Source organism: Kitasatospora sp. NPDC004669, assembly GCF_040609455.1.
Classification (GTDB): Bacteria; Actinomycetota; Actinomycetes; order Streptomycetales; family Streptomycetaceae; genus Kitasatospora.
Genome location: NZ_JBEXKB010000023.1, coordinates 55,634 through 110,241, shown reverse-complemented (window position 1 = coordinate 110,241; position 54,608 = coordinate 55,634). Strand labels below are relative to the sequence as shown.

Genomic DNA, 54,608 nt, shown 5'->3' with positions numbered 1-54,608 from the left:
GCGGCCAGCGGACCGGTGGCGCTGCTGCCGCCCGTGGTGGCGAGCTTCTCCGGCTTCTCCACCGCCGCCTGCGGCGCGGCGGCCCGCGAGGTGGTGGTGTCGGCCACCGGCTGGGCGGCGGGCGCACTGGTGGGCGCGGCGCTCGGGGTGTCCGCGACGGAGGGAGTGGCCGACGGCGCGGAGGGCTTCTCACAGCTCACCGAGGCGACGGTGATCTTCCCGGTGACCTTGGCGACGTTCAGGTTCAGCGGGTTCACCTCCACCTGCACCTCCAGCGCGGAGGCGGCGGCGGTGGTCGTGGTGGTGGTCTTCTTGGAGAACTCCACCGACACGCTGCCGACCAGCGGCACGTCCACCTTGGTCGGACCGTACAGCCCGACCGTGACGGGCTTGCCCAGCACGCTCAGCTTGGCGGGCGCGACCACGTTCGCGGTCGGCTGCCCGTCGACCGGACAGGTCACCTCGGCGCTCATCGCCTCCAGGCCGAGCAGCGCGGTGGCGGGCAGGCCCGGGGCGTGCACGTCGGCGTTGACCAGCTTGACGGAGGCGGCGGTGCCCTTGGCGTCGGCGCGGGTGACGGACTTGCCAATGTCCGCCTTGACCAGCTCGACCGGGCCGACCTGGTCGACCCCGTCCACCTTGGCGGTGAGCACCGAGCCTCCCCCAGCCTCCGGCCGGGGGGACCCCCAGCTCTGCTCCGGTGTCTCCACCTTGTTGAGCGCGATGTTCACCGGGACGTCCACCGCCTTGTTCAACAGGCTGACGTCCAGGTCGAGTTCGGCGGTGACGGCGCGCGCCTTGCCCACTGAGGGCGCGGGGGCCGGGGCGGCCTGGACGGGCGCGGCGGTGAGCAGTGTGCTCACCGCCACGGCAGCGGATGCGGAAACGATTCGGCGAGACTGCCGAGACGACATGGCGGAACCCCCACACAGATGAAACGATGAGGCGCCAGTCTTCTCGAACAGTCCGTCACGCGAGCAGCACGGAACGTCATTTCACCCGTTGGAGTGAGATTGGCGTTCCGCGCCGACTCGACTCTGCTACGGCAGCCGCCAGTCCACCGGCTGCGCCCCCTGCTGCACCAGCAGCTCGTTCGCCCGGCTGAACGGCCGGGAGCCGAAGAAGCCGCGGTCGGCCGACATCGGGCTCGGGTGGACCGACTCGACCGTCGGGATACTGCCCAACAAGGGGCGCAGGTTGCGGGCGTCGCTCCCCCAGAGGATCGCCACCATCGGGCCGCCGCGCGCCACCAGCGCCCGGATCGCCTGCTCGGTGACCGCCTCCCAGCCCTTGCCCTTGTGGGCCCTGGGGTTGCGCGGCTGGGTGGTCAGCGCCCGGTTCAGCAGCAGCACGCCCTGCTTCGTCCAGGGCGTGAGGTCCCCGTTGGACGGCTGCGGCAGGCCGAGGTCGGTGCCGTACTCCCGGAAGATGTTGATCAGGCTCGGCGGGATCGGACGGACCTCGGGCGCCACCGAGAAGCTCAGGCCGACAGCGTGACCGGGCGTCGGATACGGGTCCTGCCCGACGATCAGTACGCGGACGTCGGCGATCGGCTGCTGGAACGCACGCAGCACGTTCGGCCCGGCCGGCAGGTAAGTGCGGCCGGCCGCCAGCTCGGCGCGCAGGAAGTCGCCCATGGCGGCGATCTGCCCGGCAACGGGCTCCAGGGCGGTGGCCCAACCGGGCTCGACGATCTCATTCAGTGGACGCGGTGCCATGGTCGTCACCCTATCGGCCGATACCGACAGAGCGTCACCGCCGATCATCACCCCACCGGCCGCCCCCGCAGCACCACCAGCCGCGGGTCCGCCAGCACCCGGACGTCCGCCCGGGGGTCCTCCTCGTACACCACGAAGTCCGCCGGAGCGCCCTCCTCCAGCCCCGGCCGCCCCAGCCACGCCCGCGCGCCCCAACTCGCCGCCGACAGCGCCTCGGCCGGGCTCAGCCCCGCCTTCACCAGCTCCGCCACCTCGTCCGCGACCAGCCCGTGCGCGAGCGAGCCGCCCGCGTCCGTGCCGACGAACACCGGGACGCCCGCGTCGTGCGCGGCGCCCACCATGTCGTACCGGCGCTCGTGCAGCCGCCGCATGTGCCCCGCCCAGGCCGGGAACTTCCGCTCCCCGCCGGCCGCCAGCTCCGGGAAGGTGGCGATGTTGACCAGCGTCGGGACGATCGCGACCCCGCGCTCGGCGAAGGCCGGGATCAGCTCCTCGGTCAACCCGGTGGCGTGCTCGACGCAGTCGATCCCGGCCGCCAGCAGGTCCGGCAGCGACTCGGCCGCGAAGCAGTGCGCGGTGACCCGCGCGCCCTCCTCGTGCGCCGCCGCGATCGCCTCGGCCAGCGCGTCGCCGGGCCAGCAGGCGGCGAGGTCGCCGCGATCGCGGTCGATCCAGTCGCCGACCAGCTTCACCCAGCCGTCGCCGCGCCGGGCCTCGGCCCGGACGTAGGCGGCGAGGTCGCCGGGCTCGATCTCGTGCGCGTAGTTGCGGATGTAGCGGCGGGTGCGGGCGATGTGCCGCCCGGCGCGGATGATCCGGGGCAGGTCCTCGCGCTCGTCGATCCAGCGGGTGTCGGCGGCCGAGCCGGCGTCGCGGATCAGCAGGGTGCCGGCATCGCGGTCGGTGAGCGCCTGCTTCTCGCTGGTCTCGGCGTCCACCGCGCCGTGCGCGTCCAGTCCGACGTGGCAGTGCGCGTCCACCAGGCCGGGCAGCACGAAACCGGTCACCGACCGGACGTCCCCGGCGGTCGGCGGGCGGGTGAAGCTCACCCGGCCGTCCACCACCCAGAGCTCGTCCCGGACCTCCTCCGGACCGACCAGCACCCGACCCCGGACGTGCAGCACCGCGCCATCGCTCATGGCCGCACTCTACCGACGGGGGCGTTCCCTGTAAGCAGTGAGAATGCGGCAGACTCGTTTCCGCACCCACCACCCCGCGCGCGAAAGGCTTTCGAACCGTGAGTCCCTTCCTCGACCTCCCCCCGCTCAGCGCCGCCGGGTTCGCGGCGATCGAGGACCAGGTGGCCGCGCTGCTGCACACCGAGGCCGACGTGATCGTCACCCAGGGCGAGGCGCTCCTCCCACTGGAAGCCGCCATCCGCGGGGCCGCGCACCCGGGCTCCACCGCGCTCAACATCGTCACCGGCCCGTACGGGCAGACCTTCGGCACCTGGCTGCGCTCCTGCGGGGCCGAGGTCGTCGACCTCGCCGTGCCCTTCGACAGCGCGGTGAGCGCCGCGCAGGTGGCCGCGGCCCTGGACGCCGCCCCGGGGATCGACTTCGTCTCCCTGGTGCACGCCGAGGCCGCCACCGGCAACACCAACCCGGTCGCCGAGATCGCCGCCGTGGTCCGCGAGCACGGCGCGCTGCTGATGCTCGACGCGGTCGCCTCGGTCGCCGCCGAGCCGCTGCTCACCGACGCGTGGGGCATCGACCTGTGCGTCATCGGCGGCCAGAAGGCGATGGGCGGCCCGGCCGGGGTCTCCGCCGTCTCCGTCTCCGAGCGCGCCTGGGAGCGGATCGCCGCCAACCCGGCCGCCCCGCGCCGCTCCTACCTCTCCCTCCTGGACTGGAAGGAGCGCTGGACCGACGCCGGTCGCGCCGTACTCCCGCACGCCCCCGCCCAGTTGGAGATGCTGGCGCTCGGTGCCTGCCTGGACCGGATCGCCGCCGACGGGCTGCCCGCCGTGATCGCCCGGCACCGCGCCGCCTCCGCCGCCACCCGGGCCGGCGTCCGCGCCCTGGGCACCCTCACCCCGTACGTCCACGAGGACGCCCACGCGGCCCCGGTCGCCACCACCCTGCGCACCCCGGCCGGTCTGCACGCCGCCGAGCTCGCCGCCGCCCTCGACCCGGCCCTGCCGGTCCAGCCCGGCGGCGGCGCCCTGGCCGCGGAGATGCTGCGGGTCAACCACTACGGCCCGGCGGCCTCGCTGGAGACCGTCGGCGCCTGCCTCGCCGCCCTCGCCACGGCCACGAAGGCCGACGCCGAGCCGGCCCTGGCGGCCGCCGAGACCGCCTGGCGAGCAACCGTCGGAGCATGAGGCGTGTCCGACGATTCCCGGCGGGCGCGCGAATCGTCGGACAACGCCCTGGGAAACGCCGAGCGGCCCCCGGGGAGCAATCCCCGGGGGCCGCTGTGTCCCGAGCGGCTCAGTGCCCGCCCGCGTCCACCGCCTCGACGCCGCGGATGTTCCGCTCGATCTCCTCGGCCGGCAGCGCGACCGCCAGCGCCCAGTAGTAGATGACCAGCGAGAACAGCACCACGACCACGATGTCCCACCACAGCGGCAGGTTCCCCGTCGAGCCCTCGCCGAAGGTGCCCTGCCAGGAGGTGATCCCCATCCCGACCAGGTAGACCGGCAGCCACTGCCCCGCCTTGAAGTCCATCCGCGGCGCGTTCGGCACCCCCTTCGACGAGGCGTACGCGCAGTACCCGCCGAGCAGCACGTACCCGATGACGATCGCCAGCCCCAGCCGCCACAGGGTGTCCCAGCCGGCCCAGTAGATGATCAGGCTCGACACCGCGAAGGTCAGCGGGGAGATGATCGTGCCGCCGGGCAGGTGGTACGAGCGCTGCATCCCCGGCAGCCGCTTGCGCAGCACCCCGAAGGCCAGCGGCGCGCCCGCGTACATCAGCACGACGGCCGAGGTGATGAAGCCGACCAGCCGCTGCCAGCTCGGGAAGGGCAGGAAGCAGAGCACGCCGGCCACCCAGGCGATGACCAGGCCGAGCCAGGGCACCGAGTTGCGGTCGGTGTACTGCAGGGCCTGCGGCGCGTAGCCGTTGCGGCTCAGGCCGTAGGTGACCCGGGAGCTGGAGGTGATGTAGACCAGCCCGGTGCCGGCCGGCGAGATCACCGCGTCGATGAAGAGGATCGTCGCCAGCCAGCCGAGGCCGATCAGGGTCGCGAGGCCCGCGAACGGGCCGCTGATGCCGGGGTAGTCGAGCTTGTCCCAGCCGCCCGCGAAGGTCGACGGCGGCAGGGCGCCGATGAACACCACCTGGAGCATCACGTAGACGATCGTGCCGATCACCACCGACCCGAGGACGGCCCGGGGGATGTCCCGGCGGGGGTTGCGGCTCTCACCAGCCCACTGGATGGCCTGCTCGAAGCCCAGCAGCGCGAAGATCACCCCGCTGGTGCTGATGGCCGCCAGCACGCCTTTGGCCTTGTGCGCCGCGAAGCCGTGGACGGTGAAGTTGGAAACGTGGAACTCGGTGAACCCGAGCGCGAAGATGGTCAGGATCGGGACGGCGACCTTCCATACGGTGGCCACGCTGTTGGTGTGGGCGAGGAGCCTCACCCCCAGGAAGTTGATCGCGACGAACACCCCGAGCAGCACGGCCGCGACCACGAAACCCGCCGCGGTCAGCGTCAGGTCCTCGTTCAGGAGGCCGTCCGCCCACGTCCAGTGCCGGGCGTAGTTGATCATCGCCTGCACCTCGATCGGCGCGATGGTCGCGGCCTGCAGCCAGGTGAACCACCCGAACGACATCCCCGCGAACCCGCCGAACGCGTAGTGCGGATACCGCGCCGTACCGCCCGCCACCGGGAACAGCCCACCCAGCTCGGCATGGATCATCGCCAGCATGATGATCGCCACCGCGCCGATGCCCCAGGACAACAACGCCGCCGGCCCGGCCGCCACCGCCGCCTTCTGTGCCCCGAACAGCCAGCCGGAGCCGATGATCGCCCCGACCGAGGCCCACAGCAGCCCGACGAGGCCGACCTCGCGTTTGAGCCCGGTGTGCCCTTGGGAGGGCGGGGTCGTGGTATCGGGACGGGCCATGGCACAGCGCCTCTCACCTCGGGGGGAATCCCCCCGACAGTGCCGTAGCACCCGGGACTCCCCCACGCCGAAACGCGCTCCGGCCCACCCCTGTCAGCCAGACGGCGGAAGAGGCCTGCGGTGCCGCCCGGTCCCCCTTCGCAGCAACGCCACCGGCGTGTCGTCCTGCGGCTCGATCAGCTCCCCATCGCGCCGCATGATCAGCGGATACGCCTCCGAGAAGTCCGCGGCTACCGCCACCGGCCGCCAGGCACGCCCGTCCCACTCGACCACCAGCCGCGGGACGTCCTGGAACGGATGCAACCCCTGCCGATCCTCGGGAGCGAGCACCAGCGCATCCCGTGTTCCCTGCGGACGGTCCCGGTCAGCCCGGGCGGCATACCACTCCGCGGGCGATTCGTCCTCGGGAAAGACCACGTACTGATCCTCCAGCTCGACATCGCTCCGAGGTTAGCCCGTTGCCCTACTTCGGTTCCTGATTGAGAACCGACAGCCGCTGCGCGGACCGGAGCCGCAGCGCAGGCGGCTCCGCAGGTTGCTTGGTCACCCACTCCACGAACAGCGCCCACAGCTGTGCGGAAAGGTCCAGGAAGTCCTGGCCTCCGAGATCCGGCGGCAGCGCGGCACGCAGTTCCTCGGTTTCCTCACCGAGCTCCAGCAGCTTCCTCAAGGCCCAGTGTACCGTGAGGAGTTGTACGCCAAGGGTGATGTGAAGGCTGTGCTCGCTCTCGGTGCTCCGCCCCGCGTGGACCCACCCTCGGGGAATGAACAGCACCTGCCCAGCCCGCAGAGTGACTTCGAAGTCCGGGGTGTCATCCTCGAACCGGACCCTGTCTGCCGGATCGAACCCGATCTTCGACCAGTTGTGGTGTTCCAGCGGGTTGACGAACACCGGCTTGAACATGCGCCACCGCTTCGCGCCCTCGGCCTGCGCGATGAAGACATGGTGGCAGTCCCAGTGCCAGCCGAAGCCCTTGGCCCGGCCGGCCGGTGTGAGGTAGACGTTCCCGGTGACGGGGTGGCCAAGTTGGGTGGAAAGGGCCTTGCAGAACGTCACCAGTGGCGGCCACGACCGGTGCAGCCCGTTGAGAACCAAGGTGTCGGTGGGGTGATCGGCATCGGGACGTTCAGCCGTCAGAACACCGTCGCGGACCATCCCGAAGCCTCCAGGGCGCAGGTCCGGGTCGGCGAGGATCTCACGGGCCGCCTGGCGGCTGGCAAGCAGCCTCAGGTCGTCGGCGTCCTTGTCGTACACGGTCGGGGAGTCCGGCCACGCCTTACGGAAAGCCTCCGGATCGGCGACGAGGCGGTGCAGTGAGGTCGTCATGGTGCAGTTCTCCTTGATTCGGTGTGGAGTGCGGCGGCCACCCTGCGCGGCAGGATGGCCGCCGCATGGGGTTGCGGGCGGTCAGCCCAGCAGGTGGTCGTACTGGCCGGCGACGAGCGCGCCCTTGAGCTTCCGCAGCTCACCCGGGGTCAGCTCGACCACCGCGTTCGCATTGTTGATGTTGGCCAGCGCGACGAGGCCGTTCGGCATCGCGGCGAGCGCCGCGCACTCCACCTTGTCGTCCAGGTGGGAGTCGCGGGCCACCGACCAGTCGAGGTCGGGGTGCGACGTGGGATTGAAGCCGATGCGCTTGTTCATGGAGATCTCCTCGTTGATTCGGTTGGTGCTACCTCCCCCTCCTTGGGGGAGGAATCTGAGGCCACCCAGGGAGAGCGGGACGGGCGGTCAGCCAGGCGGCACGTGGAGGTCGGCGTGCACCGTCTTGCCGAACTCGTCCGGCGTCACGCCCCATTGGCCGCGTGTGAGCTTGTTGACCAGAGCGAGGCCGCGATGGCACTCCTCGTCTTCGCCCGCCTCGATGAGGACCGGCATGGTGCGGGAGCCGTCTCGCACCGAGATCCGTACGATCTGGGCCGTGACCCGGCGGATTCTGACCGTCATGAAGGTGAGGCAGCCCGTCTTGACCGCGTTCCCGACCAGCTCGGACACAATCAGCTCGGCGTCGTCGGCCAGGTCGGGCAACTCCCAGTCCGCGAGCTTGAGTCGCACCAGTCGGCGCGCCACGCTCGCCGACTCCGGCCGATAGTGAAGCCGGGCAGTGGCCGGAGCCATCACACGGGACAGCGTTTCGACGGCGACGGACACAGTTCGCTCCCTCGGACGGTTCGGCAGCTCGGAGGTGGGGCCGTTTCCAGTTCACCGTCTGCCGATGGTCTGTGGACGCTGAGCAACCGGACGTTTCACCGGACGTTTGAGTCGCTCGGCACCCAGTCGACCCCGATTGCTGGCAGAGTGTTACTGGCGTTGGACTCTGTGCGAGAGGGGTGCTTTGACTGCGCGATCGCTGGCCGACCTCCGAAAGGCCGCCGGTCACACCCAGGAATCCTTTGTCGGCGCGTTTTCGAAGATGGCGAAAAGCATGGCCATTGATGCGGCGGTGAGTGTCCGCCAGCTCCGCCGCTGGGAGTCGCCGAATCCGCCGTTGCCTCATCCGGGTCAACAGGCAGTGATCGAGGCGATGTTAGGCGTTCCACTCATCGAGCTCGGATTCGACGTCCCAGCGACCAGGACGCACAACGGCCCAACGAGCGGGCACCATGAGGACGTGGATCGTCGACAGTTCGTCGTGGATGTGGGCGCAATTCTGGGCGCCACCGCCCTTCCGGCCGTTCGGGGGCGACGGATCGGGGCTTCGGATGTACAACTCCTGCAGTCGCAGGGGTCCGGCCTGTACGCCATCGATCATTCCCAAGGCGGAAAGGTCGCACAGAAGGCGGCCTTGCACGTACTGCGGCAGGTCGAGAAGGCGATGACAGAAGGGTCGTACCTTGAACGGGTCGGGCGGGAGTTGCACACCCTGTCCGGCACATTGCACTCCCACCTAGGCTGGATCGAGTTCGACGCAGGCCGCCCGGCGCAAGCCCGGGCGGCCTGCACCGAGGCGCTGGCTTCGGCACGGCTGGTCGGCGATCCGCTGCTGGAGGTGAGGGCCCTGGACAAGTTGTCCATGCTTGCCGTTGAGCAGCGACGTCCATGGGAAGCGGTAGCGGCAGCCACCGCTTCCGGGGAGCTGGCGCAGTCACAGGGAGGCCCCCGGACGAGATTGGTCGTGGCGTTGCGACTCGCGCGGGCCTTATCGTCCGCCGGGGATCACGCGGCCGCTCGTCGCGCGCTCTCGCTCGCACTGACCTGGCACGACCGGTCCGACAAGGACACCGACGCGCCCCGGTGGACAGCCTTCGCCAGCCAGGTTGAGGTTGACTACGCCACTGCGGCGTGGCACGTGGAGACTGGTCGCCCTGTCCACGCGATCCCGTTCCTGCGATCCGCCGTGAACCGGCTCGGACCGACGTACAGCCGTAACGCAGCGCTGTACCGAGCGCGTCTGGCAGAGGTCCTCATGAAAGCCGGCGAGGTGGAGGAGGCCTGTGCAGAGGGGTGCGCAAGCGCCGACGCGGCCCAGGACATGACGTCCGCTCGACTGATTGAGCGGCTGCGGACAGTGGCATCCTCTGCCGCTCGAATCGACACGGCCGCAGCACGCGATTTCGTGGAGCGCCTGCGGGACGCCGGAGTGACAGCGAAGAAAGGAAAGGCGGCGTGACGGTGACGGTCAGGGTCTTGGACGGCGGACAAACGGCGGGCCTGGAAGAACAGCTGAAGGCGGTGTTCGCCGAGGCTTTCGCGGAGCCGCCGTACGGGGATGGCCCGCCCGACGTGGAACGGGCGTTCCGCCGCTTCCGAACGCAGGTGCGGCGGCGGGGATTCCGGGCGGCGGTCGCGGTCGACGGCGAGACGGTGGTGGGCATGGCCTACGGCTACCCACTGGCCGCAGGCACGGGCTGGTGGGACACCCTCGCTGAGCCCGTGCCCGAGGAGCTTCGCCGCGAGGACGGGAAGCGGACGTTCGGCCTGTTCGAGCTGGCCGTACGCCCCGCCTGGCGCAGGCGGGGCGTCGCCACCGAGATGCACCGCGCGCTCGTGGACGGGCTGGAGAACCAGCGTGTGATGTTGAACAGCCGCCCGGAGGCGACGGCGGCGCAGGCCGCCTACCGGGCGTGGGGCTACCGACGGGTGGGCGCGGCGATCCCGTGGGAGGGCGCGGCCGAGCACGATGTCATGGTGCTGGATCTCGCGTGACCCGCCGGGGAGGTCAGGACGGCACCTCGGCGAGATGACGGAACTTGCGGGCGTCGTTGGCCAGGACGTCCGTGTCGAGCGTGATGTCTTCGCCGTGCTCGATGTAGACAGCCCACATGCTGCCGTCGACCCAGACGCAGAAGGCGACGTCCTGGGGCTTCCCGGCCTTCTTCATCATGTCGGTGATGTGGCCGCACTTCATGACGCCGCCGCGTTCGCCCGGTTCGACGGTGCGCAGGCCCTCGACGTGCCAGCGGGTGGTCGCTTGGGTGACCACGGAGTCGATCACGGCCGAAGGCGAGATGATAGGCAGCTCGCGAACGGTGAGGACGACGGAGCGCGACTTGTCCTCGGTCTGGTAGCCGCTGACCTTCGCACCAGCGGGGAGCGGCGACGCCTTGGGGATCCGCTCTGCGGGGACGATCGGAAGCCCCAGGAACTCCTTCGGCGGGCTGTAGCGGTACGCACCGAAGTCGGCCGTGTCGTGGGCGAAGGCGACCGCGAGGGCGATGACGGCGGCGACCCCGCAGGCGGCCAGGGTCAGCCAGAGCCGACGGCGCGAGCCCGGCGGCGGGGGCAGGGTCGGGATCGGGGCGACGGGAGTCATGTCCACCAGGACGTCGTCGGCCGGGGTTTGATCTTGATCGAGCACCGGCATATCCGAGCAGGTCAGGGCTGCGGGCGCAAGGGATTTGACGGCGGTCTCGACGGACAGTTCCCCGGACGTTCATCCGACGGGCATACGGAACTCACCGGGGACCGGCAGGCTCCGGCCCAGCGGGTGAAGTTGGCTATACAACTCCACCCTGGCTGGACGCCGAGGAGGAGACCCATGACCGAGCAACCGCCGCCCTACTGGCTGCGCGACAACTGCCCGTGCGCCGAGTGCCGGGACCCACACAACGGCCAGAAGCTGTTCCAGATCGACGACCTGTCGCCGGACCTCACCATCGCGGCGAGCAAGGAGCTCGACGGGAACCTGGAGGTGCTCTGGTCGGACGGGCACCGCTCCCGCTACCCGCTCGCCTGGCTGCACGAGGAGGCCGAGGACGACGGACGCACCGAGCAGGGCAAGCAGCTGTGGGTGGCCGCCGACTTCGCGCGCGGCGTCCCCGAGGCCGACTGGGCGGTGTACCTGACCGACCCCGCCGAGCAGGCCGCCGTCCTCGCAGCCGTCCGGCGCAGCGGCTTCGCCGTGCTGCGCGGGGTGCCGACCGTGGAGCGGCAGGTCCTCCGGGTGGCCGAGAGCTTCGGCTACGTCCGGGTCACCAACTACGGGGAGCTGTTCGACGTCCGGGTCGAGCCGGACCCGAACAACCTCGCGTTCACGGACAGAGCCATCGCCCCGCACACCGACAACCCGTACCGGGACCCGGTGCCGACCCTCCAGCTGCTGCACTGCCTGGAGAACTCGGCGACCGGCGGCGACTCCGGCCTGGTGGACGGCTTCAAGGCGGCGGCGATCCTCCGTGAGGAGGCCCCCGAGGACTTCGCGGTGCTCACCCGCACCCCCGTCCCCTTCGTCTTCCGCGACCGCCGCACCGAACTGCGCGCGGACCGACCGCTGATCGACGTGGACCCGCTCGGCCGGATCCGCGAGGTGCGCTTCAACAACCGCTCGATCGGCACCCTACGAGGGAACAATCCGGAGGCCTTCTACGCCGCCTACCGCCGCTTCGCCGCGATCACCCTGCGCCCCGAGCTCCAGCTCACCTTCCGCCTCAACCCCGGTGACTGCCTGGCCTTCGACAACACCCGCCTGCTGCACGCCCGTACGGCCTTCGAGCAGGACGGCCGACGCCACCTCCAGGGCTGCTACGCCGACCTCGACTCGCTGTCGAGCACCCTCGCCGTGCTGCACCGCCGCACCGCCGCCCTGGACGGGATCGCCGAGTTGTTCGCGGGCGAGGGGGCCGGGGAGTACCTGGGCGAGGCCGTGACCATGGCCGAGCACATGCTGCAGGCCGCCGCCGCGGCCGAGGCGGCCGGGGCGCCGGACCACCTGGTCGCCGCCGCGCTGCTGCACGACGTGGGTCACTTCCGGGGCGCCCTGCACGGACGGGACCTGATGCGAGGGCAGGACAACCGGCACAGCGACACGGGCGCCGACTGGCTGGCCCGCTGGTTCGGCCCGGAGGCCACCGAGCCGGTCCGGCTGCACGTGGCCGCCAAGCGCTACCTGTGCGCGGTCGAGCCCGACTACCGCGCCCGGCTCTCCGAGGCCTCCGAGTACACCCTGCAGGTCCAGGGCGGCCCGATGGACGAGCGCGAGGCCGCCGCCTTCGCCGAACTCCCGGGCGCCGAGGATGCGGTGGCGGTTCGGCGCTGGGACGAGCAGGCGAAGGAGGCCGGCGCGAGGACGCCGGACTTCGAGCACTACCGCCCGCTGCTGGCCGCGCTCATGCGCTAGCGCGGCCGGGACGCCCGGGAGCTCAGTCCATCTCCCGGGCGTGCCGCGAAAGCGCCGACGTGGCCAGCGAGTTGTGCACGCTGAAGGCCACCGTCCCGGGCAGGTAGCGGTCCTGGGACCACTCCACCGGCGTCCCGGTCGGGTCCGTCGTCCGCCGCCGCTCGCGCAGCAGCGGGCCGCCCCGGCGGCAGCCGAGCAACCGGGCGTCCTCCGCGTTGGCCGCGACGATGTCGATGGTGTGGTCCGCGTCGGTGAACAGGATGCCGTGCTCACGCAGCACCTCGGTGTGCGAGACCACGTCCGGCGGCAGCTCGGCGACGATCTCGCCGACCCGCGGCGGGTAGATGGTGCGCTCGACCATCACCGGCGTGCCGGAGAGCGTGCGCAGCCGGACCGTCACATACACCTCGGCGCCCGGTTCCAGGCGCAGCTGCTCGCGCTCGGCGGCGTCGGCCGGGCGGCGCACCAGCGAGTCCAGGATGCCGCCGGGCTCCTCGCCCATCGAGTACGCCCAGTGCGTGAAGCTGAGCAGTTCGGAGAAGCTCTGCACCCGGGCGCCCCCGAGCACCACCCGCCGGGTGCCGCGGCGGGAGGTGACCAGCCCGTCCGAACGCAGCACGGCGAGCGCCTGGCGGACGGTGCCGCGGGAGACCCCGTACTGCTCGGCCAGCGCGCCCTCGGCGGGCAGCCGGCCCGCCTCGCCGTACGCGCCGGTGGTGATGGCCTCGCGCAGATCGGCGGCGACCTTGCGGTACAGGGCGCCGGCAGCGCGCTCGGCGGGGCGCCCGGGCTCTACTGCCACGTCAGTCAATGTCCCTCCTGGGGCGGTGTCCTGCGCAGCCGTACCGGCGCGGACAGCCCGACCTTATCCCGCTGCGCATTCAGAGCATCGCACCGAACGGATCACGCTCCGATGGCCGGATTCCACCGTTCCCACAGCCGACCCCGGTTCTGAGCCGTCCGTTCACCTTCCCGTCACCGGACTCCGGCGTACTTACCCCCGTCAGCGAAGTTGGCTAGTCAACTCGGACGGATCCGAACTCACCTCGGACGGCTCCGAACCACCACTCGCTCGATCCCCCGATCAAGACACCCGCTTGCAGTTCCCCCTTCTCAGGAGACTGACCCGTGTCCGTGCACCGCGCCCGCACCGCCGCCTTCGCGGCCGTCCTGACCGCCGCCGCGCTGTCCCTCACCGCCTGCGGTTCCGCCGGCTCGTCGTCCGCCAAGGCCGGCAGCAACGACCTCTCGGGCGGCAAGAGCGCCAAGACCGCCACCTCCGTCGCCGACTTCGGTGGCATGGACGCCCTGGTCGCCGCCGCCAAGAAGGAGGGCAAGCTGCACGCCATCACGCTGCCGCGCGACTGGGCGAACTACGGCAAGCTGATGGACGACTTCAAGGCCAAGTACGGCATCGAGATCGAGGACGAGAACCCGGACGGCTCCAGCCAGGACGAGATCAACGCGATCACCTCCCGCAAGGGCCAGGACCGTGCCCCCGACGTCGTCGACCTGGGCTCCGCCTTCGCGATCAGCGCCGGCAAGCAGGGCCTGCTGGCCCCCTACAAGGTGACCGACTTCGACAAGATCCCGGCCACCATGAAGGACGCCAACGGTCTGAGCTACAACGACTACGGCGGCTACATGTCGATCGGCTGCGACGCCAAGAAGGTGTCCGTCTGCCCGAAGACCTTCGCCGACCTGCTGAAGCCCGACTACAAGGGCATGGTCGCCCTGAACGGCAACCCGACCAAGGCCGGTGCCGCCTTCGGCGCCGTCTACGCGGCCGCGCTCGCCAACGGCGGTTCGCTGGACAACATCCAGCCCGGCATCGACTTCTTCGGCAAGGTCAAGCAGGCCGGCAACTTCAACCCGGTCGAGGTCACCCCGGCGACCATCGAGAAGGGCGAGACCCCGATCAGCATCGACTGGTCGTACCTGAACGCCGGCTACAGCGACAAGTTCAAGGACAAGGGCATCGACTGGCAGGTGGCCATCCCCTCGGACGGCTCCTACGCCCAGTACTACAACCAGGCGATCAACAAGGACGCCCCGCACCCGGCCGCCGCGCGCCTGTGGGAGGAGTACCTCTACAGCGCCCAGGGCCAGAACGGCTTCCTCGGCGGCTACGCCACCCCCGCCCTGTTCGACTCGATGAAGGCCGCCGGCACCCTGGACACTGCCGGCGCCGCCAAGCTCCCGAACGTCGAGAAGCCCTTCACCACCTTCCCGACCCAGGACCAGACGGACGCGGCCAAGAAGGTCGTGACCGAGAACTGGGCCAAGGCGATCGCGGGCTGACCTGAGATGACCACGGCTCCCACCCCGGTGCCGGCCACCGCCTCCGCCGCTCACAGCGGCGGAGGCGACGCCGCCGGAACCGCTTCCCCCACCCCGGCCCCGGCCACCGCCGCCACCGCGGCGTCCGCCCGGGCCCCCCGCCCGGCCAAGCGCCGGGCCGGCGGCAGCCGCGCCTGGCTCGCCGCCCTCCCCCTGCTGCTCTTCTTCGTGATCGGCTTCGGCCTGCCGGCCGTCGCGATCGCCATCGGCGCGTTCACCACCTCCTCGGACGCGCCCGACGGCGGCGGCACCTTCACCACCGACAACCTCACCGGCTCCCTCCAGGGCGCGTACTGGACGGCCCTGTGGGGCAGCGTGAAGCTCTCCCTGCTGACCGCGCTGATCGCCACCGTGGTCGGTCTGCCGCTGGCCCAGGCCGTGGCGACCTCCCGGTTCCGGGCCTTCCGCGAGGCCGTGATGTCCGCCTCCGGCGTGCTCGCCAACTTCGGCGGCGTCCCGCTGGCCTTCATGTTCGTCGCCACCCTCGGCAACTCCGGTGAGGTCACCAAGAAGCTCGGTCTGACCAAGCACGGCTGGAGCCTCTACACCTTCTCCGGCCTGTCGGTGGTCTACCTCTACTTCCTGGTCCCGCTGATGGTCATCACCATCACCCCGGCCCTGGAGGGCCTCAAGGCCCAGTGGCGCGAGGCCGCGTACAACAACGGCGCCACCTCGCTGCAGTACTGGCGGCACGTGGCACTGCCCGTCCTGCTGCCCTCGCTGCTCGGCGGCTTCGTGCTGCTGTTCGGCGCCTCCTTCGCCGCGTACGCCACCGCCGAGGCCATGGTGGGCAGTTCGGTGCCGCTGATCTCGATGCAGATCGGCGACGCGCTGTCCGGCAACGTCCTGGTCGGCCAGGGCAACCTCGCCCTCGCCCTCGGCCTCGACATGATCGTGGTCGCCTGCCTGGTGATGGCCCTGTACCTGCCCCTTCAGCGCCGGAGTGCCAAGTGGCTCGCCTGATCGATCGCATCCGTTTCGGCCGCGGCCTGGTCCTGCTGCTCTGCGGGGTCTACTTCGCGGTGCCGATGGCCGCCTCGCTGTGGTTCAGCATCGACGACAACAAGGGCGGCACCACCTTCCGCGCCTACACCGAGCTGCTGAACGCCCCGGGCTTCACCGACAGCCTGGTGCTCAGCCTCGAACTGGCCGCCGTCACCGTCGCGGTGCTGCTGCTCCTGCTCGTCCCGGCGGTGCTCGCCGCCCGGCTCGGCGCACCCAAGCTGGGCCCGGTGATCGAGGTGATGTGCTCGATGCCGCTGGTCGTCCCGGTCGTCGCGCTCACCACCGGCATCATCGGCGTGCTGCGCTGGGGCCCGGACTACCTGCAGGACACCCCGTTCTTCCAGACCATCGTGGCCATCCAGGACCCGAAGTTCCCGATCGTCCTGGTCATCGCGTACGTGCTGATGGCGCTGCCGTTCGCCTACCGGGCGATCGACGCCGGCCTGCGCGGCGTGGACGTGGTCACCCTGGTCGAGGCCGCCCGCAACTGCGGGGCCGGCTGGCTGCGCGCGGTGTTCACCGTCGTCCTGCCCAACCTGCGCAGCTCGCTGCTGAACGCCGCCGTGCTCACCGTCGCCCTGGTGCTCGGCGAGTTCACCACCGCCTCGATCCTCGGCTTCGCCCCCTTCTCGGTGTGGATCAACTCCAACGGCAAGAGCGACGGCCAGATGTCCGTCGCGGTCTCGATGCTCAGCCTGCTGATCGTCTGGCTCGTCCTGCTGCTGATGTCCGCCGTCGGCCGCGGCCGCAAGACCGCCCGGTCCTGAACCACCCCCCGCTTTCCAGGAGTCACCAGTCATGACCACGGCCACCGCCCCCGTCACCGGCGTCGCGCTCGCCCCCGGCAGCGCCACCGTCGAGTTCCGCTCGCTGCGCCGCGCCTTCGGTGCCACCACCGCCCTCGACGGCCTCGACCTGACCGTCCACCCCGGTGAGCTGGTCGCCCTGCTCGGCCCGTCCGGCTGCGGCAAGACCACCGCGCTGCGCATCCTGGCCGGCTTCGAGCAGCACGACTCGGGCGAGGTCCTGGTCGACGGCCAGGACATCACCTCGATCCCGGCGCACAAGCGCGACGCGGGCATGGTGTTCCAGTCCTACAGCCTCTTCCCGCACCTGACCGCGCTGGACAACATCGCCTTCGGCCTGCGGATGCGCGGCACCGGCAAGGCCGAACGCCGCAAGCGCGCCGAGGAGTTGCTGGAGCTGGTCGGCCTGCCGCACCGCGCCGGCCACTACCCGCACCAGATGTCCGGCGGCCAGCAGCAGCGCATCGCGCTCGCCCGCGCGCTCGCCCTGCAGCCGCGCGTGCTGCTGCTGGACGAGCCGCTGTCCGCGCTGGACGCCAAGGTCCGCCTCCAGCTGCGCGAGGAGATCCGGCGCCTGCAGCAGGAGTTGGGCATCACCACCCTGTTCGTCACCCACGACCAGGAGGAGGCGCTGTCGATGGCCGACCGGGTCGCGGTGCTGCGCGCCGGCAAGCTGGAGCAGTGCGCCACCCCGTCGGAACTGTACGGGCGGCCGGCCACCGCCTTCGTCGCCGAGTTCGTCGGCACCATGAGCCGCATCCCGTGCACCCGCACCTCGGACGGCGTCGAGGTGCTCGGCCGCCGCCACGCGGTGGACGGCGGGATCCCGGCCGACGGCGACCTGCAGGTGCTGGTCCGCCCGGAGAACGTCACCCTCACCCCGTCCGAGAACGGCCCGGCACTGGTGATCACCGCGTCCTTCCTGGGCGCCGTCACCCGGCTCACCGTCCGCCTGGACGACGGCACCGAGGTCAAGGCCGACCTGCCCACCGAGGCCGCAGCCGCCCTGCCGGCCGGCTCGCGCGCCGACCTCACGCTGCCGGAGCGCCCGGTGCTGGTGGACCGCCGCACCGCCTGAGAACCCCGCTGCGGGAGAATCCCCTGCGGAGAGTCCCGCCGCCGAGGGTCCCCTACCGCCCCTGCACCGTCCGAAGAAGCACCGAAGGTACCGCCATGCCTGAATCCGTATCCGCACTCCCCTCCGCCGTCCTCTTCGACATGGACGGAACCCTGGTCGACACCGAGCAACTCTGGTGGCAGGCCTCCGCCGAGCTCGCCGAGGAGCTGAACCGCCCGCTCACCGACCAGGACGCTCCCGAGGTGCTCGGCCAGGCCGTCGAGCACACCGCCGCCCACCTGCACAAGGTCAGTGGCACCGCCCTCAGTGAGGCCGAACTCGCCGCCCGGCTGGAGGAGTCCTTCGCCGCCAAGGTCGCCGCCGAGACGGTGCCGCGCCCCGGCGCGCTCGCCCTGCTGGCCGCGCTGCGCGAGGCCCGGGTGCCCACCGCGCTGGTCTCCGCCTCCCCGCGCCGGGTGGTCGACCTCGTGCTCTCGGCGATCGGCCGCGACTGGTTCGAGGTCACCCTGGCCGCCGAGGACACCGCCCGCACCAAGCCCGCGCCCGACCCGTACCTGGCCGCCGCCGAGCGGCTCGGCCTGGACCCGGCCGCCTGCGTCGCCGTCGAGGACACCCCGACCGGCGTCGCCTCCGCCACCGCGGCCGGCTGCGTGGTGCTCGCCGTTCCGTCCACCGCCGTCCCGATGCCGGCCGGCGACCGGATCACCCTGCTGACCAGCCTGGAACAGGTCGACCTCGCGCTGCTCGGGAAGCTCTGCGCCGCCCCGGCGGTTTGACAGCGACATGTCCTACCTCCTGCTCGCCCTCGCCATCATCAGCGAGGTCTGCGCCACCAGCTGCCTCAAACTCACCGAGGGGTTCACCCGCCTCTGGCCCAGCATCGGGGTCGGGATCGGCTACGCGCTCTCTTTCTTCCTGCTCGGCCGAGCCCTCAAGCACATACCGGTCTCGGTCGCGTACGCGGTCTGGTCGGGCGCCGGGACGGCGGCGGTCGCCGGGATCGGCGTGGTCGCCTTCGGCGAGTCGCTGGGCAGGCTGCAGTGGCTGGGGCTCGCGCTGGTGATCGTCGGGGTGGTCGTGCTCAACCTCAAGGGCAGCCACTGACTGTTCGTCAACCGATCGACCGTAGGGCCGGGGTGGAACGTCGGGTGCACCGACCTCCCACTCCGGCCCGTTCGCTACCGTGTCCCCCATGGCGAACCCAAGGCCCCACCACTACCTCGCCGCCCCGAAGAAGCGTGGCTTCTGGCGCCGCTGACGCCCCGCCACCGGTGACGTCCCAGTGCCGCTGACGCCCTGACGGCGCCGCACCCCGCACGCCTCCTCCCCGCCGGTGAGGAACCCGTACCGCATCCGGGTGGAAGCCTGTACGACGAATCGCCCACGGACCAACCGGGGTTATGCTCGGCCGGTCCGACAACCGACGCATCGGGGGAGAAATGGCCGAATTCACGGTCAGTCCCGAGTTCTTGGCCAAGCTCGCCAAGGACCTCAAGGGCTGCGGCGACGAACTCGACCAGGGGCTGAAAGCACTCAAGGAGGCGAGCCGCGACGGGCTCGGCTTCGACTTCCTGGAGGACGCCGGCAAGCACTTCCAGGAGAAGTGGGAGTACGGCCTCAAGAAGGTCCGCGAGTGCGTCAAGGTCCTCGACGACGGCCTGGACAAGGTCGCGCAGTCCTACGACGGCACCGAGAAGAGCATCACCAAGGCCCTCACCCCGGCGGCGGGGCAGTCGTGACCGATCCCAAGCCCGACTGGTCCGGCCTCGGCTTCAACCCCACCCCCGGCGACCCCGCCGCCGTGGCCGGCCTCAGCGGCAGCCTGCGCCGGGTCTCCCAGCACCTGACCGGCGTCCACACCACGCTCTCCCAGATCTCCGACAACCAGGGCCAGTGGACCGGCGACGCCGCCAAGGCCTTCGCCGCCCAGTTCGGCAAGCTCCCCGGCTACCTGCAGGACGCCGCCGACTCGATCACCGCCGCCTACCAGGCCCTCGACACCTGGTACCAGACGCTGAACGAACACCAGCCCAAGGCCGCCGAGTTGGCCCGCGCCGCGATCGCCGCCAAGCAGGGCAAAGAGCAGGCCGAACAGGCCCACCGCGCCGCGGCCGCCGCCCCCGACCTCGCACTGGCCGGCAAGAGCTTCCCCGACGACGCCTCACTCGCCGCCGCCGAACAGCGCTACAACACCGCCAGGAACCACCTCGACCAGGCCGCCAAGCTGGTCAACAGCGCCACCGCGACCCTCACCGGCCTGCAGAGCCAGGCCCATGAACTCGCCGAGAGCCACAAGTCCGACGCCCGCAAGACCGCCACCGCCATCCGCAAGGCCGCCGACAGCAAGGCCCCACCGGAGCCGGGCTGGCTCAGCAAAGTCGGCAACTGGCTGAAGAACCACGGCGCTGACCTGCTGACGGTGGCCTCTGCGGCCTGCGGTATCGCGGCGATCTTCTTCCCCGCCTTCGCCCTGCCCGCGATCCTGCTGAGCGTCGCGGCGGCGGGCGCCCACGCGCGGCAGTACGGCTTCAAAGGGCTGCTGCCGACCAGCATGGCGAACCTGGGCAACGACCTGACCGTGGCCGGGGACCTCCTCGGCGCGCTTCCCGGCGGGGCCGTCGTCAAGGGCGGATTCACCGCGATCAAGACCGCCCGGGCCGCGGGCACCGGCGTCAAGGCCTCGGTGGGCGTCGGTGCCACCGAGGTCCGGGCCGCAGCGAGGGCGATCGACCCGGCCAACCCGATCTTCACCACGGCGGTCGAGAAACCCGCCGTCAGGCTCGGGCTCTCGAAGGCCACCGCGATGAACATCTCCGACGGCGTGCAGGCCGCGAGCACCGCGGCGTTGACCGCGCCCACCGCGTACGGCCTCACCCAGGACAACGCCGGCCCGGGGCTGACCGCGGCGGTGAACTACACCACCGGCGGCGGCAACGTGATCAACGGCGCCGGAGGCGTCATCGGCGGCAGCGGCAAGAGCCGAATCGTGCCCGGCCTACTCGGCTTGGGCAGCGCGGTCGCGACCGGCGCGTGGGGAGCGGGCCAGTGACCGTCGACACCGATGCCCCGTCGTTCTGGCTGTCCCTGCCCGACGGATTCACCGCCATCGATCTGGCCGAGGACCCGGGCGACCGGATGTGCCGCATCGTGGACGGGCTCGACACGCTCGCGGACGTGAGCCCGGAGCGGAAGCTCAGCATCACCATCGCCGCCGAGACCGCCCTCCAGGCGCAGTTGCGCGAGGGCGCGGTCCACATCTCCAACTGCCTGGTGCCGACCGAGGAAGGCATGATCGCCCAGGGCATGCTCAGCCTCTTCCTCCGTCAGGAGGACTTGGAGCCCCGAGGCACGTACCCCCAGCGCGCCGCCGAACAACTCACCACCGCCTGGCCGGACGCCGACGTCGCTATCCTCGACTTCACCCCCGGCCGCACCGCCGTGGTCGCCCGTGACCTCACCGTCCCCGTCTCCGGGGCTGTCTACGGCCTGCCGGGCTCGGGCGCCATCACCGTCCGTCAGCTCGAAGTGCTGATCCCCCACCCGTGGAGCCCCCACGTGCTCGCGGCCGTCTTCACCACTCAGAACGTCGAGCACTGGGAGGACTGGCTGCCGGTGTTCGGCGCCGCGATCAACGGCATCTCCTTCTACCCGCCCCGCAACGAGGCGCTGGACAACCTGCCGCCCGAGCAGTGGGACAACATCCGGAAGGCCTTCGGTTGACGGCCGCCCAGCCCGTTCAGGGCACGCGCAACGGGCTCCGTCGCCTCGGCGGCGCACTGGCCCTCATCGCCCTCTCCACCGTCATCCTCATCGGCGTCATGGCGCTGGACGTGTACGTCAACTCGTTCCTCGCCACCACTGCGGGATTCGTCTACCCCGTGGTCATGTTCCTCGCACTCGTCATACGACGCGACGCCGACTGCAACCCCGCGTTCCAGAAGCGGATGTTCGGATGGGGCGCGGGCATCGCCGCCGTCGCCTTTGCCGCGTATCTGTCGGGTTCCGTCGCCTGGACCAACGCGATCCTGGGCTCGGGCCGGACCGTGCAAGCCGTGGTCCTCAAGGAGAAGGTCACCGACCGCGGCAGTGGGCGTGCGTATACCCTCGCTTCAACAGAGCTGGCCGACGAGGTCCCCGGCGGCGACCTCGACGAGGGCTCCGCCCGGTTCAAGCCCGGCGACGTGATCACCGTCCGGATGGACCCGGCCGGGCGGGTCGCACCCAAGCTCCCCGGCGAAGTCGGCTCCACCGGCTACCTGTTGGTGTTCCTCGGCTGCAACGTGCTGATCGACGGCATCCTGCTCTGGTCCGTGCACAGGCCCAAGCCGTCGCAAGACTCCCCCACCCTCGTGACCCAGGTCACTCCGTAACCCGCAACCCAACCGCTCCCCCACGCATCTTTCCCTTCGCTCTTTCTCAACGCACAGCCAGCACGGGGGATGACGCCATGGGAGATGACGCAGCGAAAGCCGGCGGCCCGGAGTTCAAGCTCCGGCCGGGAGACCTGAAGGACGCCGCGCCGACCTTCGAGACCCAGAGCAAGGCGCTCAAGGACGCGCTCGACAAGCTCAAGAAGAGCCTCGCGGAGGACGGGGCCCCCTGGGGCAACGTCGGCGGGATCGAGACCGAGAACGCCTGCCGCGCGGCCGTACGGTGGGCAACCCTGCGGGACACACCCGAAGTGCGACTGCCTGACCTTCCGGACCCGTTCGAGCCCCTCATCCTCCTGTACGAGCAAGGCGGGGAGGTCATCGCCGACGAGAGCCGGGCCTTCAACTTCGGCGGCCGAGCCGTGCGGATCACGCCTTGGCGTGATCACCTCTCCGCGGAGCCCGCGACCGCGCTCGACCCCGCCACTCTGGACGCCCTGGACCGCGAGTACGAACGGGCCAACGTCGACCGCTGGTAATAGACCACAGCAGACTGAAAGTGCCTTCATCGGCGGCTCCGGCGCAGCCGGAGCCGCCGACGTTCCGAACCACCCGAGCGCTCGCGCGAAAGGTCACGACCGCAAGTGAGTTCCGATGTTGTGCAGTCGATGGTCGATCGTCTCAAGGCCATCAATTGGAAGTCGCCTGGCGAGGCCATCGAAAGGGGCTATTCACGCGCTGCGCTGATGGAGGAGTATTTCCGGCGAGCCGCGCTCTGGCTCAACGCCTACGGAGAGCCTCAAATGTGGCCCTTCTTCGACCTTGCGGAGATCGTGGACCCCTCCGTCCGTGCCGACCCGGCGGTGATCGCGGACATCCAGGGATTCATCGACGAAGCCTCCTGCTCGTCATACGCCATGGACAGCGGCGCAGCCGCCGTTCAGTGGGCCGCCCTGACCAGCGCTCCCGGGGTGCAACTGCGCCCGCTGCCAGACCCGTTCGAGCCTCTGCTCCGCCTCTATGAACGCGGCGGCTCCAGCTTCCGCTTCACCAACGGCTTCATCGACTTCGGCATGATCATGGTGCCTCGCAGCAACTGGCGGAAGCACCTGTCCCTGACCCCGGTCATCGAACTGGACGGCCAAGTCCTCGACGCGGTCGACGCGGAAGGCTGGGCCCGCTTCCACCGTGCGAAGCAGAACGCAGCCGACTGAAGGCGCCCCGGAGTGCACACCGATGAACACAAGTCTCACCAACACGGTCATGGAACGCCTGGCCGCCATCGGCTGGACCCACCCGGTGGGCCACAACACGCATGCGGCCTCCCGGTCCCGGCTGATGGTCGAGTACCTCCGCCGGGCCGCGCTCTGGGCGGAGGTACTGGGCGGTCCACCGCGATGGCCCTACTTCGACATCGCGGGGGCCCTGGCCCCGGAAGTCCTGGTGGCCCCCGCGACGGCCGAGCAACTTGAGAAGTACATCGAGGAGAACGTCGACGGCGTCTCAGCCGAGCTCGTCTGCCGCGCGGCCGTACGGTGGGCGACCCTGCGGGACACACCGGGGGTGCGACTTCCGGACCTTCCGGACCCGTTCGAGCCCCTCATCCTCCTGTACGAGCGAGGCGGAGAGGTCCTCTACGACGACAGCTGGGCCTTCAACTTCGGCCTCCGCCGGATACAGATCGAGCTCTGGCACGAACACCTCTCCCCGGAGCCCGCGACCGCCCTCGACCCGGCCACCCTGGACGCCCTGGACCACGAGGAAGTGCGTTGAGGCAGTGGGCGGCTCCGGCCGAACCGGAGCCGCCCACGCTCCGAACTAGGCCAGCTCGCCGGCCTTGATGCCCGCGACGAGGCTCTGCCACGCCTCAGCGGTGAACCGGAGGTTCGGGCCGCTCTTGTCCTTCGAGTCGCGGATTGCGATCCCCGGGGTCAGCCGCAGCGCCTCTACACAGGCCCCGCCCTGCTCGCTGCTGTAACTGGACTTGAACCAACCGACTTCCTCGTCATGCAATGGGTGCATCACATCTCCTTGGCTGCTTGCTTGAGCATGCTGATCGACCGATCGTGGCTGGCCGCCGTGCCGATCAGATCGGCCCACGTGTCCTCGTAGCCTCGAACGCGCTCACGATCACCTATCACCGTCGCCGAACCGAGTGCCTCAATATGCACGATCGGACCGACCTTCGGATCCTCAAAGCTCAGCACCGTGAACGAGCCCGTCATAGCAGGATGGAACCCAGCCGTGAAGGGCACAACCTGAAGCTTGATGTTGGCCTCCGTGGCACGCTTCGCCATGTGGTCCAACTGCTCCCGCATCAGCTCGGCATTGCCCAACACACGCCGGAGAACCGCCTCGTTGACGACCGCACCGAGCCGAGCGGGATCAGCCTCCCGCGTGAGAACCGCCTGGCGCTTGAGCCTGATCTCGATCTGCCGGTCGATCTCCTCCTGCGGTCGACGCGTGTGCCGAAGCAGCTCGCGCATGTACGACTCGGTCTGTAGCAATCCCGGCACATACTCCGACTCGTAGATCCGCACCTGCGAGGCGGCACCCTCAAGCCCCAAGTACGCCGAGAATCCAGGCAGGATGACCTGCTGGTACTCCTTGCTCTTCCACTCGTCCTTGTGCGTCTTCGTCACCAGCGCGTACGCGGCGAGCAGTTCGGTCTGTTCCGCGCTCGCGCCGTAGAGCCGGCACAACGCCTCGACGTCCGTGGGCTGCACCCAGCCGTCGCCGGTCTCCAGCCGGGTCATCTTGGCGGCGGACCACTTGACCGTCTTCGCAACATCGATGGACGTCATGCCGGCTTCCTCGCGCAGCGCACGGAGTTCGAGTCTCAGTTTGAGTCGGCACAGTGTGGGCGAGCCCAGGTCGTTGCTTCCGGCCATGTGCGTTACCTGCTCCTCGGATCGGCCTGCCACCGCGCCTGACGGCCCGGCGGCAGTGGAGCCATGGGTTGGACGAGGCCGACGATAGCCGAGGCGGAGCGCGCCGCAGCCAGGAACGCTCCGTCGAACATGAATTCACCTCGCGAAATTTTCGCGAGCGAGTCGCGCACGGCGACCCTTCACTGCCATGCTTTCCGTGTCGGAACGACTACGCACAGCACTCATCCTGTGCGCCGACCATCCATGCCCCGACCCGCTCGCGCCTCCCCAAGGAGTGATCGCCATGGGATCCGTCTTCCGCAGACTCACCGCCCAGAGCCGCCGCGAGGCGGCCGACGCATACGACGACCTGATCGCCACGCTCGCGGCCGCCGACGTCAAACTGCCTTCCGCCACCGTCGATTGGCAGTGCGCGGCGCCCGCCGGGTGCGCTCATCGACCTCGGCGCCGCCCGGCCCGACGTCATCGTCCAGCTCGTCGACGTCATCCGCGACGGCGTGCGCACCCGGCGGGCGCGACATCCGTGGGTGCCCGCCGTCGGGGCGACCGTCACCATGACCCCCGCCGAGTGGCAGATCACCACACCGGGAGCACCCCTCGTCCCAGCCGAAGTCGTCGAGGTGCAGGGCGACTTGGTTACCCTCTCCTACCAGGGCATCCTCCGCCTGCGCCGCCTGCGCGAGATCGCCCCCTGGATCGGCGGTGACGACAATCGATGAACACGCCGACCCCCAGCACGCCCCGCCCCGGCGACGTGCTCCACGACCGCAGAACCGGGCGCACCGGCATCCTCATGGACGTCATCGGCGGCCGCTACTACCTCCGCCCTCTGCGCGGCGGCATCGAGTGGACCACCCGCCCCGAGTACACCGGCCCACCGCCCTCGCCGTCCTCGGCGCCGCCCTCGCCGTCCTGACGAGCGCCGCCCTCGCCGAACTCGCCGTCCAGCCCCTCCGCCGGGCTCACCCCGGCGCGGCGAACCTCCTCTTCCTCGTGATCGTCGGCGCCGGCACCGTCCTCCTGACCCACGCCGCCTGCGCCGCCGTCCGCCGACGACGATGACCAGGAAGTCGGCGGGCCCGACTTCCTACTCCACGGAAGCACTCAGCGCCGTCATCGACGAGCCTGATGAGGCAGAAGACGTGACCACCAGCGCTCACGTCGATCAACCCTTGTTTCAGAAGAAGCCTGACCGCCGCACGGGCTACTCTCCGACGCTCCGTTCGTCACGGTCGGCAGGTCGGGCGCCGACTGCCTCATCAGCTTGAAGGGAACACCCATGAGCAGTCCCACCAACGGGAGTGTGAGCGTGTCGGCGCCATCGATCCCGCTCAACTGCAACGCCTTCAGAACCAAAACGCCCACCATCAGTGAGACCGCCCCAGCCGCGATCGTCCGACGTACGTCATTCCTCTCGCGATAGCCCTGCGCCGCTTCTGCGGCCTCATCCTCACCAACCAGCGCAAGTGGGCGCCCTTCGACCACAGCAGCCATCGTGTGCGCGACATGGTGGATCAAGAACAGCCCTTGAGCGGGGTCCCGAAGAGCGTCCCTGGCAGCGGAATCGATCTTTCCTGCCATGGCAACGGCATGCCCGAAGTACTCCCGGCGCGCCGCCGCACTGCGGTACGAGCCGAACCGACCGTACGAAAGGAGAACCCTGTTCAGCGAAGCAACCGCCCGATGCAACTCCCGCTCGCTCGCGGGGCCCGGCTCGTCAGTGTGCTGTTCGCAAGCCGTGAACACATCCGCCGCCGCGTATGCCATGAGTCCCACGACATGCCCTCGACGCAACGCCAGGGAGTCAAGGCGGAGGAACACCTGCGTCTCGGCAGCGAGAATCACTGCGGGCGCGAACACCCACCACCAGGCAACGGGATTACCGAGTGCGTGAACCGTCACAGCCGCCCCGCCCGCCAAAGCCGGGAAGACGATCAGCACCGTCGGAGCCGTCGCCCAGATCTGCCCTCTCTTGGCGAGTTCCCACGCCACAAGCTCGCCCCGAAGCCGTTCCAGGGAACCGTCTTTGGACAGAGTGCCTGCTTCGCTCATCGTCCGATCCAGCTGATCGCAGCGCGTGGCCGCCCTCTCTCCAGCTCTGACCAACGCCTTCGAGGACATGCGCCCGAGAACCCTGCCGGCCCTGCGACTGCCGAAAGCCGCAAGCCTGGCTTCGAGGACTATCAGGAGCAGGACGACGGGAATCCCTACGCCAATCAGCCAGGGGTGAATCTGAAGGTACAGACGAATCATCAACGCCTCCATGGTTGAGGGGCACCACAAGCTCCCGCGTATCACCGGCATACTCCCGAGGGGCACTGACACGTGACGCACGGAACCTCGAAGCGCCTCTCCACGGAACCCGTGATCACGCCCAGCTCGCAAACAGTCACATAGCCTCATACGGAACCCGTCAGGACCCCGTACGGGTCCCGTCAAGGCCGAACAGCCGTACACGAACCCCTCGTTACCCTCTCCCCGGTACAGCGATCAGCAACACGGGGGTGTTCCATGGCCGACTTCACCGTCAGCCCGGAGTTCCTCGCCAAGCTCTGTCAGGACCTCAAGGGCTGCGGCGACGAACTCGACCAGGGATTGCAAGCGTTGAAGGGGGCGAGCCGCGACGGGCTCGGGTACGACTTCCTGGAGGACGCCGGCAAGCACTTCCAGGAGAAGTGGGAGTTCGGTCTCGGCAAGGTCCGCGAGTCCGTCAAGGTGCTGGTCGAGGGCCTGGAGAAGGTGCAGCGGGAGTACGACGGCACCGAGCAGAGCATCATCAAGGCCCTCACCCCACAGGTGGCCTGATGGCTGACCAGAAACCGACCTGGGACGGCCTCGGCTTCAACCCGGCGCCGGGCGACCAGACCGCCGTGACCAATCTGAGCGCCACCCTGCGCCGGGTCGCCGGGCACCTGGGGAGCATCCACACGACCCTGTCGCAGATCTCCGACCACCAGGGCCAGTGGACCGGCAAGGCCGCCGACAAGTTCGCCGAGAACTTCGGCACGCTCCCCGACTACCTACGGGACGCCTCCGACTCCATCACCACCGCCTACGGCGCACTCGACACCTGGTACAAGGCGCTCACCGAACACCAGCCGAAGGCCGCCGAGTTGGAGCGCCAGGCGGTCGCCGCCCGGCAGCACAAGACCGAGGCCGACCAGGCGCACACGACCGCCGCCGCCAACCCCGACCTCAAGCTGGCCGGCCAGACCTTCCCCGACGACGCCTCCCTCGCCGCCGCCACGACCCGGTACAACACGGCGAAGAAGCACCTCGACGAGGCGTCCGCCACCGTACGCAGCGCCACCGAGGAACTGCAGCACCTCCAGAGCCTGGGCTCCACCCTGCAGACCACCCACAGCGGCGACGCCCACAAGACGGCGGACGCCATCCGTAAGGCCGCCGACAACAAGGCCCCGCCGGAGCCCGGCTGGCTGGACAAGGTCGGCAACTGGTTCAAGAACCACGGTGCGGACCTGCTGACGGTGGCAGCGAGCATCGCCGGCGTCGCGGCGATCTTCTTCCCGCCGCTCGCCCTGGCCGCCGTCGCCCTGAGCCTCGCCGCAGCGGGAGCGCACGCCACGCAGTACGGGGCGAAAGGGCTTTGGCCGCCGTCCTGGGACAAGGTCGGCAACTACCTGACCCTGTCCGGGGACATCCTCGGCGCCGTCCCACTGCTGGGAGCAGCGGGCAAGGGCGGGCTCACCGCCATGAAGGTGGGCTTCAAGACGGGTGCCTCCGCGGGCGCCAAGGCAGGGGCCCGCGAAGTGGCCAGCGGGGTCAGCAAGGTCAAGTACCTCGACCCTCAGAACCCGCTCTTCCGGGTCACGGTCGAGAAGCCGGCCCTCAAGTTCGGGGTTCCCCTGGAGAAGGCCCAGAACCTCTCCGACGGGGTCCAGGCCGCCACCTCGCTCGCCCTGACCACACCGACCGCCATCGCCCTGGCGCACGACAACCCGAGCGACGACCTCAACAGCGCGGTGAACAACACCACCGGCGCCGCCAACGTCATGGGCGGCGCCGGCATGGCCTGGGGCGGCAGTACGCCGGCCAAGGTCGTCGGCGGCGTCCTCGCGGTGGGCAACGCCTTCGGGCTGTACGGATGGGCAACGGGCAATGGCCACTGACAGGCCCTCGCTCTGGCTCTCCCTTCCGGACGGTTTCACCTCCGTCGACCTGACCGAGGACCTCGGCGATCGGATGGAGCGGATGGCCGACGGCCTGGACGCTGTCTTCGCCGACGCCACTCCCGAGCAGAAGCTCAGCCTCGTCGTCGCCGCCGAGGCCGCACTCCAGGCCCAGTTGCGCGAGGGTGCCGTCCACCTCTCCGCCTGCGTGGCGCGAGCGTCGGACGGCGAACCGGTCCTCGGCTTGTTCACCCTCTTCGTCCGGCCCGAGGAGCTCGGTCCCCCTGGCAGCTACCCCCAGCGGGTCGCCGAACAACTCGCCGCCGCCCGGCCGGAGGCCGATGTCGGCGTGCTCGAACTGACGCTCGGGCGCACGGCGGTGGCCGTCCGCGACGTACCGGTACCGGTGCCGGGGGCGTACTACGGAGTGTCGGAGTCGACCGCCACCACCGTGCGCCAAACGGAGTTCCTGATCCCGCACCCGTGGAGCCCCCACGTGGTCGCGGCCGTCTTCACCACCGAGCAGGTCGAGTACTGGGAGGAGTGGCTGCCGACGGTGGCCGCCGCGATCAGCGGCATATCCTTCTATCCGCCCCGGAACGAGGCCCTGGACGACCTGCCGCCGGGGCAGTGGGACAACATCCGGAAGGCCTTCGGTTGACGATCACCCAGTCCCACGAGGACACTCGCACCGTCCGCCGCCGACTCGGCCACGCGCTCGTCGTCATCGCCGTCTCGACCGGCATCATCCTCGGCGTCATCGCCGTGGACGTGTACGTCAGCACGGTCCTCGCCGTCCTCCTGGGATTCCTCTACCCCATTGCCATGATCGTCGCGCTCGCGGTGCGGCGCGATGCCGTGGGGAACCGCGAGTTCAAGAAGGACGAGCACGGCTGGATCGGGATCATGGCCATCGCGGCCCTCTTCGCCTACCTGGCTGGGGTCGACGTCTGGCACAACCTGATCCTGCGTTCGGGCACAGACGTGACCGCAGTGGTGCTGGAGGAGAAGGTCGAGAAGTCGGGCCGAGGCGTGACGAGGTCGTACACCCTCATCCCGAGCGACGGCACGACCATTCCCGGCGGGGACCTTAAGCCGAACTCCGAGCGGTTCAAGCCCGGCGACATCATCACCGTTCGGGTGGACCCGGCCGGGCGGGTCGCCCCCAAGCTGCCCGGAGAGGCCGACTCCCCCGTCTCGTTCCTGGGCTTCCTCGGCCTCAACGCGGCGATCGACGGCATCGTGCTCTGGGCGGCCCGCAAGCCCCGAGCTCCCCGGACGACACCGACGCCACCGAGCACCTGGCCATCGCCGCCACCCTGGACTCCGTCCTGATGGCCATCACCGCCGGCCTCGGCATGGCGGTGGTCCGGGGCGGTCGCCCGCGCCGGGTCCCGTTCCGCCGGGCGGGCAGCGTCGACGGGACTCCCCGCGACGCCGCCCGCCCCCGGCGATGACCTACCCCCGCACCACCCGCGCCCGCAGGTAGTTGCGCCGCCCGAAGTTCGGCTCGTCCACCGCCGTCAGCTCCTCCACCTGGAACCGGTACAGCGCCGCCGCCCCGCCGCCGGTGAGGAACTGCCGCCGGATGTCCTCGTCCTGCGCGAAGGACGGGTAGCGCCCCTGGTAGGCGGCGAGCGCCGCCTCCGCCTGTCGGCCCCAAGCCTCGCTCGCGCTCCCGGTCAGCTGCAGCCCGCGCAGTTGCTCGCCGAAGGTCGGCGGCGGGAGGAAGACGGTGGCGGCGGCCCGGGCCTCCTCGGCGAGGTGGTGGCTGTGCCGGGTGGAGCGCTCGCTGACGAAGTACAGGACGAGGTCGTCGTCGTACGCGAAGAAGGCCAGGTTGGCGTGCGGCCCGTACTCGTGGCCGGCGGTGGCGAGGGTGAGCACCATGGCCTCGGCGAGCAGTCCTTCGACGCCCTTGTGCAGCAGGTCGCCCGGCCAGTCCCCCTGCGTGATGTCGAGTCGGTACGGCATTCGGCACTCCCTCCACTGGCACGCCCGGTGCCTTCGCGCCCCGAGCACGACTGAGCCGGGCGGGCGCCCCCGAAGGGGGCCCCACGCCCGGCTCACATGCTCCACCCGCCGTCCGAAACCGGACAAGGGGCACAGCGGAATGCCGATCGGTACTACCGCGCCCGGTGCGACGCGTACCCGCGGGTCACCACCGGCATCGCACCGGGGCCCAGCAGCGGGCGCAGCGCGCCCGAGCGCATCCTGTCCACCAGCGGCCCGCAGCGCCCGGCCAGCGGCGCCAGCACCAGCGCGACCAGGGTGCCGACCAGCGCGCCGACCGCCACGTCGTGCGGGTAGTGCACGCCGACCCAGACCCGGGAGGCCGCCATCAGCGCCGCGAAGACCGTGGCGACGACGCCGAGCCGCCGGCTGACGAACCAGAGCGAGATCGCGGCGGCGAAGGCGATCACCGAGTGGTTGCTCGGGAAGGACCAGTCCCCGGTTCCCGGGCAGGTCTCCAGCGAGACGCTGCCGCGGATCTGCGCGCAGGGCCGGAGCTCGTCGACCAGGCTCTTCAGGACGGAGTTGACGCCGTACGCGATGACCACGATCACCGGCGAGGCCAGCACCCTGGCCATCATCACGGAGTCGGCGCCGCGCGCCCGCCACCAGGCGTAGAGCATGAAGACCGCGAACAGTCCGAGGCCGATCGCCGACCAGATCTTGATGACGTCGTTCAACCAGTGCGGCGCCGACTGCACCCACCCGTTGACCCGGGTGTACAGGCTGCCGTCGATGCCGCTGCCGTCATAGACGGCCAGGGCCCGTGAGGACCTCACACGTCACCTCCGTGACGGCGCGCCTTACGGGCGCGGAACAGTTCGAGAACAATGGGGAGCACGGAGACAACTACTACCAGACCGATGATCGGCAGCAGATATCGGTCGATGCTGGGTATCGAGGAACCGAGCCCGTACCCGGCCAGCACGACCCCGACGGTCCAGACCGCACCGCCGGTCACCTGCCAGAACGTGAACGAGCGGACCGGCACCTCCAGCACGCCGCAGAGCGGGTTCAGCACCGTCCGGACCACGGGGATGAACCGGGCCAGCACGATCGCCTTGCCGTGCCCGTACTTGCCGAGCAGCTCCTCGGCCCGCTCGACGCCCTCCAGCAGGCTCTTGCGCTTGGTGCGGCGCAGCAGCGCCCGGCCGCCGCGCCGGCCGATCACGTAGCCGACCTGGGCCCCGAGCAGCGCCCCGACCAGGGCGGCGGGCAGCACCTGCCACAGGTGCAGCTGCGGGCCCTTGGTGGCGCCGGGCACGCAGAGCAGGCCGGCGGTGAACAGCAGGGAGTCGCCGGGCAGGAAGAAGCCGACCAGCAGGCCGGTCTCGGCGAACAGCACCACGGCGATGCCGAGGGCGCCGAAGGCGGCGAGCAGCGAGGACGCGTCCAGCGGGTTCACCGCCAGGTGAGCCGCACCGAGGTGAGCCGCGCCCAGGTGAGCCGCGTCGAGGGGGAACTGAAGCAAGGCTGGCGGACCTCCCGTACGTTGGAGGGCGGTTCACAGCGGAACCCGCCCCGACCGTCTACAGTGACGTAGACGGTCTACATGACTGTAGACGAATCCTGGAGGAAGCGCCGCCATGTCCGACGTACCGTCCGCCCGCCGGCCCGCCGGGGAGCTGGAGTCCGAGGTGCTGGCCGCCCTCTGGTCGGCCCGGCAGCCGATGACGCCGCAGGACGTCCAGACGGCGCTCGGCCGGCACCTCGCCCGCACCACCATCGCGACGATCCTGGCCCGGCTGCACGACAAGGGGACGGTCGAGCGCACCCGGGCCGGCCGCGCCTACGCCTACACGCCGACCGTCCAGGACACCGCGGGCCTGGCCGCCCGCCGGATGCACACCGAGCTGGGCCGCGAGGCCGACCGCTCCACCGTGCTCGCCCGCTTCGTCTCCGACCTCTCCGCCGAGGACGAGCAGCTGCTGCGCGAACTGCTGGGCGACGGCGGGCCGGGACCGGCGGGCACCCCGGGAATCGGCGCCCCGTGATGCTCACCGTCTGGGTCCCGCTGCTGCTGCCGTTCCTGGCCACCCCGCTGGCCCGCCGCCTCGCCGAGGCGCTGGCGCCCCGGGCCGCGGCCTGGCTGCTGGCCGGCACCGCCGCCGTCCTGGCCGGCGGCACCCTGTGCTCGCTCGGCCTGCTCGCCGTCGCCGGACTGCTCCAGCTGCCCCCGGTCGCAGCCCTCGGCCACCTCTCGCTGCCCTGGCTGACCGCCGCGGCGCCGGACGCCCCGCTCGGGGCCGCCGTGGCGGGCCTCGCGCTCGCCGCGCTCACCGCGCTGGCGGTGCGAACCGCGCGCCGCCGCCGGCAGGACCTGCGGACCGCCCGGGCCGCCCTGCCCACGCTGACCGCAGCCGACCAGCATCCGGACATGCGCCCCTGGCGTGCCTCCGTACGCCGGGCGCGCGCCGCAGGATGGTTGCAGCCCGGTGAGAACCCGCTCATCGCCCTGCTGTCGCCACCCGAGGACCACCCGCTCACCGTGCTGGACGACGAGCGGGCCGACGCCTTCGCCCTGCCCGGCCGCCTGCGCCGCCCCGGCCGACCGGGCGAGCCCGGCCGGATCGTGGTCACCTCCGGCATGCTGCGCGCCCTCAGCGGGCCCGAACGCTCCGCCCTGCTCGCCCATGAGCGCGCCCACCTGGCCGCCCGCCACCACGTCTTCCTCGCCCTCGCCGAGCACGCCGCCGCCCTCCACCCCGCGCTCCGCCCACTGCGCATGCCGCTCGGGTACCACCTGGAGCGCTGGGCCGACGAAGTGGCAGCGGCCCGGGTCGGCGACCGCGCCGTGACCGCCCGCGCGGTCGGCCGGGCCGCCCTCGCCGCGAGCCGTTCACCCTGGCCGGCCCGCCCCCGGCTGGTCGCCGCCGCCCACTCCGGCCCGGTCCCGCGCCGGGTCGCGGCGCTGCTCCAGCCCCGCCCCGCCGCCACCCCGGGCACCCGACTGCGGGCCGTCGCCCTGGCCCTGGCCGCCTGCCTGGCGCTGACCACCGGCGCCACCCTGGACGCCACCGCCGACCTGCACCACACCGTCGAGGCCGCCCAACACGAACCGGGCGGGGGACGCTGAGTCACCCCGGGGGTTCCGTACCGGCCGGTATGCCGACTTGGCAGACCCCGTCCCCACCGGCCCACCACACCCGTACGCTTTCGTCAGCGCGTCGACCCCGGCGCGTCCTCGAACGGCGGCGAGGAGCAACGCGAGTGCGGCAGACCGGACGGCAGTCCCGACGACCAGAGCGCCGCACCCCGCCGACCGCAGCGGAGCTGGCCAAGGTCCACGAGCGCACCCTCGCCGACGCCGCCGCCCGCGAACTCGCCCTCCCCGAGAGCGGCGGGTCCGGTTCGTCCGGCGGTGCCGGCAGTGCCGGCGGGCCGGGCCTGTTCGAACCCCGCCCCGAGATCGGCGACTCCTGGGCCCGGCTGCGCCGCCTCGGCCTCGACCCCGACGCCGGCGCCCCCGCCACCGTCCTGCTCGGCCCCGCCGAACTGGAGCAGCGCCGCCGGGCCAGCGGGCTGGACACCGTCATGCCGGTGCTGCGCGAGACCCTGCTCGGGCCGACCGACCCGGCCCCGCTGATCATCGCCGTCGCCGACGCCGAGGGCCATGTGCTCTGGCAGGACGGCGAGCGCGGGCTGCGCCGCAGCGCCGACCGGATCGGCTTCATGACCGGCGCCCGCTGGACCGAGGAGAGCGTCGGCACCAACGGCATCGCCGTCGCGCTGCGCGCCCAGCGCCCGATGCAGGTCCACTCCGCCGAGCACTACCTGCGCAGCCACCACTCCTGGACCTGCGTGGCCGCCCCCGTGCACGACCCGGCCACCGGACGGCTGGTCGGCGCGATCAACCTCAGCGGACCGGCCCACAACGTCCGCCCGTTCCTCCTCCAGCTCACCGCCACCGCCGCCCGGCTCGCCGAGACCGAGCTGCGCGCCCACCGGCTGGAGGCGCTGCACCAGCTGCGCACCCTGGCCGCCCCGCTACTCGCCCGGGTCGGCGGCCCGGCCCTGGTGGTGGACGCGGCCGGCTGGACCGCCGCCGCGGCCGGACTACCGCCGCCCAGCCGGCTGCGCGTGCCCAGCGAGGGCTGGGTCCCGGCGGCCGTGCACTGGGTGCCCGGCCTGGGCGAGTGCGTGCTGGAACCGCTCGCGGACGGCTGGCTGGTGCGCCCGGTCCGCTCGCCCGAGGCGGACGGCGCCGGCACGGTGAGCGCCGAGCAGGCCGAGGGCGCCCGGCTCCGGCTCGACCTGCGCCGCCCGGACCGCCCCGAGCTGTACGTACGGGGCGCGGCCGACAGCTGGTCGCACCCGCTCAGCCCGCGCCACGCCGAACTGCTGCTCCTGCTGGCCACCTCGCGCGAGGGCAGCACCGCGGCACAGCTCGCCGAGGCGCTGTTCGGCGACGCGGGGCGGACGGTGACGATCCGGGCCGAGCTCTCCCGGCTGCGCCGCTACCTGGGCGGGCTGCTGGCCCACCGGCCGTACCGCTTCGCCGACTCGGTGCTGGTCACCGTGGACGGGCCGGAGGACCCGTACGACCTGCTGCCCGCCTCCACCGCCCCGGCGGTCCGGCGGCTGCGGGCCGGGCTCGCGGCGGGCACGGTACGGCTGCCGGGCGCCGCTGCGCCCGTACCGGCACCGCGCCCCGCGGGGGACGGCCCGGCCGGCGCTCAGCCGCCCGCGAGCAGCGCGGCCAGCTGGTCGTCGGTCGGGCCGCAGTCGCGCTCCTGCTCGACGGAGACCAGCGCGTAGGTGCGCTCCAGCCAGGCCTGGACCCGGGGCTTGGAGGCCTCCAGCAGGGCGCTGCCGTGCGGGGATTCGAGCGCCAGGTGCAAGGTCGAGCCGTGGCAGGGACAGTAGGCCGGCCACAGCTTGACGTCGCCCTGGCCGCTCAACGAGCGCAGGCCGTCGCGCAGCAGGTCGCGGGAGAACACCCAGTCCGCCTCGTCCGGCCGCCCCAGATGGAAGGTCAGCAACACCTCGTACGGGCGCGAGGCGTCGAAGCGGAACCTGGTGCGCACCTCGCCGACCACCTCCTCGCCCAGCGAGATCCGCAGCATCAGCACCTCCTCCACCGCCGCCGGAGCGGCGGTGGAGCCGCCCCCATCGCCGCCCGTGGGGGTGGCGGCGAGGGGGGCACTGGAGGCTGCGGACAGCGGGTCGGGCGGCATGACGGTCTCTCCGGGAACGGCGCGGGATGCCATCAGACTGCGTCACCGCGGCCGGGCGGGCAAGGGTTGCAAGGGGGTTGCAATAACCAACGTCCGGGCCGGACACCCCTCACCCGGGCGGCCGGACTGATCGTCAACTTCCGCCTGTCGAAGGGATGTCAGGAGAATGGATGGATTTTGTCCGCGCTGCAGCCGCCCACTGGTACGCTCTCCCCCTCCCGGCGCGAACCCGCGGCGGAACCGGTGCGAATCGCCCGGATCCGGGCCCGACGGCAGCGCGTGGGAGAATACGGCCGACGCGACGGCGACTTCGGAGAGGGAGGGGTCCGGTGGCTGCGCGCGAGGACACCGCGCGGGACGTGCGGGACGTGCGGCACGAGCCCGAACGGCACGGTCGGCACGGTCGGCCACGCCCCTTCGGCGGCCGGTTCCGGCTGCCCACCCTGCGCTTCTCCGGCGCCGCGATGGCGATGTCCACCGTCGTCGGCATCAGCATCGCCACCACCCTCCTGCTCAACGAGCAGCAGGGCATCGGCCGTCGGGCCGGCGTCGCCCGGGTCGGCACCACACCGCCGCCCACCCCGAGCACCACCGACCAGGCCGAGGCGGTCGCCGAACACACCCCGGCCGCTCCCCCGCCCTCCGGCCGCCCGCACGGCTCCCGGCCCACCGGGCACCCCTCCACGCATCCGTCCGCCCCGGCGAACGCCGCCACCCCGCCGCCGACCGGGCTCCCGGCGGGCACGTCGGTCCCGATCACGCCGTCGACCGACGGACAGGCCTCGGCCGGACAGGAGCCCGGCTCCCCCGCCAACGCCCCCGCCAACGCCCCCGCCGCGGGCACCGGCGCGGGCTCGCAGGCGGGCGCCGCGGCCGGGCCCTCGCCTTCGGCCCAGCCCCTCACGCCCCCGGGCGGTCAGCCCGACACCGGCGCGTCCAACGCCGGGCAGCCGGGCGGAACCCCGTCACCGCACCCGCCCGGGCTCCGGCCGAACACCCCGACCCGACCCGCACCGGCGCAGCCGGCCCCGCCGCCCGCCACCGTGATCCCGGGCGACAACGGCGCCTCCGGGGAGACCACGGGGGACGTCGATGCCGCCCCCGGTGCCACCGGCTTCGCCGCCTCGACCGAGTCCACCGGCTCCGCCAACGCCGCCGATGCGACCGGCGCGACCGAGGCGGAGGCCGACCACGCCCTGACCGGCACTGGTCAGGCCACCCCGCTCGGGCGTGACGGCCTCCGACACGCGCTCGATCTCGCCGTCGCCGAGCCGGTCACCGCACTGCAGGCTGAATTCCGGCTCGCCCCGGGTGAGTTGGCCCCCGGCAGCGGCGCTGCCTGGACGGACCTGCCGAGCGCCGTGGTGACCGTCCAGCAGGAGCGCGGCGCCCTGGTCTACCGCTTCACCACCCCGCCCGGGACGGACGTCAAGCCCGGCCGCTACAGCTTCGTCGTGCGCGGCACCCGCCCGGCCGAACCGGTCGGCGCGGTGCGCAAGTCGGCCCCGCTGGAGAGCTGGAACGCCGCCGCCTTCGGCATCGACCACCCCCGGGCGGTCGCCGCGCTCGGCGGTTTCGGCCCACTGCTGCCGCTGCCCGCCCAGCCGTTGGCGCACGCGCCCCGCTGACCCGGCGCCTACTGATCCGGTCCCCCGACGATCAGCCAACTCACCGGGGCTCATCCCTCTACCCTCGTCCGTTACTTTGACTCCTCCCCAGCCCGAAGGCAGGGGATTCCTGACTCACGCTGCCGAGACGTCCAACCGACGCCGAGGTCTTCCGCGATCAACACCAGCCGGGTTGAGACCAGCCCGGACGAGCATCACACGTGCGGAGTTCTTGTCCCTGGGGGACGCTGCGCTTCGACTCGGGGCTGGTCCGGTTGTGCACGTGGACCTTCCGCGACATGTGGACGCATTCGTTCCACACCCACCGGCACCTGCCCCACTCTGCACACAGCAGCACGGACGCAATCGACGACACACGCAGGCGGTAGGTGTACCGGGCGTGCCCGGCGTCCTCCGCAACGTGCCGTGTCGTCATGTTCCGCAACCTACCGGACCCCACTGACAACGAGAGGGGCCAATACAGACGCGCAGACAACCCCGCCACCTCGCGGCTCCACTCCAAGCACCCTCCCCCACCCTCCGGACGGGGAGGCCCCGATCTCTCCCCGCTGAAGCCGGGAGCATCCTGGGAGAGATACGGTGAACAGCACCCGGCCCGGTGCCCCAGCGGCCCCTGCCCGGGTCGTCGTTCCGCACCCGAGGAGGAGTCCTTGTCCACCGTCCTGACCCAAGGCGGCAACGCACCCCTGACCGCCGCGCGGGTGACCGTCGAGGTCACCGCGCCCAAGGCGCTGGACGTCTCCGGCCTGCTGCTGACCGACGCCGGCAAGGTCCGCTCGGACGCCGACTTCGTCTTCTTCAACGCCCCGCACGGCCCGGGCCTCAGCCTCCGCCCGGCCGCCGCCGGAGCGCCGGACGCGATCACCGTCGACACCCCGGCCGTCCCGGCCGACATCAGCAAGATCGTGGTCACCGCCAGCCCGGCCGACCAGTCCTCCACCTTCGCCGGGATCGAACCCACCGCCACCGTCCGGGACGCCGACACCGGCGCCGTCCTGGTCACCTTCACCCCGCCCCGGCTGGGCCTGGAGACCGCGCTCATCGTGGTCGAGGTCTACCGGCGCAACGGGTCCTGGAAGGTGCGCGCGGTCGGCCAGGGCTACGCCGACGGCCTGGCGGGCATCGCCACCGACTTCGGCGTCAGCGTCGACGACTCCCCGGCCCCGACGCCCCAGCCCCCGGCGCCGGCCCCGGCCGCAGCCCCGGCCGCGATCTCGCCGAACGCGCCGACCGTCCAGATCACCTCCCCGGCCGCCCCGCCGCTGCCGCCCGTCCCGCCCGCGCCGCCGGCTCCACCCGTGAGCCCCGTCCCTCCGGTCGACCCGCGGATCGCCCTCGCCACCCCGCCGGTCCCCCCGACCCCGCCCGCGCCGCCCGCCGCACCGCCGGTCCCGGCCGACCGCCCCAAGGTGACCCTGGACAAGGGCCGGGTCAGCCTGGTCAAGGGCAGCTCCGTCTCCCTGGTGAAGAACGGTCGCCCGTTCCTCTCCTCGGTCCGGATGGCGCTCGGCTGGGAGTCCGCCGCCCGCGGCCGCGACATCGACCTGGACGCCTCCTGCCTGGCCTTCGACGCCCGGCACAAGCGGCTGGAGACGGCCTGGTTCATGAAGCTGAACATCTTCAACGGCGCGATCGCCCACTCCGGCGACAACCTGGTCGGCGGTGACGGCGGCGACGACGAGGCGATCACCGTCCACCTGGAGGGCCTCCCGACCGAGGTCCACGCGCTGGTCTTCGTGGTCAACTCCTTCTCCGGCCAGAAGTTCACCGAGGTGCGCAACGCCTACTGCCGCCTGGTGGACGTCCGGAGCGAGGAGGAGCTGGTCCGCTTCGACCTCACCCACTCCGAGCCGTACACCGGCGTGGTGATGTGCAAGCTCGTCCGTCGCCCCTCCGGCGAGTGGGAGATGACGGCGCTCGGCGAGTTCGTCGACGGCAAGACCGCCCGGGCGATGATCGAGCCCTCCGCCGCACTGCTCTGAGGCGTGTCCGACACGTCGCGCGCCCGGCGGGAATCGTCGGACACGCCTCAGCCCGCAACGTCACGGGTACGCCCGCGAATTCACCCTCCTGAGGCCTCAAGTCGTCCACGAGCCGACTCGATCTCCCCTTAGGGGGGTGAATCGCACTCTCCCCTGCACTCGTTGAGGAGAGACCGTGCCACGCCTCCTGTCCCGCCTCGCCGTTGCCGGCACCGCCGTCGCACTCGCCGTCGGCCTGATCACCCCCACCACCGCCCAGGCCGCCGCCAGGCCCGCCACCCGCGCCGGCGCGCTGCAGTGGGCCGCCCTCGGCGACTCCTACACGGCGGGCATGATCGAGGCCACCGGCGACCTGACCGAGCCCCGCGACGGCTGCGCCCGAACCACCGGGTCCTACCCCGAGCTCATCCGCCGCGACCTCGGCTCCCTGGTGAGCCTGCGCGACGTCAGCTGCAGCGGCGCCACCGGCAAGAACGTGTACGCGACCGCGCAGAGCCCGATCGGCCGCCCGCTCCCGCCGCTCGGCACCGACCCCGACGCGCCCTACCCGCCCGTCCCACCACAGATCGACGCGGTCGGCCCGGCCACCGACCTGATCACCGTCGGCGTGGGCGGCAACGACCTCGACTTCGGCGGGCTCCTCAAGAGCTGCATCGAACTCGGCGCCACCGCCTTCGGCCAGGGCACGCCCTGCAAGGACAAGTACGACGCCGAACTGCCCGACCGGTTCAACCGCCTGCGCGCCGACTACGACCGGATGCTGACCGCGTTGCACATGAAGGCCCCGTTCGCCAGGGTCCTCACCGTCGGCTACCCGCACCTGATGCCCGAGGACACCGACCTCTGCCGGTACGGCGACCTGCTGCAGTTCTCCACCTTCACCACCGGCGACCTCGCCTGGGCCCGCGACGCCGTCCTCCGGCCGCTCAACGCGGTCATCGCCCGGGACGCCGCCGCCCACGGCGACACCTTCGTCGACCTCTACCCCGCCACCGCCGGCCACAGCGTCTGCGACGCCGACCACTGGCTGGACGGCGTGCTGACCAGCGTCCTCCCCCTCAAGTACGCCCTGGTCCACCCCAATGCCAAGGGCCAGGCCAACGCCGCCGCCCTGGTCGAGGACGCCGCCCTCGGCGGCTGACCGACGAGCGCCGTGCGGAAACCACTTGCCGGGCCGTCCCTCCCCCGATCATCCTGTCCGAATGCTCATTCGCGAAGCCACCCCCGAGGACTGGCCGGCCATCTGGCCCTTCTTCCACGCCATCGTCGCCGCCGGCGAGACCTTCCCCTACCCCCTGGACATGTCCTCGGAGTTGGGCCGGGAATGGTGGATGCACTCCGCCCCCGACCACACCGTGGTCGCGGTGGACGAGGACGGACGCGTCGTCGGCACCTCCACCATGAACCGCAACCGCCCCGGCAACGGCTCTCACGTGGCCAGCGCCAGCTACATGGTCGACCCGGCCCACCACGGCCGGGGCATCGGCCGGGCCCTGGTCGAGTACTCCCTCGACTGGGCCCGCCGGGCCGGTTACCGCGCCATGCAGTTCAACGCGGTGGTCGCCAACAACCACTACGCCGTGAAGCTCTACCGGTCCCTCGGCTTCGAGATCGTCGGCACCGTCCCCGAGGCCTTCCGCCACCCGGTCGACGGCTACGTCGGCCTGCACGTCATGTACCGCCCCCTGTAAGGGACTTACTCCTCGATCGCCCCACCGGCCGTGCGCAGGTGCATCCGGAAGCTGTACGCCGGACGGGCCGCGCGGAGCGCCAGGTACTCCTCGAACCCGGTCTGCTCGCGCAGCGTGTCGCCCGAGCGGATCCGCTCGGCCTGCGCACGCTCGGTACCGGCGATCCCGGCGGCCGTCTCCAGCACCTCCCCCACCCGGTCGGCCGGCACGAACAGCACCCCGTCCGCGTCCGCGAACACCACGTCGTCGGCGCCCACCAGGTACGGCCCCACCCGCGCCGACAGCATCGCCTCCGGTTCCCGCTCGTCCAGCCGCATCGGCCCCAGCGGCAGCGCCCCGTAGCTGAACACCGGCAGCCCGATCTCCACCAGCTCCCGGGTGTCCCGGTGCAACCCCCACACCACGATCCCGGCCACCCCGGCGGCCCGCGCCTCCAGCACGGCGAGATCCCCGATGCAGGCCTCGTCCGTCCGCCCGCCGTTGTCGATCACCAGCACGTCCCCGTCCCGCGCCGCCCCGTACGCCTCCAGGAACACGTCCACACTCCCGTAGTGCCGCACCGGTAGCACCCGCCCCGCCACCCGGGCCCCCGGCACCACCCCTGCGACCCCCACCGGCGCCGCCCGCAACCCCACCCCGACCCGCACACACGCATCCGCCACCACCGCGGTGGACAGCCCCTCGAACGCCTTCAACATCCCCAACTCCTCTCACCAAAAGCCCAGTTGACCAGCACCGGAACCCTACGCCGGACCTCAGACCCACACCATCGAGCGAAAGTCCGCCATGCACTGCATAACCCTGCCTGGCGACGAATAGCGTGACGCCCATCTGAAGGAGGGGCATCATGAGTGCTGTGGCGCATGAGCAACCGATCGCGGACTCCCCATCGCAGGCCGACATCCTGCTGGAGAGCTTCCTGAGCCTGCACTCCCCCGAAGGCTTCCGAGCCGAGCTGATCGAGGGAGAGATCATCGTGGCACCACCGCCGGATGGCGATCACGAGGACCACATCAGTCACCTGATCAAGCAGGTGATCCGGCGATCCAAAACCGACATGAGTGTGTCCGGCGGCAAGGGCCTCCGCCTGGTGAGCGGCGGTCTCTGCCCGAAGAACCACGTCATCCCGGACGCCACGTTCGCCCCCGAGGAGTTCCGCCTCTTCCGAGGCGCTCCGTCCTGGATGGAGCCGGACGGCGTCGCCATGGTGGCGGAAGTGACCTCCGCCAAGCCCGACCAGGACCGCGTCACCAAGCGGCACTGCTACGCCCGGGCCGGGATCCCGCTCTACCTGCTCATCGACCGGGAGAAGTCACAGGTCAGCCTCTTCGGCAAGCCGCACCGCGAGGAGTACACCGAGGTCCACCTCGCCCCCTTCGGCGAACCGCTCGCCCTCCCCGCCCCGTTCGACTTCGACCTCGACACCAAGCCCTTCCTCTAGGAAACACGGAACGGCTCGTACCCCCTCCCACACAGGGGGTACGAGCCGTTCCGGTATGCGGAGCGCGCTAGTTGCGGGTGGCCATGGCGCGCAGGAAGAAGGTGAGGTTGGCCGGGCGCTCGGCGAGGCGGCGCATGAAGTAGCCGTACCACTCCTGGCCGTACGGGAGGTACACGCGCATGGTGTTGCCCTCGCCGGCGAGGCGCAGCTGCTCCTCGGGGCGGATGCCGAACAGCATCTGGTACTCGAAGGAGTCCCGGGTGCGGTTGTTCCACTCGGCCAGCTGGCCGGCGATCTTGATCATGTTGGGGTCGTGCGAGGCGATCATCGGGTAGCCCTCGCCCGCCATCAGGATCTTCAGCGCGCGGACGTACGCGAGGTCGACCTCGTGCTTGCCCTGGAAGGCGACCGACTCGGGCTCCTTGTAGGCACCCTTGCACAGACGCACGCGCGAGCCCGCGCCGGAGAACTCACGGCAGTCGGCCTCGGTGCGGCGCAGGTAGGCCTGGAGGACGACGCCCAGCCAGGGGAAGTCCGCCCGCAGCTCGCGCGCGATGGCGAGGGTGGAGTCGGTGGTGGTGTGGTCCTCCATGTCGAGGGTCACCGTGGTGCCGGCGTCGGCGGCGGCCTCGCAGATGCGGCGAGCGTTCTCCAGCGCGATCTTCTCGCCGTCCACCGGCAGGAACTGGCCGACGGCCGACAGCTTGACCGACACCTCGGCGCCGGCCGCGAGGCCGGTCTCCTTGAGGGCCTTGAGCAGGTGCTCGTAGGCCTCGGCGGTGCCGGCGGCCTGGGCGGCGTCCTGGGTGTCCTCACCGAGGTGGTCGAGGGTGACCTTGCGACCGGTGGCGACCAGGTCGTCGCAGGCGGTGACGGCGTCGTCGAGGGCCTCGCCCGCGACGAAACGCTCGACTATCGCGTGGGTCGGGGGGAACTTCTCGACCACGGTGCGGACCTGTGGGGACCGGGAGGCCGCGAGAAGGGCGGAACGGAGCATCGTGACTCCTGGAGCTGGTGTTTCCAAGGGTGGCAGAAAAGGGCCGGGGCGGCGGTACCACAGGAGGCGTCGCGCGCAGCGCGTCCCGAGAAGGGTGGCGGCGGGCGACGGGTGGGCGCCGCCCCGGCGGGCGACGCCCGGCTGCGGGACCGGGCGTCGCGGGTGACCGATGGCCTCTACAGCGGATCGGTCGGCATCAAGGCTGGTCAGCCCATGTGCGGGTAGCGGTAGTCGGTCGGCGGGACGAAGGTCTCCTTGACCGAGCGGGTCGAGGTCCAGCGCGCCAGGTTCTGCTTGGCGCCGGCCTTGTCGTTGGTGCCGGAGGCCCGGCCGCCGCCGAAGGGCTGCTGGCCGACGACGGCGCCGGTCGGCTTGTCGTTGATGTAGAAGTTGCCGGCCGCGAAGCGCAGCTTGTGCATCGCGTCCTGGGCCGCCGCGCGGTCCTGGGAGATGATCGAGCCGGTCAGGCCGTACGCCGACACCGACTCCATCTGCGCCAGCATCTCGTCGTACTTCTCGTCCTCGTAGACGTACACGGCGAGGATCGGGCCGAAGTACTCGTCGCGAAAGTACTCCGAGGCCGGGTCCTGGCACACGAGCACGGTCGGGCGGACGAAGTAGCCGACCGAGTCGTCGTAGCTGCCGCCGGCGAGGACCTCCACCTGCGGGTCGGCCTGGGCGCGGTCGATGGCGGCCTTGTTCTTGGCGAAGGCGCGCTCGTCGATGACCGCCGACATGAAGTTGGACAGGTCGGAGACGTCGCCCATGGTGAGGCCGTCGACCTCGGCGGCGAACTCGTCCTTCAGGCCGGCCCACAGCGAGGCCGGAACGTAGGCCCGCGACAGCGCCGAGCACTTCTGGCCCTGGAACTCGAAGGCGCCGCGGGTCATCGCGGTCTTCAGAACCTTCGGGTCGGCGGACGGGTGGGCGACCAGGAAGTCCTTGCCGCCGGTCTCGCCGACGATCCGCGGGTAGGTGCGGTAGCCGGCGATGTTCTCGCCCACGGAACGCCACAGGTGCTGGAAGGTGGCGGTGGAGCCGGTGAAGTGGATGCCGGCCAGCGCCGGGTGCTTGAGCGCCACGGCGGAGACGTCCAGGCCGTCGCCGGTCACCATGTTGATGACACCCTTGGGCAGGCCGGCCTCCTCCAGCAGCTGCATCAGCAGGTGCGCGGAGTACTGCTGGGTCGGGGACGGCTTCCACAGCACCACGTTGCCCATCAGCGCGGGCGCGGTCGGCAGGTTGCCGGCGATCGCGGTGAAGTTGAACGGGGTGATCGCGTAGACGAAGCCCTCCAGCGGGCGGTGGTCGCTGCGGTTCCACACGCCGTCCGAGGAGATCGGCTGCTCGGCCATGATCTGGCGGGCGAAGTGCACGTTGAAGCGCAGGAAGTCGACCAGCTCGCAGGGGGTGTCGATCTCGGCCTGCTGGGCGGTCTTGGACTGGCCGAGCATGGTGGCGGCGGCCAGGGTCTCGCGCCAGGGGCCGGCCAGCAGGTCGGCGGCCTTGAGGAAGATCGCGGCACGGGAGTCGAAGGAGAGCGCCTGCCAGGCCGGGGCCGCGGCCAGGGCAGCGCCGATGGCGTCCTGCGCGTCGGTCTGGGTGGCGTTGCGCAGGATGCCGAGCCTCGCCGCGTGGTTGTGCGGCTGGACGACGTGGATCTCGGTGCCACCGCCCATCCGGCGCTCACCGTTGATCGTCATGGTCAGCTGGACCGGCTCCTGACCGCCCAGCTCCTTCAGCTTGGCCTCCAGACGGGCCCGTTCCGGGCTGCCGGGGGCGTAGCTGTGGACCGGCTCGTTCACCGGCGCGGGGACCTGGGTCACAGCGTCCATGAGCGCACGCTCTCCTTCGTTCAGTGCGGGGGGACTGCCGGCGCGGGTTGCACGCCGGCCACAGCACGAACGCTATTCCTGCCCACCCGGCCACATGATTGGCCGGACGGCTAAATTCCCCCGTACGGCGTTGTCCGGGCCGACGAAAGCGGTCACGCCCCGGTCACGACCACCCATCAGGCGGCCCGCCCGTGACGGCCCGTCCCCGGGAGCGGGGTCACCCGCCGGTCCCAGTCGATCCGGTAGCCGTGGACGGGCCGGAGCATCTTCTCCGGGCTCATGAAGGTCCGCATCGCGATCGGCGCGACCAGCTTGAACACCATCCGCCCGACCGCCCCGGAGGTCTTCTGGTTGTTGGTGCGGGCCGCGTCGGCGGCGATCTTCTCGACCCGGGGCCGACGCATCGCCTCGTACGCGGCGAAGGCGGCCGTGTGGTCGGGCAGGTCGCGCAGGCAGCGGGCGAGTTCGACGGCGCTCTCGACGGCCAGCGAGACGCCCTGCCCGGAGCTGTTGGACGGCGCGTGCACCGAGTCGCCGACCAGCACCATCCGGCCGCGGTACCAGTGCGGGACGGACGGCATGATCTCCAGCCGGGGGAAGGTCTCCATGGTCTCCACGTCCGCCATCCGCAGGACCTCGCGGGCGGGCAGGTCCTCGGCGTGCAGCTCCCGGCAGCGGCGCAGCCACTCCGTCATGCCGACGGCGCGGACCTTCTCCGGGGTCAGCGGCTCGGGCTGCGGGATGTTGCTGAACCAGGCGGTCCCGCTGCCGTCGGCCAGGCCCCAGTAGCCGAAGAAGGCGCGGGCGCCGTTGGCGAAGTGCACTGACTCGCCGCGGCCGGCCCGGCCGGGCAGCCGGTAGGAGCTGTAGCCGCCGATGCCGAGCAGACCGGTGTACTGGGCGGCGGGCGCGGCCGGGTCGATCAGGGTGCGGACGGTGGAGCCGGTGCCGTCGGTGCCGATCAGCAGGTCGCCGGTGGCGCTGCTGCCGTCGGCGAACCGGGCGGTGATGCCGTCGGCGCCCTCCTCGGCGCCGACCAGCCGCTTGCCGTAGTGGATCGCGATGCCGGTCTCGCCGAGCCGCCGCTGCAGCACCTCGTACAGTTCGGCGCGCCGCATCAACCGTCCGCGCGGCAGGTCGGCGAGGCCGGTGAACTCGGCCAGCACGCCGCCCTTGCCGTCCTCGATCACCATCGGGCCGACGGGCTGCCCGATCCGGTCGACGTCCGCCCCCAGTCCGACGAGGGCCAGCGCGCCGAGCCCGTTGGGTGCGATCATGAAGGTTCCGCCGATGCCCTCGGCGGAGGTCCGGTAAGCCTCGAAGATCTCCGCCTCGATGCCGGCCTTGCGCAGCGCCAGCGCCATCACCGGGCCGGCGATGCCGCCGCCGATGATCAGGGCCTTCTTGGTGGTGCGGGTGGTACCGGTGTTGCCGGTGGTGCTCATTCCAGGCTCCTCATGAATTCCTGCAGGGTCCGGTTGAAGTCCGGCTCCCCGAGCTGTCCGATGAGGCTCTCGGTGAAGCGCCGCTCGGCCTGCAGCAGCGCGAGGGCGTACTCCTCCTCGACGACGAACATCGGGTGGACGTCCATCTCGACGGCCTTGCGCAGCATGCCGCGCGAGGCGTCGATCCGGGCGTCCAGTGCCTCCAGCCGCCGGCCGAGCAGGTCGGCCGACTCCGCGGTCGGGAGCACCACGAGCAGGCACAGCGCCACGCCGAAGGCCGGGTACTCCTCCTGCGGTTCGGCGATCCACTCGCGCATCCAGTCCATGAGCTCCGTCTGGCCCTCGGGCGTGAGGGCGTAGACGGTGCGCTCCGGCCGCTGGGTGTCGCGGACGGTCTCCTGCTCGGCGACGAACCCGGCCTTCCGCAACTGCTCCACGACCATGTAGAGCGAGCTGCGGTTGTACTTGATGTTCCGGTCCTTGCCGTGCTCCTTGAGCCGGCGCCCCATCTCGTACGGGTGCATCGGCTCGGCTCCGAGCTCGGCCAGGACCGCGAGGGCCAGCGGGTTCGACACCTTGCGTCGCTTCGCCATGAGAACGTTCCTCATCACTTGGTCAGTATCGACTATCCAGTACTGAATAGTCAGAGTCAACTATTTAGGAATGACGAACCACAACTCTGTCCGCCCGGCTAAAATCAACCACACGGCGTTGTCCGAGCGGATGAAGGAGGGCCCGGCGTGACCACCCCCGGTCTCCCGCTCCGCCGACTGCTGATGTCCCTGGGCGAACCGCTGGTCGAACTCCAGACCGCCCCACAGGGGTTGGACGTCCCGGTCCGCGACGTCGCGATCCTCGACCCGGAGGACCCGCCCACCGCCGCCCCCGGCGAACTCGTCCTCGCCATCGGCGCCCGCGGCCGCGCCGCCCTCCCCGCCCTGCGCGCCGCCGGCCGGGCCGGCGCCGCCGCCGTCGCGGTCAAGCTGGACGGCCCCGGCCAGGCCGACGCCCTGCGCGAGGCCGCCACCGACGCGGGCGTCGCCCTGCTGTCGGTGCGCCGGGAGACCCGCTGGGAGCACCTGGACTCGCTCGCCCGCGCGATCATCGCCGGCCCGGACGCCCCGGACGCTCCCGGCGCCCCCGAGCCCAACGCGGGCGACCTCTTCTCCCTCGCCCAGACCGTCGCCGTGCTCACCAACGGCATCGTCTCGATCGAGGACACCTCCAGCCGGGTGCTCGCCTACTCCCGCTCCTCCGACTCCGACGAGGTCGACGACCTGCGCCGGCTGTCCATCCTCGGCTGGCAGGGCCCGGAGCCGTACCTCTCCAAGCTCCGCGAGTGGGGCATCTTCCAGCACCTGCGCACCTCGGACACCCCGATCGCGGTCGAGCCGCACCCCGAGCTCGGCCTGCGCCGCCGCCTCGCGGTCGGCATCCGGGCCGGGGCGCAACCGCTCGGCACCATCTGGGTACAGGAGGGCGCCCAGCCGCTGGCCCCGCTGGCCGAACAGGCCCTGGTCGGCGCCGCCCGGGTGGCCGCCGCCCAACTGGTGCGCCGTCGCCGCGAGTTGTCCGCCGACGTCCGGCTCACCCAGACCCTGCTGACCGGGCTGCTGGAGGGCTCCACCGGCCCCCAGTCGCTGGCCACCCACCTGGGCCTGGACGTGCGCCGCCCGGCCACCGTACTGGCGTACGGCGCCCACGCCACCGAGGCGCTGCACCGCTCCGACGTCACCGGCCTGATCTCGGTGCACACCGCCGCCCGGCACCGCACCGCGCTGCTCGCCCCGATCGAGTCCCGGGTCTACGTGCTGCTGCCCGAGCTTCCGCCCGGCCTGCCGATGGCCACCGTGCGCGGCTGGGCGGCCGAGGTGGTCACGGCGGCCCGGGAGCACCTCGGGGTGCCGCTTCGCGCGGCGATCGGCTCCACCGTCGACGGCCTGGCCCAGGTGCCCGACTCCCGCGCCCAGGCGGACCGGATCCTGGACGCCATGGGCCGCGGCGGGGTGGACCTCGACGTCGCGGCGCTGATCGACGTCCAGGCCGAGGTGCTGGTCAGCGAGATGCTGGCGCTGCTCCAGGACCGCACCGGCCTGCGCGACCCGCGGCTGACCGCGCTCACCGAGTACGACCGCCGGCACGGCACCCGGCTCGCCGAGTCGGTGCTCGCCTGGCTGGACGCGCTCGGCGAGGTCCGGGTCGCCGCCGACGCCCTGCACATCCACCCCAACACCCTGCGCTACCGGGTCCGCCGCGCCGAGCAGTTGACCGGCATCGACCTCGCCCAGCCGCAGCAACGGCTGCTGGCGATGCTGCAACTGCGACTGCCCGCGGACGAGTAGTGCGCGGGCGACACCCCCCTCGGAACTGACGCTCCGTCACTCACCGGCATGTATCGACCGGCGGCTCACCCATGAGCAGCGCTCCCCCAGGACCGGGTCATCCGCGCCGCGCCCGCCACTGCTCCCAGGCCGCCAGCCACAGCTGCTCGGCCAGCTGGTGCTCCTCCCAGACCGCGGCCCCGCCGCCGCCCGGCCGCTCCCGCCACAACTGCTCCCAGGCCCGCTGCGCCGGCACGCTGGCCACCTCGCTGGCGAACACCGTGTACCGGACGACCTCCTCCACGGCCGCCTCACCCGCCGACGTGCCGATCAGCCAATGCGTCTGCTGGGACAGCCGGTTGAGGTGGTTCACCATCGAGGTCACCGCTGCCGCGGCCTCCTCCCGGGTCTCGGTGGCGAGCCGCATCTGCTGGCGCACCACCGTCTCCCAGCGCACTGCGCAGGCGTCCCCGCGCAGCGCCCGCGGCAGCCTCGGCGTGCGCCCCACCCGGACCTGCGCCTCGATCGCTGCGGTCTCCGCGATGCTCTGCGCGATCAGCTCCCGGTGCGCCTCCAGCCCAGTCACGGGCGGCAGTTCACGCTCCTCGACCGGTACGTACCGGGCCCGCCGGGAGGCGAGGTCGCTCAGCAGGTCGGTGCGCCCGCTCAGATAGCGCTCGAAGTCCCCTATCCCGCCGAGCTCCACACCGCTGGGGGCGACCCCGCGCCCGCACACGGTGACGGTCAGCCCGCCGACCCGCAGCCGCCCGGCCCAGACCGGCCCGGCCGACTGCGCTCCACCCGGCTGGGCTCCGCCCGGCGCCACCGGCCGGTCCTCGTGCACCTCCACCGCGCAGGGCTCGCCGTCCACGGTGATCCACTCGCGCAGCGCCCGTACCCGACCCGGACCGTCGCCCTCGTCGATGCCCAACTGCTCGTAGACGCGGTCCCGTTCGTCCTCGACCACGTCCTCCAGCTCGGGCAGCAGCTCGACGTGCTCGGCCCCCGGCCGGTAGGTGCGCACGGTCACGTACGGTCCGGCCGCGGACGTCCAGTCGCCGCACTGCACCTCGACCCAGCACAGCTCGCCACCACAGGTCTCGAAGGCGGCCAGCGCCTCGCCGCGGCGGGCCGGCCCGGCGGTCACGCCGTACACCGGGAAGTCGAGCGCGGCCAGGGTCCGGCGGGAGAACTCCTCCTGGTCGGCGAAACGATCCTGCCCGCCCAGCCGGGTCGGGCCTGGCCCTCCGTCGTTGCGCTCCTGGGGCCTTCCGCCGCTCTCCCGCACCATCCTGTGCCGCACCCCCGAGTCCTCGCGCCCGCACCGCTGACGCCACCTTACGTGCCCGCAGCTGCCGGGTCATCAGCTCGGTTGCCGTCCGGGGGCGGTGGCCGTGTCAGGCGGCCCGGTTGTCAGCCGCCCTCCCTACGCTGGCCGTATGACCGCACAGAGCACGCCGGAGCAGCACGGCTTCCCCGCCCGGATCAGCATCGTCACCCTCGGGGTCTCCGACCTCGACCGCAGCGCCCGCTTCTACGAGAGCCTCGGCTGGAAGCGCTCCGCCGCCTCCAGCCCGGAGATCGTCTGGTTCCGCACCGCCGACTCGGTGCTCGGTCTCTTCCCCACCGAGGAGCTGGCCGCCGACGCGGGCGTCCCCGCGGCCGGGGAGCCCTCCTTCCGCGGCGTCACCCTCGCGGTGAACCTGGAGTCCCCCGCGCTGGTGGACGCCGCGCTGCGGACGGCGGTCGAGGCCGGCGCCGTGGTGGTCAAGCCGCCGGTCCCGACCGGCTGGGGCGGCTACTCCGGCTACTTCGAGGACCCGGACGGGCACCTGTGGGAGCTGGCCCACAACCCGTTCTTCCCCTTCACCGAGGACGGCTCGCTGGACCTTCCGTAGAGCACCGCCCCGGACACGGCCCCAGGGCCTAGCCCCGGGACCGCGCCTTGAAGGCCGCCTTGCGCGCCTCCTTGGCCAGTGCCCGGTCCGGGTGCAGCTCGCCGATCGCCTCCAGGACGTCCGCCGTGTACGGGTGGTCGACCCGCCACAGCTCGCCGAACCACGCCGCCGGATCGCCGTTCACCGGCAGGTCGGTGAACAGCTCGCGCAGCAGCTCGGCGTCGCCGCCGTTGTCCAGCAGCTGGGCGGCGAAGGTGTCGATCACCGTCCACAGCGCCATCGCCCGATCCGGCACCGGCACGTCCGCCGCGCCCTGCGCGGACAGCCAGGCCCTGGCCGCGCCGCCCAGCTCCGGGTCGTCCAGCACCTCCCGGACGGCGGGCTCGGCGCCCGGTCCCAGCAGGTTGAGCGCCGAGACGCACAGCATCCGGCGCAGCGGCCCGTACCCGTCGTCGCCGCGCGCCGCCGCCAGCAGCTCGCGGGCCGCCGCCGCCGGCTCCCGGTCGGCGATCCAGACCCTGAGCTCCTCCTCCGGCAGCACATTGGCCGACTCGCACACCCCGCGCAGCAGCTCGGCCGCGTTCCCCTGGGCCAGCTCGCCGACCAACGGCGCGTCGTAGCCGTCCTCCAGCAGCCACTGCCGGATGCCGTACTGGCCGAGCGGGGTGAGCCGGACCAGCCCGAAGCGGGCCGACTCCTCCTCGTCCAGCGGCGCCTCACCGACGACGGCCGGCTCCTCGCCCTCCTCCTCGTCGAACAGCTCCGGGTCGATCGGACGGTAGTCCAGCAGACCCAGCTCGGCGAGGTCGCCCAGCATCGGGTCCAGCGCGACCATCACATCGGTGATGTCCCCGAGCAGCTCCTCACTCGGCTCCTCGCCCTCCGGCACCACCAGCAGCGCGGCCAGCACGCCCAGCGGCACCGTCTCGTTGCCCGGCTCGGCGAAGGCGGTGGTCTCGTACAGCACCTGCAGCGCCTCGTCGAGCAGCTCGGCGGCGGCCTCCCTGGCCTCCTCCACCTCGGAGAGCCCGCCCTCGTCCTCCCCGGCGGCTTCGGCCTCCTCGGACGGCTCCGCCGGCTCCTCCGGCATCGAATCCGCTTCCACCGCCAGCTCCCGGACGATCCCGGCGGCGGTCAGCCACAGCTCCAGGACGGTCTCCGGGTCCCCCTGCTCGGCGGCCTCCAGATCCGGCCCCGGCACCGCGACGTGCTCCCCGGCCGCGGTCGTCCCCAGCTCCACCAGGTCCAGGTCGCAGGCCAGCGACCAGGCCCGCAGCGCCTCGACCTCGGCCTCCTCGGGCACCTCGCCCTCGGCCGGGGCCAGCCCCAGCAGCCGCGCCGCGGGCGCCTGGTCCTCCTCGACCAGGTCGCCGAACTCGTCCACCGCCCGGTGCGGGGCGGCCCAGCGGGCCAGCGCCAGGGCGTAGCCGAACATCGGCACGGCCTTCGCCTGCTCGGCCAGCTCCGGCTCGGCCGGCAGCTTCACCGGCGGCACCAGGACCGCGGCGTCGTCCAGATCCTCGTCGTCCAGACCGTGCGCGGCGAACGCCCCGTAGAGATCCTGGAGCTCCATGTCAGCGGGCAGGACCGCCTCGGCCGCGCCCTCTCCCGCCGAAGCTCCCGCGTTCTTCCGACGTCGTCCGGCCATCGTTGTGCGCTCTCCCTCAGCCAGCGGTCAGCCCATCAGCACCGCGTACCCGTCTACCACCTCAGCGTATAGGTCGGGCACCCCCGATGCCCGGCCTCAAGGGGCGTGCGCAGGGGCGCGCGCCGCCGGTTTGCGCCCACCCCTTATCCTTCGAACTGGTATCCGCGCACACCCCGCGCGATCCACCGGGCAACGAAGCCCGAATCCTCAGCTCATCCGCTCCACCAGGGAGCCCGCACCGCGGCCACCACCACAGCGCCTCCGGACGGGCGCGCCGGCACATCCCGCCGACCCGGTGGTGCCCTGCCACAGGAGACCCCTCACATGGCGGACCTCTCCCCCGCCGGCTCCGTGCTGCCCACCGCGCAGCTCGACGGACGCCGACTGTCGGAGGCCCTGCTTCCCCTGGAGCTCGCGCCGCGCGCCCAGCTCCAGCTCGCCGCGATCAGCCGCTGGAACGCGCTGCGCGGTGTCCGCGTCGGCCTGGTGGCCGCCGCCCTGCTGTTCATGCTGATCGGTGCCAACCTGGCGACGCCGATCTACCCGCTGCTCCAGCAGCGCCTCGGGCTCGGCCCGCTCGACACCACGATCCTGTTCACGATCTACGTGTTCGCGCTGGTCCCGGTGCTGGCCATCGTCGGCCACTGGTCGGACCACCTCGGCCGCCGCGCACTCATCCTGCCCGCCGTCGCCCTGGCCGCCGCCGGCGACGTCGTGTTCGCCACCTCCGGCAGCTTCTGGCAGCTCGCCGCCGGCCGGGCGATCCAGGGCATCGCGGTCGGCCTGTCCACCGGCGCCGCCGGAGCCGCCCTCGGCGACCTGCTGCCGGACCACCCGACCCTGGCCGCCAAGCTCACCCTGGCCTGTTCCGCGGGCGGCGTCGCGCTCGGCCCGATCGTCGGCGCCCTGCTGGCCGGCGGCTCCGACCCGCTGCTGACGCCGTTCCTGCTGCACGCCATCGCCCTGCTGGCGCTCTGCGTGCCGCTCGCCGTGGTCCATCCCCGGATGCCCGGCCGCAACCGCCCCCCGGCGTCCCCGCCGCGCATCACCACCCCGGCCCACCTGCGCCCGCAGCGGCTCGCCCTGCCGGTCACCGGCCGCCGCGAGTTCCTGCTCGCCGCAGGCGCCGGCTTCATCTCCTACGGGGTCTTCGGCGTCTACCTGGCCCTCGCGCCGGCCTTCTCCGCCAAGCTGCTGCACACCTCCTCGCACCTGACCGGCGCGATCGTGGCCGCCCTGCTGCTCGGCTCCTCGGCCGCCGCCCAGCTGATCGTCCCGCCGACCGCGGACCGCCTGGTGATCGCCCTCGGCATGACCGGCCTGGCCACCGGCCTCGCCCTGGTCGTCGCCGCCGGGTACACGGGCACCCCGGCGCTGCTCTTCATCGGCAGCGTCCTCGGCGGCATCTGCCAGGGCGTGGCCTTCCGCTCCCTGTTCACCACCGCCGTCGCCGCGATGAACCCGGAGCGCCGGGGCTCCGAAATGAGCGCCCTCTGGATCATCGTCTACCTCGGCAGCTCCCTCCCCATCATCGGCGTGGGCGCCCTGGTCCAGGCCTACGGCC

Annotated in this window: 60 protein-coding genes and 1 pseudogene (2 of these 61 running past the window's edge); 36 read left to right on the top strand and 25 right to left on the bottom strand. The window is 71.7% G+C overall.

Features of this window, described 5'->3' with window-relative positions:
- The 3 genes from ABZW30_RS20975 to ABZW30_RS20965 form a co-directional block, all read right to left on the bottom strand.
- Nucleotides 1-914 carry the 5' portion of an SCO1860 family LAETG-anchored protein gene (locus ABZW30_RS20975; RefSeq protein ID WP_355672637.1) on the bottom strand. The gene continues 85 nt to the left of window position 1, outside the view, so only the first 914 of its 999 coding nucleotides appear in the window; the start codon lies at nt 912-914; its stop codon lies off the left edge, out of view.
- Between the two features lie 126 nt (nt 915-1,040).
- A complete protein-coding gene (locus ABZW30_RS20970) occupies nt 1,041-1,718 on the bottom strand; it encodes a uracil-DNA glycosylase (RefSeq protein ID WP_355672636.1) in 678 nt (225 codons plus the stop codon).
- A 47-nt stretch (nt 1,719-1,765) separates the two neighbouring features.
- Complete coding sequence (locus ABZW30_RS20965; RefSeq protein WP_355672635.1) at nt 1,766-2,857, bottom strand: amidohydrolase family protein; 1,092 nt, start codon at nt 2,855-2,857, stop codon at nt 1,766-1,768.
- Between the two features lie 98 nt (nt 2,858-2,955).
- Here ABZW30_RS20965 and ABZW30_RS20960 point away from each other — a divergent pair, with 98 nt between their 5' ends.
- Nucleotides 2,956-4,041 (top strand): aminotransferase class V-fold PLP-dependent enzyme, encoded by a 1,086-nt coding sequence (locus ABZW30_RS20960; RefSeq protein ID WP_355672634.1) that lies wholly within the window; start codon nt 2,956-2,958, stop codon nt 4,039-4,041.
- A 109-nt stretch (nt 4,042-4,150) separates the two neighbouring features.
- Here the strand turns inward: ABZW30_RS20960 and ABZW30_RS20955 are convergent, their stop codons facing one another.
- The 5 genes from ABZW30_RS20955 to ABZW30_RS20935 form a co-directional block, all read right to left on the bottom strand.
- Complete coding sequence (locus ABZW30_RS20955) at nt 4,151-5,791, bottom strand: APC family permease (protein WP_355672633.1); 1,641 nt, start codon at nt 5,789-5,791, stop codon at nt 4,151-4,153.
- 93 nt (nt 5,792-5,884) lie between these two features.
- Nucleotides 5,885-6,208, bottom strand: coding sequence for a DUF6087 family protein (locus ABZW30_RS20950; protein ID WP_355672632.1), 324 nt, complete (start codon nt 6,206-6,208; stop codon nt 5,885-5,887).
- Nucleotides 6,209-6,254: 46 nt separating this feature from the next.
- The gene (locus ABZW30_RS20945; RefSeq protein WP_355672631.1) at nt 6,255-7,118 is read right to left on the bottom strand and encodes a cupin domain-containing protein; all 864 of its coding nucleotides are present in this window, start codon (nt 7,116-7,118) and stop codon (nt 6,255-6,257) included.
- Between the two features lie 81 nt (nt 7,119-7,199).
- A complete protein-coding gene (locus tag ABZW30_RS20940) occupies nt 7,200-7,436 on the bottom strand; it encodes a hypothetical protein (protein WP_355672630.1) in 237 nt (78 codons plus the stop codon).
- Nucleotides 7,437-7,523: 87 nt separating this feature from the next.
- Complete coding sequence (locus tag ABZW30_RS20935; protein WP_355672629.1) at nt 7,524-7,943, bottom strand: ATP-binding protein; 420 nt, start codon at nt 7,941-7,943, stop codon at nt 7,524-7,526.
- 184 nt (nt 7,944-8,127) lie between these two features.
- Here ABZW30_RS20935 and ABZW30_RS20930 point away from each other — a divergent pair, with 184 nt between their 5' ends.
- A complete protein-coding gene (locus ABZW30_RS20930) occupies nt 8,128-9,402 on the top strand; it encodes a hypothetical protein (RefSeq protein ID WP_355672628.1) in 1,275 nt (424 codons plus the stop codon).
- Nucleotides 9,399-9,938, top strand: a complete 540-nt coding sequence (locus ABZW30_RS20925; protein ID WP_355672627.1) for a GNAT family N-acetyltransferase — start codon at nt 9,399-9,401, stop codon at nt 9,936-9,938. Before ABZW30_RS20930 ends, ABZW30_RS20925 begins: the two co-directional genes overlap by 4 nt.
- A 13-nt stretch (nt 9,939-9,951) precedes the next feature.
- On the opposite strand, the gene ABZW30_RS20920 is transcribed toward ABZW30_RS20925, so the two are convergent.
- Entirely contained in the window at nt 9,952-10,590 is a 639-nt protein-coding gene (locus tag ABZW30_RS20920) for a hypothetical protein (RefSeq protein WP_355672626.1), read from the bottom strand.
- A gap of 180 nt (nt 10,591-10,770) precedes the next feature.
- Here ABZW30_RS20920 and ABZW30_RS20915 point away from each other — a divergent pair, with 180 nt between their 5' ends.
- Complete coding sequence (locus ABZW30_RS20915; RefSeq protein WP_355672625.1) at nt 10,771-12,348, top strand: phosphonate degradation HD-domain oxygenase; 1,578 nt, start codon at nt 10,771-10,773, stop codon at nt 12,346-12,348.
- A 22-nt stretch (nt 12,349-12,370) separates the two neighbouring features.
- Here ABZW30_RS20915 and ABZW30_RS20910 read toward each other — a convergent pair whose 3' ends face one another.
- Nucleotides 12,371-13,150 (bottom strand): GntR family transcriptional regulator, encoded by a 780-nt coding sequence (locus tag ABZW30_RS20910; protein WP_355672624.1) that lies wholly within the window; start codon nt 13,148-13,150, stop codon nt 12,371-12,373.
- A 326-nt stretch (nt 13,151-13,476) separates the two neighbouring features.
- Here ABZW30_RS20910 and ABZW30_RS20905 point away from each other — a divergent pair, with 326 nt between their 5' ends.
- From ABZW30_RS20905 to ABZW30_RS20845, 13 genes are all read left to right on the top strand, one after another.
- Nucleotides 13,477-14,649 (top strand): ABC transporter substrate-binding protein, encoded by a 1,173-nt coding sequence (locus ABZW30_RS20905; protein ID WP_355672623.1) that lies wholly within the window; start codon nt 13,477-13,479, stop codon nt 14,647-14,649.
- Nucleotides 14,650-14,655: 6 nt separating this feature from the next.
- Complete coding sequence (locus ABZW30_RS20900; RefSeq protein WP_355672622.1) at nt 14,656-15,651, top strand: ABC transporter permease subunit; 996 nt, start codon at nt 14,656-14,658, stop codon at nt 15,649-15,651.
- Entirely contained in the window at nt 15,639-16,460 is an 822-nt protein-coding gene (locus ABZW30_RS20895; protein ID WP_355672621.1) for an ABC transporter permease subunit, read from the top strand. The genes ABZW30_RS20900 and ABZW30_RS20895 overlap by 13 nt, the downstream gene beginning before the upstream one ends.
- Nucleotides 16,461-16,491: 31 nt before the next feature.
- Nucleotides 16,492-17,577 (top strand): ABC transporter ATP-binding protein, encoded by a 1,086-nt coding sequence (locus tag ABZW30_RS20890; protein WP_355672620.1) that lies wholly within the window; start codon nt 16,492-16,494, stop codon nt 17,575-17,577.
- Between the two features lie 95 nt (nt 17,578-17,672).
- Entirely contained in the window at nt 17,673-18,353 is a 681-nt protein-coding gene (locus tag ABZW30_RS20885; RefSeq protein ID WP_355672619.1) for an HAD family phosphatase, read from the top strand.
- 7 nt (nt 18,354-18,360) lie between these two features.
- Entirely contained in the window at nt 18,361-18,681 is a 321-nt protein-coding gene (locus tag ABZW30_RS20880) for a multidrug efflux SMR transporter (protein ID WP_355672618.1), read from the top strand.
- Between the two features lie 335 nt (nt 18,682-19,016).
- A complete protein-coding gene (locus ABZW30_RS20875; protein ID WP_355672617.1) occupies nt 19,017-19,316 on the top strand; it encodes a hypothetical protein in 300 nt (99 codons plus the stop codon).
- Nucleotides 19,313-20,626 (top strand): putative T7SS-secreted protein, encoded by a 1,314-nt coding sequence (locus ABZW30_RS20870; protein WP_355672616.1) that lies wholly within the window; start codon nt 19,313-19,315, stop codon nt 20,624-20,626. Before ABZW30_RS20875 ends, ABZW30_RS20870 begins: the two co-directional genes overlap by 4 nt.
- Nucleotides 20,623-21,297 carry a hypothetical protein gene (locus ABZW30_RS20865; RefSeq protein ID WP_355672615.1) on the top strand — a complete coding sequence of 225 codons (675 nt, stop codon included), beginning with the start codon at nt 20,623-20,625 and terminating at the stop codon, nt 21,295-21,297. Before ABZW30_RS20870 ends, ABZW30_RS20865 begins: the two co-directional genes overlap by 4 nt.
- Nucleotides 21,294-21,947, top strand: a complete 654-nt coding sequence (locus ABZW30_RS20860) for a hypothetical protein (RefSeq protein ID WP_355672614.1) — start codon at nt 21,294-21,296, stop codon at nt 21,945-21,947. Before ABZW30_RS20865 ends, ABZW30_RS20860 begins: the two co-directional genes overlap by 4 nt.
- A 77-nt stretch (nt 21,948-22,024) precedes the next feature.
- The gene (locus tag ABZW30_RS20855) at nt 22,025-22,486 is read left to right on the top strand and encodes a hypothetical protein (RefSeq protein WP_355672613.1); all 462 of its coding nucleotides are present in this window, start codon (nt 22,025-22,027) and stop codon (nt 22,484-22,486) included.
- A 105-nt stretch (nt 22,487-22,591) separates the two neighbouring features.
- Nucleotides 22,592-23,161 (top strand): hypothetical protein, encoded by a 570-nt coding sequence (locus ABZW30_RS20850; RefSeq protein ID WP_355672612.1) that lies wholly within the window; start codon nt 22,592-22,594, stop codon nt 23,159-23,161.
- 22 nt (nt 23,162-23,183) lie between these two features.
- Entirely contained in the window at nt 23,184-23,720 is a 537-nt protein-coding gene (locus tag ABZW30_RS20845) for a hypothetical protein (RefSeq protein WP_355672611.1), read from the top strand.
- Between the two features lie 45 nt (nt 23,721-23,765).
- Here ABZW30_RS20845 and ABZW30_RS20840 read toward each other — a convergent pair whose 3' ends face one another.
- Nucleotides 23,766-23,969 (bottom strand): DUF397 domain-containing protein, encoded by a 204-nt coding sequence (locus ABZW30_RS20840; protein WP_355672610.1) that lies wholly within the window; start codon nt 23,967-23,969, stop codon nt 23,766-23,768.
- Complete coding sequence (locus ABZW30_RS20835; RefSeq protein WP_355672609.1) at nt 23,969-24,838, bottom strand: helix-turn-helix transcriptional regulator; 870 nt, start codon at nt 24,836-24,838, stop codon at nt 23,969-23,971. The genes ABZW30_RS20840 and ABZW30_RS20835 overlap by 1 nt, the downstream gene beginning before the upstream one ends.
- Before the next feature lie 527 nt (nt 24,839-25,365).
- Here ABZW30_RS20835 and ABZW30_RS20830 point away from each other — a divergent pair.
- From ABZW30_RS20830 to ABZW30_RS20820, 3 genes are read left to right on the top strand one after another with little or no spacing between them, the layout of a single operon-like run.
- The gene (locus ABZW30_RS20830) at nt 25,366-25,557 is read left to right on the top strand and encodes a hypothetical protein (RefSeq protein ID WP_355672608.1); all 192 of its coding nucleotides are present in this window, start codon (nt 25,366-25,368) and stop codon (nt 25,555-25,557) included.
- Complete coding sequence (locus ABZW30_RS20825) at nt 25,554-25,754, top strand: hypothetical protein (protein ID WP_355672607.1); 201 nt, start codon at nt 25,554-25,556, stop codon at nt 25,752-25,754. Before ABZW30_RS20830 ends, ABZW30_RS20825 begins: the two co-directional genes overlap by 4 nt.
- Nucleotides 25,685-25,900, top strand: a complete 216-nt coding sequence (locus ABZW30_RS20820) for a hypothetical protein (RefSeq protein WP_355672606.1) — start codon at nt 25,685-25,687, stop codon at nt 25,898-25,900. Before ABZW30_RS20825 ends, ABZW30_RS20820 begins: the two co-directional genes overlap by 70 nt.
- Nucleotides 25,901-25,951: 51 nt before the next feature.
- Here the strand turns inward: ABZW30_RS20820 and ABZW30_RS20815 are convergent, their stop codons facing one another.
- On the bottom strand, nt 25,952-27,091 hold the full coding sequence (locus ABZW30_RS20815) for a hypothetical protein (protein WP_355672605.1): 1,140 nt from the start codon (nt 27,089-27,091) through the stop codon (nt 25,952-25,954).
- 258 nt (nt 27,092-27,349) lie between these two features.
- Between ABZW30_RS20815 and ABZW30_RS20810 the strand changes: the two genes are divergently transcribed.
- Genes ABZW30_RS20810 through ABZW30_RS20790 form a run of 5 tightly spaced genes read left to right on the top strand, consistent with a single transcriptional unit; the run spans nt 27,350 to nt 30,425 of the window.
- The gene (locus tag ABZW30_RS20810; protein ID WP_355672604.1) at nt 27,350-27,643 is read left to right on the top strand and encodes a hypothetical protein; all 294 of its coding nucleotides are present in this window, start codon (nt 27,350-27,352) and stop codon (nt 27,641-27,643) included.
- Complete coding sequence (locus ABZW30_RS20805) at nt 27,643-28,968, top strand: putative T7SS-secreted protein (RefSeq protein ID WP_355672603.1); 1,326 nt, start codon at nt 27,643-27,645, stop codon at nt 28,966-28,968. The genes ABZW30_RS20810 and ABZW30_RS20805 overlap by 1 nt, the downstream gene beginning before the upstream one ends.
- On the top strand, nt 28,958-29,629 hold the full coding sequence (locus ABZW30_RS20800) for a hypothetical protein (protein ID WP_355672602.1): 672 nt from the start codon (nt 28,958-28,960) through the stop codon (nt 29,627-29,629). Before ABZW30_RS20805 ends, ABZW30_RS20800 begins: the two co-directional genes overlap by 11 nt.
- Nucleotides 29,626-30,303, top strand: coding sequence for a hypothetical protein (locus ABZW30_RS20795; RefSeq protein WP_355672601.1), 678 nt, complete (start codon nt 29,626-29,628; stop codon nt 30,301-30,303). The genes ABZW30_RS20800 and ABZW30_RS20795 overlap by 4 nt, the downstream gene beginning before the upstream one ends.
- The gene (locus ABZW30_RS20790; protein WP_355672600.1) at nt 30,303-30,425 is read left to right on the top strand and encodes a hypothetical protein; all 123 of its coding nucleotides are present in this window, start codon (nt 30,303-30,305) and stop codon (nt 30,423-30,425) included. The genes ABZW30_RS20795 and ABZW30_RS20790 overlap by 1 nt, the downstream gene beginning before the upstream one ends.
- A 1-nt stretch (nt 30,426) precedes the next feature.
- Here ABZW30_RS20790 and ABZW30_RS20785 read toward each other — a convergent pair whose 3' ends face one another.
- From ABZW30_RS20785 to ABZW30_RS20775, 3 genes are all read right to left on the bottom strand, one after another.
- Nucleotides 30,427-30,942 carry a pyridoxamine 5'-phosphate oxidase family protein gene (locus ABZW30_RS20785; RefSeq protein ID WP_355672599.1) on the bottom strand — a complete coding sequence of 172 codons (516 nt, stop codon included), beginning with the start codon at nt 30,940-30,942 and terminating at the stop codon, nt 30,427-30,429.
- A gap of 152 nt (nt 30,943-31,094) precedes the next feature.
- On the bottom strand, nt 31,095-31,760 hold the full coding sequence (locus ABZW30_RS20780) for a phosphatase PAP2 family protein (RefSeq protein ID WP_355672598.1): 666 nt from the start codon (nt 31,758-31,760) through the stop codon (nt 31,095-31,097).
- Nucleotides 31,757-32,452 (bottom strand): DedA family protein, encoded by a 696-nt coding sequence (locus ABZW30_RS20775; RefSeq protein ID WP_355672597.1) that lies wholly within the window; start codon nt 32,450-32,452, stop codon nt 31,757-31,759. The genes ABZW30_RS20780 and ABZW30_RS20775 overlap by 4 nt, the downstream gene beginning before the upstream one ends.
- A gap of 115 nt (nt 32,453-32,567) precedes the next feature.
- Between ABZW30_RS20775 and ABZW30_RS20770 the strand changes: the two genes are divergently transcribed.
- From ABZW30_RS20770 to ABZW30_RS20760, 3 genes are all read left to right on the top strand, one after another.
- Nucleotides 32,568-32,975, top strand: a complete 408-nt coding sequence (locus ABZW30_RS20770; RefSeq protein WP_355672596.1) for a BlaI/MecI/CopY family transcriptional regulator — start codon at nt 32,568-32,570, stop codon at nt 32,973-32,975.
- Nucleotides 32,975-34,057: a M56 family metallopeptidase gene (locus ABZW30_RS20765; protein WP_355672595.1), complete on the top strand. Its 1,083-nt coding sequence runs from the start codon at nt 32,975-32,977 to the stop codon at nt 34,055-34,057. Before ABZW30_RS20770 ends, ABZW30_RS20765 begins: the two co-directional genes overlap by 1 nt.
- Before the next feature lie 134 nt (nt 34,058-34,191).
- Nucleotides 34,192-35,739, top strand: coding sequence for a GAF domain-containing protein (locus tag ABZW30_RS20760; protein ID WP_355672594.1), 1,548 nt, complete (start codon nt 34,192-34,194; stop codon nt 35,737-35,739).
- Here the strand turns inward: ABZW30_RS20760 and ABZW30_RS20755 are convergent.
- The gene (locus tag ABZW30_RS20755; protein ID WP_355672593.1) at nt 35,658-36,158 is read right to left on the bottom strand and encodes an SsgA family sporulation/cell division regulator; all 501 of its coding nucleotides are present in this window, start codon (nt 36,156-36,158) and stop codon (nt 35,658-35,660) included. The two genes, ABZW30_RS20760 and ABZW30_RS20755, sit on opposite strands and share 82 nt — an antisense overlap.
- Before the next feature lie 329 nt (nt 36,159-36,487).
- On the opposite strand from ABZW30_RS20755, the gene ABZW30_RS20750 reads away from it, so the two are divergent.
- Nucleotides 36,488-37,786, top strand: coding sequence for a hypothetical protein (locus ABZW30_RS20750; RefSeq protein ID WP_355672592.1), 1,299 nt, complete (start codon nt 36,488-36,490; stop codon nt 37,784-37,786).
- A gap of 250 nt (nt 37,787-38,036) precedes the next feature.
- On the opposite strand, the pseudogene ABZW30_RS20745 reads toward ABZW30_RS20750, so the two are convergent.
- Nucleotides 38,037-38,201 (bottom strand): annotated as a pseudogene (locus ABZW30_RS20745) (RNA-guided endonuclease TnpB family protein); the annotation flags it as partial.
- A gap of 247 nt (nt 38,202-38,448) precedes the next feature.
- Between ABZW30_RS20745 and ABZW30_RS20740 the strand changes: the two are divergent.
- The 3 genes from ABZW30_RS20740 (at nt 38,449) to ABZW30_RS20730 (ending at nt 41,459) form a co-directional block, all read left to right on the top strand.
- Nucleotides 38,449-39,768, top strand: coding sequence for a TerD family protein (locus ABZW30_RS20740; protein ID WP_355672651.1), 1,320 nt, complete (start codon nt 38,449-38,451; stop codon nt 39,766-39,768).
- A 175-nt stretch (nt 39,769-39,943) separates the two neighbouring features.
- Nucleotides 39,944-40,909, top strand: a complete 966-nt coding sequence (locus tag ABZW30_RS20735; RefSeq protein WP_355672591.1) for an SGNH/GDSL hydrolase family protein — start codon at nt 39,944-39,946, stop codon at nt 40,907-40,909.
- 61 nt (nt 40,910-40,970) lie between these two features.
- Nucleotides 40,971-41,459: a GNAT family N-acetyltransferase gene (locus tag ABZW30_RS20730; protein WP_355672590.1), complete on the top strand. Its 489-nt coding sequence runs from the start codon at nt 40,971-40,973 to the stop codon at nt 41,457-41,459.
- A gap of 5 nt (nt 41,460-41,464) precedes the next feature.
- Here the strand turns inward: ABZW30_RS20730 and ABZW30_RS20725 are convergent, their stop codons facing one another.
- Complete coding sequence (locus tag ABZW30_RS20725) at nt 41,465-42,157, bottom strand: RraA family protein (protein ID WP_355672589.1); 693 nt, start codon at nt 42,155-42,157, stop codon at nt 41,465-41,467.
- 149 nt (nt 42,158-42,306) lie between these two features.
- Here ABZW30_RS20725 and ABZW30_RS20720 point away from each other — a divergent pair, with 149 nt between their 5' ends.
- Nucleotides 42,307-42,900: a Uma2 family endonuclease gene (locus tag ABZW30_RS20720; RefSeq protein ID WP_355672588.1), complete on the top strand. Its 594-nt coding sequence runs from the start codon at nt 42,307-42,309 to the stop codon at nt 42,898-42,900.
- Nucleotides 42,901-42,967: 67 nt separating this feature from the next.
- Here ABZW30_RS20720 and ABZW30_RS20715 read toward each other — a convergent pair whose 3' ends face one another.
- The 4 genes from ABZW30_RS20715 to ABZW30_RS20700 form a co-directional block, all read right to left on the bottom strand.
- Entirely contained in the window at nt 42,968-43,897 is a 930-nt protein-coding gene (locus ABZW30_RS20715) for a proline dehydrogenase family protein (RefSeq protein WP_355672587.1), read from the bottom strand.
- A 206-nt stretch (nt 43,898-44,103) separates the two neighbouring features.
- Nucleotides 44,104-45,732, bottom strand: coding sequence for an L-glutamate gamma-semialdehyde dehydrogenase (gene pruA / locus ABZW30_RS20710; protein ID WP_355672586.1), 1,629 nt, complete (start codon nt 45,730-45,732; stop codon nt 44,104-44,106).
- Nucleotides 45,733-45,908: 176 nt separating this feature from the next.
- Entirely contained in the window at nt 45,909-47,177 is a 1,269-nt protein-coding gene (locus tag ABZW30_RS20705) for an FAD-dependent monooxygenase (RefSeq protein WP_355672585.1), read from the bottom strand.
- Entirely contained in the window at nt 47,174-47,770 is a 597-nt protein-coding gene (locus tag ABZW30_RS20700) for a PadR family transcriptional regulator (RefSeq protein ID WP_355672584.1), read from the bottom strand. The genes ABZW30_RS20705 and ABZW30_RS20700 overlap by 4 nt, the downstream gene beginning before the upstream one ends.
- 147 nt (nt 47,771-47,917) lie before the next feature.
- Here ABZW30_RS20700 and ABZW30_RS20695 point away from each other — a divergent pair, with 147 nt between their 5' ends.
- Nucleotides 47,918-49,519, top strand: a complete 1,602-nt coding sequence (locus ABZW30_RS20695; RefSeq protein WP_355672583.1) for a helix-turn-helix domain-containing protein — start codon at nt 47,918-47,920, stop codon at nt 49,517-49,519.
- Nucleotides 49,520-49,616: 97 nt separating this feature from the next.
- On the opposite strand, the gene ABZW30_RS20690 is transcribed toward ABZW30_RS20695, so the two are convergent.
- A complete protein-coding gene (locus ABZW30_RS20690; protein WP_355672582.1) occupies nt 49,617-50,801 on the bottom strand; it encodes a hypothetical protein in 1,185 nt (394 codons plus the stop codon).
- Between the two features lie 136 nt (nt 50,802-50,937).
- Between ABZW30_RS20690 and ABZW30_RS20685 the strand changes: the two genes are divergently transcribed.
- Nucleotides 50,938-51,396 (top strand): VOC family protein, encoded by a 459-nt coding sequence (locus ABZW30_RS20685; protein WP_355672581.1) that lies wholly within the window; start codon nt 50,938-50,940, stop codon nt 51,394-51,396.
- Nucleotides 51,397-51,424: 28 nt separating this feature from the next.
- Here ABZW30_RS20685 and ABZW30_RS20680 read toward each other — a convergent pair whose 3' ends face one another.
- Nucleotides 51,425-53,044 carry a hypothetical protein gene (locus ABZW30_RS20680; RefSeq protein ID WP_355672580.1) on the bottom strand — a complete coding sequence of 540 codons (1,620 nt, stop codon included), beginning with the start codon at nt 53,042-53,044 and terminating at the stop codon, nt 51,425-51,427.
- A 324-nt stretch (nt 53,045-53,368) separates the two neighbouring features.
- Between ABZW30_RS20680 and ABZW30_RS20675 the strand changes: the two genes are divergently transcribed.
- Nucleotides 53,369-54,608 carry the 5' portion of an MFS transporter gene (locus ABZW30_RS20675; RefSeq protein ID WP_355672579.1) on the top strand. 92 nt of this gene lie beyond the right edge of the window, so only the first 1,240 of its 1,332 coding nucleotides appear in the window; it begins with the start codon at nt 53,369-53,371; the stop codon falls past the right edge of the window.

Coding starts and splice junctions, on each gene's coding strand:
- ABZW30_RS20785 (WP_355672599.1), bottom strand. CDS start 30,942: ATGCCGTACCGACTCGACATCACGCAGGGGGACTGGCCGGGCGACCTG.
- ABZW30_RS20900 (WP_355672622.1), top strand. CDS start 14,656: ATGACCACGGCTCCCACCCCGGTGCCGGCCACCGCCTCCGCCGCTCAC.
- ABZW30_RS20810 (WP_355672604.1), top strand. CDS start 27,350: ATGGCCGACTTCACCGTCAGCCCGGAGTTCCTCGCCAAGCTCTGTCAG.
- ABZW30_RS20965 (WP_355672635.1), bottom strand. CDS start 2,857: ATGAGCGATGGCGCGGTGCTGCACGTCCGGGGTCGGGTGCTGGTCGGT.
- ABZW30_RS20755 (WP_355672593.1), bottom strand. CDS start 36,158: ATGCCGCCCGACCCGCTGTCCGCAGCCTCCAGTGCCCCCCTCGCCGCC.
- ABZW30_RS20715 (WP_355672587.1), bottom strand. CDS start 43,897: ATGCTCCGTTCCGCCCTTCTCGCGGCCTCCCGGTCCCCACAGGTCCGC.
- ABZW30_RS20915 (WP_355672625.1), top strand. CDS start 10,771: ATGACCGAGCAACCGCCGCCCTACTGGCTGCGCGACAACTGCCCGTGC.
- ABZW30_RS20940 (WP_355672630.1), bottom strand. CDS start 7,436: ATGAACAAGCGCATCGGCTTCAATCCCACGTCGCACCCCGACCTCGAC.
- ABZW30_RS20700 (WP_355672584.1), bottom strand. CDS start 47,770: ATGGCGAAGCGACGCAAGGTGTCGAACCCGCTGGCCCTCGCGGTCCTG.
- ABZW30_RS20725 (WP_355672589.1), bottom strand. CDS start 42,157: ATGTTGAAGGCGTTCGAGGGGCTGTCCACCGCGGTGGTGGCGGATGCG.
- ABZW30_RS20770 (WP_355672596.1), top strand. CDS start 32,568: ATGTCCGACGTACCGTCCGCCCGCCGGCCCGCCGGGGAGCTGGAGTCC.
- ABZW30_RS20800 (WP_355672602.1), top strand. CDS start 28,958: ATGGCCACTGACAGGCCCTCGCTCTGGCTCTCCCTTCCGGACGGTTTC.
- ABZW30_RS20845 (WP_355672611.1), top strand. CDS start 23,184: ATGAACACAAGTCTCACCAACACGGTCATGGAACGCCTGGCCGCCATC.
- pruA (WP_355672586.1), bottom strand. CDS start 45,732: ATGGACGCTGTGACCCAGGTCCCCGCGCCGGTGAACGAGCCGGTCCAC.
- ABZW30_RS20685 (WP_355672581.1), top strand. CDS start 50,938: ATGACCGCACAGAGCACGCCGGAGCAGCACGGCTTCCCCGCCCGGATC.
- ABZW30_RS20805 (WP_355672603.1), top strand. CDS start 27,643: ATGGCTGACCAGAAACCGACCTGGGACGGCCTCGGCTTCAACCCGGCG.
- ABZW30_RS20855 (WP_355672613.1), top strand. CDS start 22,025: ATGGGAGATGACGCAGCGAAAGCCGGCGGCCCGGAGTTCAAGCTCCGG.
- ABZW30_RS20730 (WP_355672590.1), top strand. CDS start 40,971: ATGCTCATTCGCGAAGCCACCCCCGAGGACTGGCCGGCCATCTGGCCC.
- ABZW30_RS20835 (WP_355672609.1), bottom strand. CDS start 24,838: ATGGCCGGAAGCAACGACCTGGGCTCGCCCACACTGTGCCGACTCAAA.
- ABZW30_RS20970 (WP_355672636.1), bottom strand. CDS start 1,718: ATGGCACCGCGTCCACTGAATGAGATCGTCGAGCCCGGTTGGGCCACC.
- ABZW30_RS20680 (WP_355672580.1), bottom strand. CDS start 53,044: ATGGCCGGACGACGTCGGAAGAACGCGGGAGCTTCGGCGGGAGAGGGC.
- ABZW30_RS20890 (WP_355672620.1), top strand. CDS start 16,492: ATGACCACGGCCACCGCCCCCGTCACCGGCGTCGCGCTCGCCCCCGGC.
- ABZW30_RS20885 (WP_355672619.1), top strand. CDS start 17,673: ATGCCTGAATCCGTATCCGCACTCCCCTCCGCCGTCCTCTTCGACATG.
- ABZW30_RS20790 (WP_355672600.1), top strand. CDS start 30,303: ATGGCCATCACCGCCGGCCTCGGCATGGCGGTGGTCCGGGGCGGTCGC.
- ABZW30_RS20765 (WP_355672595.1), top strand. CDS start 32,975: ATGCTCACCGTCTGGGTCCCGCTGCTGCTGCCGTTCCTGGCCACCCCG.
- ABZW30_RS20840 (WP_355672610.1), bottom strand. CDS start 23,969: ATGCACCCATTGCATGACGAGGAAGTCGGTTGGTTCAAGTCCAGTTAC.
- ABZW30_RS20875 (WP_355672617.1), top strand. CDS start 19,017: ATGGCCGAATTCACGGTCAGTCCCGAGTTCTTGGCCAAGCTCGCCAAG.
- ABZW30_RS20880 (WP_355672618.1), top strand. CDS start 18,361: ATGTCCTACCTCCTGCTCGCCCTCGCCATCATCAGCGAGGTCTGCGCC.
- ABZW30_RS20955 (WP_355672633.1), bottom strand. CDS start 5,791: ATGGCCCGTCCCGATACCACGACCCCGCCCTCCCAAGGGCACACCGGG.
- ABZW30_RS20815 (WP_355672605.1), bottom strand. CDS start 27,091: ATGATTCGTCTGTACCTTCAGATTCACCCCTGGCTGATTGGCGTAGGG.
- ABZW30_RS20705 (WP_355672585.1), bottom strand. CDS start 47,177: ATGAGCACCACCGGCAACACCGGTACCACCCGCACCACCAAGAAGGCC.
- ABZW30_RS20945 (WP_355672631.1), bottom strand. CDS start 7,118: ATGACGACCTCACTGCACCGCCTCGTCGCCGATCCGGAGGCTTTCCGT.
- ABZW30_RS20825 (WP_355672607.1), top strand. CDS start 25,554: ATGAACACGCCGACCCCCAGCACGCCCCGCCCCGGCGACGTGCTCCAC.
- ABZW30_RS20720 (WP_355672588.1), top strand. CDS start 42,307: ATGAGTGCTGTGGCGCATGAGCAACCGATCGCGGACTCCCCATCGCAG.